The organism is Pseudomonas tumuqii, from assembly GCF_013184545.1.
GTDB classification, from domain to species: domain Bacteria; phylum Pseudomonadota; class Gammaproteobacteria; order Pseudomonadales; family Pseudomonadaceae; genus Aquipseudomonas; species Aquipseudomonas tumuqii.
Genome location: NZ_JAAOJA010000006.1, coordinates 225221 through 282891, shown reverse-complemented (window position 1 = coordinate 282891; position 57671 = coordinate 225221). Strand labels below are relative to the sequence as shown.

At 65.1% G+C, this 57671-nt stretch carries 48 protein-coding genes, 1 pseudogene and 1 riboswitch (2 of these 50 running past the window's edge); of the genes and pseudogenes, 33 read left to right on the top strand and 16 right to left on the bottom strand.

Annotated elements, in window-relative coordinates; translation table 11 throughout:
* A protein-coding gene (gene rmf, locus G9C89_RS13790; RefSeq protein WP_172148865.1) for a ribosome modulation factor crosses the window boundary here: on the top strand, nucleotides 1-4 show its 3' end. It extends 200 nt beyond the left edge of the window; 4 of the gene's 204 nt are visible here — the last part of the coding sequence; its start codon lies beyond the left edge, outside the window; its stop codon occupies nucleotides 2-4.
* A gap of 255 nt (nucleotides 5-259) precedes the next feature.
* Nucleotides 260-478, top strand: a complete 219-nt coding sequence (gene tssD, locus G9C89_RS13785; RefSeq protein WP_256674183.1) for a type VI secretion system tube protein TssD — start codon at nucleotides 260-262, stop codon at nucleotides 476-478.
* Nucleotides 479-734: 256 nt separating this feature from the next.
* Here tssD and argA read toward each other — a convergent pair whose 3' ends face one another.
* The 4 genes from argA to G9C89_RS13765 form a co-directional block, all read right to left on the bottom strand.
* Entirely contained in the window at nucleotides 735-2033 is a 1299-nt protein-coding gene (gene argA, locus G9C89_RS13780; protein ID WP_172148863.1) for an amino-acid N-acetyltransferase, read from the bottom strand.
* Between the two features lie 144 nt (nucleotides 2034-2177).
* Nucleotides 2178-3329, bottom strand: coding sequence for an acetylornithine deacetylase (argE, locus tag G9C89_RS13775; protein WP_172148861.1), 1152 nt, complete (start codon nucleotides 3327-3329; stop codon nucleotides 2178-2180).
* A 76-nt stretch (nucleotides 3330-3405) separates the two neighbouring features.
* Nucleotides 3406-4668: an inorganic phosphate transporter gene (locus G9C89_RS13770; protein WP_172148859.1), complete on the bottom strand. Its 1263-nt coding sequence runs from the start codon at nucleotides 4666-4668 to the stop codon at nucleotides 3406-3408.
* A gap of 39 nt (nucleotides 4669-4707) precedes the next feature.
* The gene (locus G9C89_RS13765; RefSeq protein ID WP_172148857.1) at nucleotides 4708-5385 is read right to left on the bottom strand and encodes a TIGR00153 family protein; all 678 of its coding nucleotides are present in this window, start codon (nucleotides 5383-5385) and stop codon (nucleotides 4708-4710) included.
* Between the two features lie 112 nt (nucleotides 5386-5497).
* Here G9C89_RS13765 and G9C89_RS13760 point away from each other — a divergent pair, with 112 nt between their 5' ends.
* From G9C89_RS13760 to G9C89_RS13725, 8 genes and pseudogenes are all read left to right on the top strand, one after another.
* Nucleotides 5498-6862, top strand: coding sequence for a CYTH domain-containing protein (locus G9C89_RS13760; RefSeq protein WP_172148855.1), 1365 nt, complete (start codon nucleotides 5498-5500; stop codon nucleotides 6860-6862).
* Nucleotides 6863-7087: 225 nt separating this feature from the next.
* Nucleotides 7088-9391 (top strand): GGDEF/EAL domain-containing response regulator, encoded by a 2304-nt coding sequence (locus tag G9C89_RS13755; RefSeq protein ID WP_172148853.1) that lies wholly within the window; start codon nucleotides 7088-7090, stop codon nucleotides 9389-9391.
* Between the two features lie 59 nt (nucleotides 9392-9450).
* On the top strand, nucleotides 9451-10464 hold the full coding sequence (locus G9C89_RS13750) for a cytochrome-c peroxidase (RefSeq protein ID WP_172148851.1): 1014 nt from the start codon (nucleotides 9451-9453) through the stop codon (nucleotides 10462-10464).
* On the top strand, nucleotides 10461-12272 hold the full coding sequence (locus G9C89_RS13745; RefSeq protein WP_172148849.1) for a DAHL domain-containing protein: 1812 nt from the start codon (nucleotides 10461-10463) through the stop codon (nucleotides 12270-12272). Before G9C89_RS13750 ends, G9C89_RS13745 begins: the two co-directional genes overlap by 4 nt.
* A gap of 56 nt (nucleotides 12273-12328) precedes the next feature.
* Nucleotides 12329-13486, top strand: coding sequence for a nitric oxide-sensing protein NosP (nosP, locus tag G9C89_RS13740; protein ID WP_172148847.1), 1158 nt, complete (start codon nucleotides 12329-12331; stop codon nucleotides 13484-13486).
* A 208-nt stretch (nucleotides 13487-13694) separates the two neighbouring features.
* Nucleotides 13695-14573: pseudogene (locus G9C89_RS13735) on the top strand (sensor histidine kinase); the annotation flags it as partial.
* The gene (locus G9C89_RS13730) at nucleotides 14570-15976 is read left to right on the top strand and encodes an ATP-binding protein (protein ID WP_172148843.1); all 1407 of its coding nucleotides are present in this window, start codon (nucleotides 14570-14572) and stop codon (nucleotides 15974-15976) included. The pseudogene G9C89_RS13735 and the gene G9C89_RS13730, both read left to right, overlap by 4 nt.
* A gap of 177 nt (nucleotides 15977-16153) precedes the next feature.
* Complete coding sequence (locus G9C89_RS13725) at nucleotides 16154-17938, top strand: GspE/PulE family protein (protein WP_172148841.1); 1785 nt, start codon at nucleotides 16154-16156, stop codon at nucleotides 17936-17938.
* Between the two features lie 128 nt (nucleotides 17939-18066).
* Here the strand turns inward: G9C89_RS13725 and G9C89_RS13720 are convergent, their stop codons facing one another.
* Entirely contained in the window at nucleotides 18067-18774 is a 708-nt protein-coding gene (locus G9C89_RS13720; RefSeq protein WP_172148839.1) for a murein L,D-transpeptidase catalytic domain family protein, read from the bottom strand.
* A 158-nt stretch (nucleotides 18775-18932) separates the two neighbouring features.
* Between G9C89_RS13720 and G9C89_RS13715 the strand changes: the two genes are divergently transcribed.
* From G9C89_RS13715 to G9C89_RS13695, 5 genes are all read left to right on the top strand, one after another.
* Nucleotides 18933-20522, top strand: coding sequence for a L,D-transpeptidase family protein (locus G9C89_RS13715; RefSeq protein ID WP_172148837.1), 1590 nt, complete (start codon nucleotides 18933-18935; stop codon nucleotides 20520-20522).
* Nucleotides 20523-20614: 92 nt separating this feature from the next.
* Nucleotides 20615-21538 carry an SPFH domain-containing protein gene (locus G9C89_RS13710; protein WP_172148835.1) on the top strand — a complete coding sequence of 308 codons (924 nt, stop codon included), beginning with the start codon at nucleotides 20615-20617 and terminating at the stop codon, nucleotides 21536-21538.
* A 3-nt stretch (nucleotides 21539-21541) separates the two neighbouring features.
* Complete coding sequence (locus G9C89_RS13705; RefSeq protein ID WP_172148833.1) at nucleotides 21542-21991, top strand: NfeD family protein; 450 nt, start codon at nucleotides 21542-21544, stop codon at nucleotides 21989-21991.
* Complete coding sequence (locus G9C89_RS13700; RefSeq protein WP_172148831.1) at nucleotides 21988-22593, top strand: GNAT family N-acetyltransferase; 606 nt, start codon at nucleotides 21988-21990, stop codon at nucleotides 22591-22593. Before G9C89_RS13705 ends, G9C89_RS13700 begins: the two co-directional genes overlap by 4 nt.
* 233 nt (nucleotides 22594-22826) lie before the next feature.
* On the top strand, nucleotides 22827-23129 hold the full coding sequence (locus tag G9C89_RS13695) for a DUF2388 domain-containing protein (protein WP_172148829.1): 303 nt from the start codon (nucleotides 22827-22829) through the stop codon (nucleotides 23127-23129).
* Nucleotides 23130-23242: 113 nt separating this feature from the next.
* Here G9C89_RS13695 and G9C89_RS13690 read toward each other — a convergent pair whose 3' ends face one another.
* A complete protein-coding gene (locus G9C89_RS13690) occupies nucleotides 23243-24055 on the bottom strand; it encodes an HDOD domain-containing protein (RefSeq protein ID WP_172148954.1) in 813 nt (270 codons plus the stop codon).
* Between the two features lie 212 nt (nucleotides 24056-24267).
* Here G9C89_RS13690 and G9C89_RS13685 point away from each other — a divergent pair, with 212 nt between their 5' ends.
* The 6 genes from G9C89_RS13685 to ilvD all read left to right on the top strand — a co-directional run bounded on the left by G9C89_RS13685 (nucleotide 24268) and on the right by ilvD (nucleotide 32606).
* Complete coding sequence (locus tag G9C89_RS13685; RefSeq protein ID WP_172148827.1) at nucleotides 24268-25464, top strand: class I SAM-dependent rRNA methyltransferase; 1197 nt, start codon at nucleotides 24268-24270, stop codon at nucleotides 25462-25464.
* Between the two features lie 361 nt (nucleotides 25465-25825).
* Nucleotides 25826-26956: an ABC transporter ATP-binding protein gene (locus tag G9C89_RS13680; RefSeq protein ID WP_172148825.1), complete on the top strand. Its 1131-nt coding sequence runs from the start codon at nucleotides 25826-25828 to the stop codon at nucleotides 26954-26956.
* 18 nt (nucleotides 26957-26974) lie between these two features.
* Nucleotides 26975-28048 (top strand): ABC transporter substrate-binding protein, encoded by a 1074-nt coding sequence (locus tag G9C89_RS13675; protein ID WP_172148823.1) that lies wholly within the window; start codon nucleotides 26975-26977, stop codon nucleotides 28046-28048.
* Nucleotides 28049-28126: 78 nt separating this feature from the next.
* The gene (locus G9C89_RS13670) at nucleotides 28127-29359 is read left to right on the top strand and encodes an ABC transporter permease (RefSeq protein ID WP_172148821.1); all 1233 of its coding nucleotides are present in this window, start codon (nucleotides 28127-28129) and stop codon (nucleotides 29357-29359) included.
* Nucleotides 29360-29366: 7 nt separating this feature from the next.
* Nucleotides 29367-30221 carry an ABC transporter permease gene (locus G9C89_RS13665; protein WP_172148819.1) on the top strand — a complete coding sequence of 285 codons (855 nt, stop codon included), beginning with the start codon at nucleotides 29367-29369 and terminating at the stop codon, nucleotides 30219-30221.
* 537 nt (nucleotides 30222-30758) lie between these two features.
* Nucleotides 30759-32606: a dihydroxy-acid dehydratase gene (gene ilvD, locus G9C89_RS13660; RefSeq protein ID WP_172148817.1), complete on the top strand. Its 1848-nt coding sequence runs from the start codon at nucleotides 30759-30761 to the stop codon at nucleotides 32604-32606.
* Between the two features lie 123 nt (nucleotides 32607-32729).
* On the opposite strand, the gene G9C89_RS13655 is transcribed toward ilvD, so the two are convergent.
* Together G9C89_RS13655 and G9C89_RS13650 are read right to left on the bottom strand one after the other, a co-directional pair.
* Complete coding sequence (locus G9C89_RS13655) at nucleotides 32730-33374, bottom strand: YitT family protein (RefSeq protein WP_172148815.1); 645 nt, start codon at nucleotides 33372-33374, stop codon at nucleotides 32730-32732.
* A 124-nt stretch (nucleotides 33375-33498) separates the two neighbouring features.
* Entirely contained in the window at nucleotides 33499-34011 is a 513-nt protein-coding gene (locus G9C89_RS13650; protein ID WP_256674182.1) for a dihydrofolate reductase, read from the bottom strand.
* Between the two features lie 117 nt (nucleotides 34012-34128).
* Between G9C89_RS13650 and G9C89_RS13645 the strand changes: the two genes are divergently transcribed.
* The 5 genes from G9C89_RS13645 to G9C89_RS13625 all read left to right on the top strand — a co-directional run bounded on the left by G9C89_RS13645 (nucleotide 34129) and on the right by G9C89_RS13625 (nucleotide 41925).
* Nucleotides 34129-35517 carry a DUF2868 domain-containing protein gene (locus tag G9C89_RS13645; RefSeq protein ID WP_172148811.1) on the top strand — a complete coding sequence of 463 codons (1389 nt, stop codon included), beginning with the start codon at nucleotides 34129-34131 and terminating at the stop codon, nucleotides 35515-35517.
* 108 nt (nucleotides 35518-35625) lie between these two features.
* Nucleotides 35626-36990, top strand: a complete 1365-nt coding sequence (locus G9C89_RS13640) for a GTPase/DUF3482 domain-containing protein (protein WP_172148809.1) — start codon at nucleotides 35626-35628, stop codon at nucleotides 36988-36990.
* A gap of 141 nt (nucleotides 36991-37131) precedes the next feature.
* A complete protein-coding gene (locus tag G9C89_RS13635) occupies nucleotides 37132-38097 on the top strand; it encodes an HlyD family secretion protein (protein ID WP_172148807.1) in 966 nt (321 codons plus the stop codon).
* Entirely contained in the window at nucleotides 38094-40808 is a 2715-nt protein-coding gene (gene rbbA, locus G9C89_RS13630) for a ribosome-associated ATPase/putative transporter RbbA (protein ID WP_172148805.1), read from the top strand. Before G9C89_RS13635 ends, rbbA begins: the two co-directional genes overlap by 4 nt.
* Before the next feature lies 1 nt (nucleotide 40809).
* Complete coding sequence (locus G9C89_RS13625; RefSeq protein WP_172148803.1) at nucleotides 40810-41925, top strand: ABC transporter permease; 1116 nt, start codon at nucleotides 40810-40812, stop codon at nucleotides 41923-41925.
* Here G9C89_RS13625 and G9C89_RS13620 read toward each other — a convergent pair.
* From G9C89_RS13620 to G9C89_RS13610, 3 genes are read right to left on the bottom strand one after another with little or no spacing between them, the layout of a single operon-like run.
* Nucleotides 41922-42716, bottom strand: a complete 795-nt coding sequence (locus tag G9C89_RS13620; protein ID WP_172148801.1) for a thymidylate synthase — start codon at nucleotides 42714-42716, stop codon at nucleotides 41922-41924. The genes G9C89_RS13625 and G9C89_RS13620 overlap by 4 nt on opposite strands.
* The gene (lgt, locus tag G9C89_RS13615; RefSeq protein WP_172148799.1) at nucleotides 42713-43516 is read right to left on the bottom strand and encodes a prolipoprotein diacylglyceryl transferase; all 804 of its coding nucleotides are present in this window, start codon (nucleotides 43514-43516) and stop codon (nucleotides 42713-42715) included. The genes G9C89_RS13620 and lgt overlap by 4 nt, the downstream gene beginning before the upstream one ends.
* Nucleotides 43517-43526: 10 nt before the next feature.
* The gene (locus G9C89_RS13610; RefSeq protein ID WP_172148797.1) at nucleotides 43527-44309 is read right to left on the bottom strand and encodes a sulfite exporter TauE/SafE family protein; all 783 of its coding nucleotides are present in this window, start codon (nucleotides 44307-44309) and stop codon (nucleotides 43527-43529) included.
* A 140-nt stretch (nucleotides 44310-44449) separates the two neighbouring features.
* On the opposite strand from G9C89_RS13610, the gene G9C89_RS13605 reads away from it, so the two are divergent.
* The gene (locus G9C89_RS13605; RefSeq protein WP_172148795.1) at nucleotides 44450-45196 is read left to right on the top strand and encodes an NRDE family protein; all 747 of its coding nucleotides are present in this window, start codon (nucleotides 44450-44452) and stop codon (nucleotides 45194-45196) included.
* 64 nt (nucleotides 45197-45260) lie between these two features.
* Here G9C89_RS13605 and ptsP read toward each other — a convergent pair whose 3' ends face one another.
* Both ptsP and G9C89_RS13595 read right to left on the bottom strand, forming a co-directional pair.
* On the bottom strand, nucleotides 45261-47540 hold the full coding sequence (gene ptsP, locus G9C89_RS13600) for a phosphoenolpyruvate--protein phosphotransferase (protein WP_172148784.1): 2280 nt from the start codon (nucleotides 47538-47540) through the stop codon (nucleotides 45261-45263).
* Between the two features lie 19 nt (nucleotides 47541-47559).
* Nucleotides 47560-48039: an RNA pyrophosphohydrolase gene (locus G9C89_RS13595; RefSeq protein WP_172148782.1), complete on the bottom strand. Its 480-nt coding sequence runs from the start codon at nucleotides 48037-48039 to the stop codon at nucleotides 47560-47562.
* Nucleotides 48040-48177: 138 nt separating this feature from the next.
* Here G9C89_RS13595 and G9C89_RS13590 point away from each other — a divergent pair, with 138 nt between their 5' ends.
* A complete protein-coding gene (locus tag G9C89_RS13590) occupies nucleotides 48178-48831 on the top strand; it encodes a histidinol-phosphatase (RefSeq protein WP_172148780.1) in 654 nt (217 codons plus the stop codon).
* A gap of 319 nt (nucleotides 48832-49150) precedes the next feature.
* Here the strand turns inward: G9C89_RS13590 and G9C89_RS13585 are convergent, their stop codons facing one another.
* The 3 genes from G9C89_RS13585 to G9C89_RS13575 all read right to left on the bottom strand — a co-directional run bounded on the left by G9C89_RS13585 (nucleotide 49151) and on the right by G9C89_RS13575 (nucleotide 52010).
* The gene (locus tag G9C89_RS13585) at nucleotides 49151-49591 is read right to left on the bottom strand and encodes a DUF2269 family protein (protein WP_172148778.1); all 441 of its coding nucleotides are present in this window, start codon (nucleotides 49589-49591) and stop codon (nucleotides 49151-49153) included.
* A 116-nt stretch (nucleotides 49592-49707) separates the two neighbouring features.
* On the bottom strand, nucleotides 49708-51222 hold the full coding sequence (ilvA, locus tag G9C89_RS13580; protein WP_172148776.1) for a threonine ammonia-lyase, biosynthetic: 1515 nt from the start codon (nucleotides 51220-51222) through the stop codon (nucleotides 49708-49710).
* A gap of 167 nt (nucleotides 51223-51389) precedes the next feature.
* Nucleotides 51390-52010, bottom strand: a complete 621-nt coding sequence (locus G9C89_RS13575; RefSeq protein ID WP_172148774.1) for a TetR/AcrR family transcriptional regulator — start codon at nucleotides 52008-52010, stop codon at nucleotides 51390-51392.
* Nucleotides 52011-52149: 139 nt separating this feature from the next.
* Nucleotides 52150-52243: riboswitch (S-adenosyl-L-homocysteine riboswitch) on the top strand.
* Between the two features lie 23 nt (nucleotides 52244-52266).
* Between G9C89_RS13575 and ahcY the strand changes: the two genes are divergently transcribed.
* The 5 genes from ahcY to G9C89_RS13550 form a co-directional block, all read left to right on the top strand.
* On the top strand, nucleotides 52267-53676 hold the full coding sequence (gene ahcY / locus G9C89_RS13570; RefSeq protein WP_172148772.1) for an adenosylhomocysteinase: 1410 nt from the start codon (nucleotides 52267-52269) through the stop codon (nucleotides 53674-53676).
* 144 nt (nucleotides 53677-53820) lie between these two features.
* Nucleotides 53821-54666 (top strand): methylenetetrahydrofolate reductase [NAD(P)H], encoded by an 846-nt coding sequence (gene metF, locus G9C89_RS13565; protein ID WP_172148770.1) that lies wholly within the window; start codon nucleotides 53821-53823, stop codon nucleotides 54664-54666.
* A gap of 231 nt (nucleotides 54667-54897) precedes the next feature.
* Nucleotides 54898-56271, top strand: coding sequence for a nucleotide 5'-monophosphate nucleosidase PpnN (ppnN, locus tag G9C89_RS13560; protein WP_172148767.1), 1374 nt, complete (start codon nucleotides 54898-54900; stop codon nucleotides 56269-56271).
* Nucleotides 56272-56388: 117 nt separating this feature from the next.
* Entirely contained in the window at nucleotides 56389-57180 is a 792-nt protein-coding gene (locus G9C89_RS13555; protein ID WP_172148765.1) for a substrate-binding periplasmic protein, read from the top strand.
* Nucleotides 57181-57358: 178 nt separating this feature from the next.
* Nucleotides 57359-57671: the beginning of a DEAD/DEAH box helicase gene (locus tag G9C89_RS13550; RefSeq protein WP_172148763.1), read on the top strand. 1565 nt of this gene lie beyond the right edge of the window; the window shows 313 of its 1878 coding nt (coding positions 1-313); the start codon lies at nucleotides 57359-57361; its stop codon lies off the right edge, out of view.

Here is a 57671-nt window from a genome sequence, read left to right as displayed (position 1 = left end):
CTGATCCCAGGGCATTCGCCGCCTTGGCGCAGGCCTGCCGTTTGCCTGATCGACAGCCCTTTTGCCATTTTCCCCACAGCCGCTGCTGCGCAAGAAGTTGCGCACTTTTCCGTGACTTAGCGCACGCTGTGACTTTTTGTTGCTTTCGGTCACGCTAACATTTTGTTTTGTACCGAATTTATAAACATGGCACGTTTATGGCCTTCTACTGGGTTCCCGGATCACTGCAGATCCATGACCCACAGCAAGGAAAGCACTCATGCCAACACCCGCGTATCTGTCCCTCGAAGGCACCAAGCAAGGCCTGATCACCGCTGGCACCTTCACCGAAGATTCGGTCGGCAACATCTTCCAGGAAGGTCATGAAGACCAGATCCTGGTCCAGGCCTTCAGTCACCAGGTCATCATCCCGCGCGATCCGCAGTCCGGTCAAACGCTCACCCGAACTGGCGCTGGCCATCGCCAAGCGCGAGGTTGAGCTGGCCGCGCAATAGGTCTTCCATGATCGTTACGGCCATGCAGGCCGGCACCCTCGGCCTGCATGACCTGACCAGGGAGACCGTGGTGTTTCAGCAACCAGTCCGCCCTTGCCTTCAAGCACGAACGGGGCCGCGCTGCAGCGGTCGCTTTTTCCGGCACGGTGCCATGCAGCCCGAGATCGCCGGCCAGGCCTACCCCGTCGCCCACAATCACTCCGGCGAGAGGCCCATACCGGACACCGCCGGCATGTTCGGCTAGAGCGCCTTCTCGAACACCTTGGAGTTGCGCTGGAAGTTGTACAGCGAGGCGCGTGCTGCCGGCAGGCGGTCGACGCTGCTGGGCACGAAGCCGCGTTCGCGGAACCAGTGGGCGGTCCGGGTGGTGAGCACGAACAGGTGCTTCAAGCCCTGGGCGCGGGCACGGGCCTCGATGCGTTCAAGCAGTTCGTCGCCGCGACCGCCGTGGCGATAGTCGGGGTTGACTGCCAGGCAGGCCAGCTCGCCGTAGTCCGACTCGTCGATCTGGTACAGCGCCGCGCAGGCGATGATCAGACCGTCGCGCTCGACGATACTGAACTGCTCGATCTCGCGCTCCAGCACCTCGCGCGAACGGCGCACCAGGATGCCCTGCTCTTCCAGCGGACTGATCAATTCGATCAGTCCGCCGACATCACCGATATTCGCCTCGCGCAATGACTCGAACTGTTCCTGGTCGACCAGGGTGCCGCCACCATCGCGGGTGAACAGTTCGGTCAGCAGCGAGCCGTCCTCCACATAGCTGACCAGATGCGCGCGCTTGACCCCGGCGCGGCAGGCCTGGGCCGCGGCGTCGAGCAGCTCGCCCTGATAGCTGTTGCCCAGCCGCGCCAGGTAAGTCGGCACCTGCTGCGGCCGCAGTTCGCGCACCAGCTTGCCTTCTTCGTCGAGCAGGCCGCGCTCGGCACTGAACAGCAGCAGCTTGTCGGCGCCCAGGTCGATGGCCGCACGGGTGGCCACGTCTTCGCAGGCCAGGTTGAAGATTTCCCCGGTCGGCGAATAGCCCAGCGGCGACAGCAGCACGATGCTGCGCTCGTCGAGCAGGCGACCGATACCCTTGCGGTCGACCCGGCGCACTTCGCCGGTGTGGTGATAGTCGATGCCGTCGACCACGCCGATCGGCCGCGCGGTGACGAAGTTGCCGCTGGCCACGCGCAGGCGCGCGCCCTGCATCGGCGAGGCGGCCATGTCCATCGACAGGCGCGCCTCGATGGCGATGCGCAGCTGGCCGACCGCATCGATCACGCACTCCAGGGTCGCGCCGTCGGTGACCCGCAGATCACGGTGAAAGTGCGGGGTTATGCCGCGCGCGGCCAGACGTGCCTCGATCTGCGAGCGCGAGCCGTGCACCAGCACCAGGCGCACGCCGAGGCTGTGCAGCAGCACCAGGTCGTGGACGATATTGCCGAAATTCGGGTGGGCGACGCCCTCGCCCGGCAGCATCACGACGAAGGTGCAGTCGCGGTGGGCATTGATATAGGGCGAAGCGTGGCGGAGCCAATTGACGTAGTCGTGCATGGTGCAGAGAACCTGTGAGTCGTGAACAGAACGCATAAACAAAGCGCGCGAGCGCCAGACGAAGCAGCCATCGTTACCCGCTTTATCGTCGCAGTTGGGGCATCACGCGTTCGCTCCTCCGGTTGGCAAGGGCCGCATGCAGGCTCATGGGGCCGGACTCAGGCAGTAGTGTTGAATCAGCTCACGTAACAGACGCACAGTCGGCTCGAGACGTGACATTTCCAGGTACTCGCCCGGCTGGTGGGCACAGTCGATATCGCCGGGGCCGAGCACCAGGGTCTCGCAGCCAAGCTGCTGAAGATAAGGCGCTTCGGTGGCAAACGCCACCGAAGCCGCGCTGTGCCCGGTCAGGCGCTCAGCCAGGCGCACCAATTCGCTGTCGGCGGCCTGCTCGAAGGGCGGCACGCTGGGAAACAGCGGGGCGAAGTCGATCTTGACCTGGTGCCACTCGGCCAGCGGTTGCAGCTTCTGCCGGATCGCCGCGCGCAGCAGTTCCGGCTGCATGCCCGGCAGCGGGCGCAGGTCGAATTCCAGCGAGCACTGGCCGCAGATGCGATTGGGGTTGTCGCCACCGTGGATACAGCCGAGATTCAGGGTCGGTACCGGCACGCCGAACTGCGGGTTGTTGAATTCGCGCTGCCACTGGCCGCGCAGGCCGCGCAGTTCACTCAGCACATCCTGCATCGCCTCCAGGGCGCTGTGGCCGAGGCTCGGGTCGGAGGAATGACCGCTCTGGCCGAGGATGTCGATGCGCTCCATCATGATGCCCTTGTGCAGGCGGATCGGCTTGAGCCCGGTCGGCTCGCCGATCACCGCGGCGCGCCCCAGGGGCCGGCCAGCCGCGGCCAGGGCGCGGGCGCCGGACATCGAGCTTTCCTCGTCGCAGGTGGCGAGAATCAGCAGCGGCTGCAGGAAGCGCTGTGCCAGCAAGGGTTGCAACGCCTCGATGACCAGGGCGAAGAAGCCCTTCATGTCGCAACTGCCCAGGCCGACCCAGCGACCATCAACCTCGGTCAGCTTGAGCGGATCGCTCTGCCACAAGGCCGCATCGAACGGCACTGTGTCGCTGTGCCCAGCCAGCACCAGGCCGCCAGGGCCGCTGCCGTAACTGGCCAGTAGATTGAATTTACCCGGCCTGATTTCCTGCACCTCGCAGGCGAAACCGAGGTCGCCCAGCCAGCTCGAGAGCAGCTCGATCACCGGCCGGTTGGACTGATCCCAGCGCGTCTGGGTGCAGCTCACCGAAGGCGCGGCGATCAGCGCGGCGAATTGCTCTTTGAAGGAAGGCAGGGGCATTGGCGGTCTCCGCGGGCGTTGCCACCATCATAGGGGCAACGCCGGTGCGGATGAAACCGTCGAGACTATCTCCGACTCAGAGGAAGATGCCGCGCAGGATATAGAAGAACACGATGGCCAGGGCGGCACCGACCGGCAGGGTGATCAGCCAGGACACGAAGATCTTGCCGATCACGCCCAGGTTCAGCGCGCCGATACCCCGCGCCAGGCCGACGCCCAGTACCGCGCCGACCAGGGTGTGGGTGGTGGACACCGGCAGGCCGATGGCCGAGGCGCCGACCACGGTGGTGGCGGTGGCCAGCTCGGCGGCGAAACCGCGGCTCGGGGTCAGTTCGGTGATTTCCTTGCCGATGGTGGCGATCACCTTGTAGCCATAGGTGGCCAGGCCGATGACGATCCCCACCGCGCCGAGCAGCAGCACCCAACTCGGCACCGGCGCCTTGGCGCCGACAGCCTCACCACCGGACCGGATTACCTCGACAATGGCCGCCAGCGGGCCGACCGCGTTGGCCACATCGTTGGAGCCATGGGCGAAGGCCATGGAGCAGGCGGTGAAGATCATCAGCACGGCGAAGACCTTCTCCACGCTGGCGTAGTGGAAGTCCTTGTCCGCCTCGACGTCGATCTTGATCCGGCTGAGCAGGGCAATCCCCAGCAGCATCACCAGGACCCCGACGCCCGCGGCGAGGAAGAAACCTTCGGTGCTGGAGAGGCTGAGGCCGATATGCTTGAGGCCCTTGGTCAGGGTCATGATGCTGACCATGAAGCCGGTGGCGAACATATACAGCGGCACGAAGCGCTTGGCGTTGAGGAAGGGCTCATCGGTATCGATGATCAGCCGTTGCACGCTGACGAACAGGCCGAAGGCGACAATGCCGGAGAGCAGCGGCGAGATCACCCAGCTGGCGACGATCGGGCCGACACCGGCCCAGTGCACCGCGTCCATGGACACGCCGACCGCGGCGAAGCCGATCACCGCGCCGACGATCGAATGGGTGGTGGACACCGGCCAGCCACGCGTCGAGGCAATCAACAGCCAGGTACCGGCCGCCAGCAACGCCGACATCATGCCCAGCACCATCAGGTCCGGGGTGATCATCGAGGCGTCGACGATGCCGCTCTTGATCGTTTCGGTGACCTCGCCGCCGGCCAGGTAGGCGCCGGCAAACTCGAAGACCATGGCGATCAGGATCGCCTGCTTGATGGTCAGTGCCCGCGAGCCGACCGAGGTGCCCATGGCGTTGGCCACGTCGTTGGCACCCACGCCCCAGGCCATGAAAAAGCCGAAGAGGCAGGCAAGCAGCAGAAGTACGAGGCCGTAGTCCGCAATCAGAGACATAAATAATTAATCCGTAGATTCCAGAAAGGACACTGGCGCTTAGCGCGCCAGCAGTTGTTCCAGTCGGTTACCGACCCGCTCGGCACGGTCGGCGACATCGCCGATCCATTCGATGATCTGGTAGAGGAACATCACGTCGACCGGGGGGAGATCCTTTTCCAGTTTGAACAGGGCACGGCGTACTTCGATCTGCATCAGATCGGTGTCGCGCTCGATCTGCTCCAGCTCCTCGACCATGGATCCGACCAGGGCGGCTTCGCGCCCGCCAAACCCGGTTTCCAGCAGCTCATCCAGCTCGTTCATGGCTTTCAGCGCCTGGGCGCTGGCATCCACGGTGCGCTGCACAAAGGCCCCCATCAGCGGCTGCAAAGCCTGCGGGATGGCCATTTCGCGACCCAGCATCAGGCCGGCGATGTCCTTGGCGCGGTTGGCAACTTTGTCCTGTACACTCAGCAGCTCAAGCAGATCCGAACGCGGCACTGGCAGAAACAAGCTCTTGGGCAGGTGCAAGCGTACGCTTTTCTTGAGCTTGTCGGCTTCGTCCTCCAGCCGCGCCATGTCCTGTTGCACCTGTGCCACCTTGACCCAATCCTCAGCCATCACGGCGTCGAAAAAAGGCACCAGGTGTGCGGCGCACTCATGGGCTTTGGCGAAGTGCTTCTGCATCGGCCCGATGGGCGAGCGACCGAACAGGCTGGCGAATGGATTGAGTGGCATAGGGTGAACCCCGACTTTAAAGAAGGCGGCAAGTATACGGATCGCTCGAAAAGCTCGCCAGCACGCATCATCAGACAGTCACAATTTCACAGTAGGCGCTTAGCTCACCATCATGGTCAAAGAAACCGAAATCAAATTGCGGGTCAGCCGCGACACCCTGGCAGCCCTGCGCGAGCACCCTCTGCTGAAAAAGCGCAACAAGGGCGGCTGGGAACAGCGCGAGCTGTTCAATCAATATTACGACACGCCCGCCCGTGATCTGGCCCAGGCCAAGGTCGCATTGCGCATCCGCCGCGATGGCGATGCCTTTATCCAGACCCTGAAAAGCCGTGGCCAGAGCGTTGCCGGCCTGTCCGAGCGCAACGAGTTCGACTGGTCGCTGGACCGGGCCGAACTGGATCTGAGCAAGCTCGACGACAGTTGCTGGCCGGCGGCCCTGGCCGAGCTGGACAAGAGCCTGCTGCAACCGCTCTTCAGCACCGACTTCGTCCGCCAGCGGGCCGACATCGCCTGGGGTCGCGGCAAGGCCAAGGTGGTCATCGAGGCTGCCCTGGATCTCGGCAAGGTCCTCGCCGGCGAAGGCGAGGAAGAAATCTGCGAGCTGGAACTGGAGCTGCGCCAGGGCGAACCTGCTGCCTTGCTGGAGCTGGCCGCCGAACTCGCCGCCGATCTGCCGCTGATGCCTTGCGACATTAGCAAGGCCGAGCGCGGCTACCGCCTGTTCGATGCCAACAGTTACAGCCTCAGCCTGCCGGCCCCTGAGCTAACCGCCGAAATGAGCCTGGATGACGGCTTTGCCGCCATCGCCTGGCACCTGCTCGGCAGCAGCCAGCGCCTGGCCGAGCAATACCGCTTCAATGGCCACTGGCGCCTGCTGGTCGACTGGCTGGAACAACTGGTCGGCCTGCGTGCCTTGATCGGCAGCCTCGGCCAGGCCGCGCCGCGCAGCAGCAGCAGCGAACTGCGCCAGACCCTCGACGCCCTGCTCAACGACTGGCGCCCACGGCTGCAGGCCGGTCAACTCGACGATGCCGTGCGCCAGGCCGCACCGGCACAGTTCGCCGCCGAACTGCAAGACACGCGCTGGGGCCAGTTCTCCCTGAACAGCTCACGCTGGCTGCTGGCCAAGGGCTGGACGGCCGAACGCAACAACCGCGGCAATCGCCAGGGCGCCGCACCGCTGGGCAACTGGCTGCCAACCTTGCTGGCCGAAGAAGGCCATGACCTGCAGTTGAACCGCTACCAGAAGCAACCGGAAGACCTCGCCGAACAACTGCCGCGGATCGAGCGCCTGCTGGTCTGGCTGCGCATGGCCCGCAGCGTACTGGACGTGGCGGAAGTCGACCGTTTGTATGGCGAACTGAGCAAACTCAGCGAACAGGCCCATCGCCCCATCGACCCCGAGTCGCTGGCCACACGGCAAGCCCAGGCCCATACGCTGGCATCGCTGAAAGCCTGGAGAACGCTGGTGAAGTAAGCGTCACGCCAATTCGTCGCATCCAAACGGGCCCAAGCCACAGTCAATGCGAATTTAACTCGTTTGGGCCGACAGATTCGAGCATAGCGCCTACACTGACCGGGACTTGAACAGCGGAGCACTGGTCATGACGAAGCCTACGGAGCCACTGAGAGGCGAAGGCGAGCGCAGCGACCCGGCGCCGCCAGACACCTTCGAACAGTCCATCTCCCGGAGGCTCCAGCCATGATCAGGCCGCCCTATGCCGGCAACCGGCGCATTCTGGTAATCGACGACAACCCGGCAATCCACCAGGACTTCTGCAAGATTCTCGGCGCCGGCCAGGACAGCGAAGCCATGCTGGCCGCCGCCGAGGCGGCCCTGTTCGGCGACGTCCCGCCCGTGGAGCAAGCCTTCGAACTCGACTCCGCCTATCAGGGCCAGGAAGCCCTGACCATGCTCACCGACGCGCTGGCGCAGGATCGGCCCTATGCCATGGCGTTCATCGACATGCGCATGCCGCCCGGCTGGGATGGGGTCGAGACCGTCGAGCGCCTCTGGCAAGCCGACCCCCAGCTGCAGGTTGCCCTCTGCACCGCCTACTCCGACTATTCCTGGGAGGAAATGGCCGAGCGCCTCGACCTGGCCGACCGCCTGCTGATCCTGAAGAAGCCCTTCGACGCGATCGAGATCCGTCAGATGGCCAGCGCGCTGACCGTGAAGTGGCAGATGACGCAAGCCGCGGCCATGAAGATGAGCGCCCTGGAGCAGGCGGTCGAGGAAAGAACCAAGGAGCTGTCCGACGCCAACATCATCGTGCGCAACAGCCCGACCATCCTTTACCGCCTGCGCGGCGAGCCGGCGTTTCCCCTGATGTACATCTCGCACAACATCACCAAGTTCGGCCACGATGCCGCCCGCCTGGTGGCCTCGCCGAACTGGGCGCAAGAACTGATCCACCCGGACGACCTGCGGATGCTCGACGCGGCGATGGGGCAGGTGTTGGAGAAGAGCACCCAGGGCGCCTCGATCGAATTCCGCCTGCTGACCGGCGCCGGCACTTACCGCTGGGTCGAGAACCGCTACGTCCCGGTGCGCAACAGCGAGGGCCAGCTGATCGAGATCGAAGGCATCATTCTCGACATTACCGAGCGCAAGCTGGCCGAGGAAAAAATCGCCCTGCTCGCCCGCACCGACGGGCTCACCGGCCTGGCCAACCGGGCGACCTTCATCGAGCGCCTGAGTCAGGCCTTCGCCGCGGCCGAGCGCGGCGCCCCCTCGTTCGCGATCTTCTACCTGGACCTCGACCACTTCAAGGAAGTCAACGATACCCTCGGCCACCCGGTCGGCGACCTGCTGCTCCAGGAAGTCTCCACGCGCATCAAGGACTGTACCCGCGAGAGCGATGTGGTCGCCCGCCTGGGCGGCGACGAGTTTGCAATCTTGCAATTGCACATGGACGAGCCGGCGAACGCGGGCGCGCTGGCGAAAAACATCCAGACCACCCTGGCGCGTGCCTACTCGCTCAACGGCAACGAGGTGCGCATCTCGGTCAGCATCGGCATCTGCCCCTATGCGCCGGGCAGCGCGGGAGCGGACGCCATGCTCACCCAGGCCGACCTGGCGCTCTACCGGTCCAAGGAAGAGGGCCGTAACCAGTACCACTTTCACTCCGAGGATCTCGACCAGCAGGTGCTCGAACGGGTAACCCTGGGCAATGACCTGAAAAAAGCGATCGATCAGGACGAGCTGGAGCTGTATTACCAACCCCAGGTCGAGCTGTCTTCCGGAAAGATTCTCGGCATGGAGGCGCTGGTGCGCTGGAACCACCCCACGCGCGGCCTGCTCGCCGCCGACGTGTTCATCCACATCGCGGAACGAACCGGCAGCATAGTGGCGCTCGGACACTGGGTGCTGGAACAGGCCTGCCGGCAGATGCGCCACTGGCGCGACGCGGGCATGGCCCCACCGCTGATCGCGATCAACCTCTCGCTGGCCCAGATCAAGAGCGGGCAGGAACTGGTTCGCGATGTCAGTGCAACCATCGCCAAGTGGGGGCTGACCCCCGCCGATCTGGAATTCGACGTGACCGAGGCCACGCTGGCCCAGACCAAATGGACCCGCAACGACGTCCTGCCCCAGCTGCGGGAACTCGGCGTGAAGATCGCCATCGACGATTTCGGCGCCGAATACTCCTCGTGCGACTACCTCAAGACCTACCGGGTCAACCGCCTGAAGATCGCGCAGTCCTTCATCAACTCGGCCAGCGAGGATCCAGAGAGCGCCACGACCATCCGCGCCATCATCAACTTCGCCCGCGAGCTGGGCATTGGCATCATTGCCGGCGGCGTGGAAACCCAGGAGCAGCGTGCCCTGCTGATCTCGGCCGGCTCGACGAACCAGGCGCAAGGGTTCTATTTCAGCGAAGCGGTGGACAGCATCTGTGCCGGCAAACTCCTGCGCCAGGGCCGCATTCTGGTGAGTGCGCCGAGTGACGAGGCGGACCTTGCCCCCGCCCTGCCGCTCGAACCGCCGGAGGGTCGCGCGTGAGGCGAACGCCCGATACCCCCGCGGGGCCGGAGCGCAGGGAATTCCAGGAGGACAGGGTAATGGAGCGAGTGGCCACAGGTTTGTTCAGGGAAGCATGGCCGGGACGGAGCCAACTGTCCGTCGCCGGTTTGAGCTGTGTATTGGCCCTGCCATTCGGGCTAGCAGCTCAGGTCGGCGCCGCGCCACTCGACGAACCCATCAAACCTATCCCCATGGTCCAGGAACTGGATCCGGCCCGGACCGAACTGGGTCGGCGGCTGTTTCAGGATGTACGTCTATCCGCCAACGACAGTGTGTCTTGCGCCAGCTGTCACCAGCTGGCGAGCGGCGGTGCCGACCAGCGCGCCTTTTCACGAGGATTTTCAGGCCGGCAGGCGCTGGTCAACACACCGACCGTGCTCAACGCGGGGTTCAATTTCAGGCAGTTCTGGGACGGCCGAGCAGGCTCCCTGGAGGCGCAGATCGACGCCGTGATCGAGAACCCTGTCGAAATGGGCTCGACCTGGCAGGACGTCATCGACAAGGTCACGGCGGCCCCCCACTACCGCACAGCCTTTGCCGCCGCCTACCCGGACGGGGTCACCCAGGCGAACATCGAAAATGCCATCGCGACCTTCGAGCGCAGCTTGACCACGCCCAACTCGCGCTTCGATCAGTATTTGCGGGGCGATGCGGATGCGCTCTCCGCCGAGGAGAAGGCCGGCTATTTGAAATTCAAGCAGTACGGCTGCATCGCCTGCCACCAAGGGGTGAATATCGGCGGCAACATGTTCCAGAAGTTTGGCGTGATGGGCGACTACTTCCAGGCGCGTGGCAACCCGTCGGAAGCCGATCTGGGACGTTTCCGGGTCACCGGCGATGAGGCCGACAAGAACGTCTTCAAGGTCCCCAGCCTGCGCAATGTCGCCCTCACTGCACCTTACTTTCACGACGCCACGGCCAAGACCCTCGAGGAAGCGGTGGATGTCATGTTCAAGTATCAGCTCGGCCGTGTGGCCTCCGAAGCCGATATGCAATCGATCATCAAATTTCTCGAGACCTTGACCGGCGAACGCGCGGGGCCGCAGCCATGAACATCGTCATACGCCCGAGCTGGTTGCTGATGATGGCGATAGCCGTAGTGCTCGCCTCGACCCTGGCGTTTCTCTACGCCAAGACCAACGAGCACGATCCCTCGGCGTCTTTCGAGTCCCTCGCCTTGCTGCGGCAGGTCAAGCAACTCGACGCGCAATGGGAACTCAACGTGCTGAAATCCAAGATCGGCATAAACCAGGACTATGACCCGCTGGTCGAGCCGTTGACCGCGCTGCAGGCCCAGTGGGACAGACTGGAAACGCTGGTAAACCTGCGTGCGTGGAGCGATTCGCCCGATTGGCTGCGCGGTCGCGAGGCCTATCTGGAGGCGCTCGGGGAAAAGACCGAGCTGATCGAGCGCTTCAAGTCGCATAACGCGGTATTGCGCAACTCCCTGGCTTTCCTGCCCATCGCCGAAAACGATATCCACACCCCGCTGCGCCAGATCGGCGGCAGCGACCGGCCCGAACAGATGGCAGTGGCGGCCGACCTGTACGACACCGTGTTGAGCACCATGGAATACGCCCAGACAACCTCCTCGGACAAAGCCGCCGAGGTCGAGGCGAGCCTGGGCCGTCTGGCGGCGGGCAAGGCGCTGCTCCCGCTCGATCTGCAGGCCACGCTGGACATCCTGATGGCGCATGTCCGCACCATCCTGCGCGAGCAGTCGCTGGTCAACGGCCTGGTCGAGCGTATCGGTGCGGTGCCGATGGCTGCGCGGCTCGACGACATCCATCGGATCATCGACCAGACCCAACTGCAGTCGGCCGAACGGGACCTGCTCTATCACCAATTTGTGCTGCTCTTCTCCGCGGTGCTCGCGGGCCTCCTGTTGTATGTGGGTGGCCGGCTGATCCGCAGCTACGCGGTTATCAACCGGGTCAACAAGAAGCTCCAGGAGGCCAACGACGGGCTGGAACAACGGGTACAGCAGCGCACCCGCGAACTGCGCGAGACGCAGAGCGAACTGGTGGCCACCGCCCGCCAGGCCGGCATGGCCGAGATCGCCACCAACGTGCTGCATAACGTCGGCAACGTGCTCAATAGCGTGAACGTCTCGGCCGACCTGATCAGCCGCAGGGTGCGCACCTCCAAGGTCCAGGGGCTGGCCAAGGCGGTCCAGCTGATCAACGAGCACGCCGCCGACCTCGGCGACTTCATCAGCCGCGACGAGAAGGGCAAGCTGCTGCCGGGTTACCTGAACCAGCTGGTCGAGGCGCTCGCGGCCGAGCAACAGGGCATTGCCGAAGAGCTCGAACACCTGACCAAGAGCGTCGACCACATCAAGGAGATAGTCGCCACCCAGCAGTCCTATGCCGGCACGCCGAGCCTGCTCGAAGCGGTGCGGGTCACCGACTTGCTGGAGGATGCCCTGCGCATGAATGCCGGGGCGCTACAGCGCCATCAGGTCACCGTGATCAAGGATTTCAGCGAAGTACCGCCGCTGTTGCTGGACAAGCATCGGCTGCTGCTGATCCTGGTCAACCTGATCAGCAACGCCAAGCAGGCACTGTCGGCCCAGGGTAACCGAGCGCACGCGCTGACCCTGAGTGTGCGACTGCTGGACGAGAGTAACCTGCGAATCTGCGTGCAGGACGATGGCGAAGGCATCGCAGCAGAAAACCTGACCCGGATCTTTGCCCATGGTTTCACCACCCGCAAGGACGGCCACGGTTTCGGCCTGCACAGCTGCGCATTGGCAGCCATGGAAATGGAAGGCCGCCTGACGGCCCATAGCGATGGGCCGGGCCAAGGCGCCACCTTTGCCCTGGAGCTGCCGGCCCATGCCGTGCCGGGCAGGTCATGAGAAAGTCATAATGAGCCGCGCAGGCGGCCGATGCGTTTTGCCACAAGGAGTGCGTCATGCAGCAGAGTCACATACGCAGAGCGCAGTCTTGCGCCACCAACCCGCAAGAGGCCGCGCAGGAATTCCATGCCAGGGTGGCGCAACCCGACATGGCGCTGGTGGTCTTCTTCTGCTCCAACGAGTACGACCTGGATGTGCTCGCCGACGAAATCCAGCGCCTGTTCGCCGGGGTGCAGGTCGTCGGCTGCACCACGGCCGGAGAAATCGGCCCGGCCGGTTGCCTGGAACACAGCCTTACCGGGGCAAGCTTTGCGGCGAGCCATTTCAGCGCTGTCAGCGGCCATCTCGAGCATCTGCAGCAATTCGATGCCGACACGGGCCAGGCCTTCGCCCAGGAATTGCTGCAACAGCTGCACGCCCAGGCACCGCACAATGACACGGACAACAGCTTCGCACTGCTGCTGATCGATGGTTTGTCGCTGCGGGAGGAACCGGTAACCCGTGCATTCCAACGCGCACTGGGCAAGCTCCCACTGATCGGCGGTTCGGCGGGGGATGGCATGCAGTTTGTGAAGACCCATGTCTATTGGCAGGGCCGATTCTGTTCCGACAGTGCCATCCTGGTTCTGCTGACCTCGCGCCTGCCCTTCCAGATATTCAAGACCCAGCATTTCGTTACCACCGAGCAACGCCTGGTTGTCACCGAGGCCGCTGCCGCCTCCCGCGTCGTCAAGGAAATCAATGGACTGCCGGCGAGCCAGGAATACGCGCGAATGCTCGGCATCGATGCCCGCGATCTCGACTCCGCGCGTTTCGCCGCCTGGCCGCTGGTACTGACGATCGGCGGCACGACCTACGTGCGCGCCATCCAGAAAGCCAACCCGGATGGCAGCCTGACGTTCTTCTGCGCCATCGAGAACGGGCTGGTGCTGCGGCTGGCACAGGGCGCGAACCTCCTGCAGAACCTGGAGCAGACTTTTGCCCGGATACGGGCCGAGATCGGCCCGCCACTGCTGGTCCTCGGTTGTGATTGCATGGGGCGCAAACTGGAAATTGCCCAGAGCCCCGATAAACAGCGCATCGGCGAGGTCCTGTTGCAGAACAACACCGTCGGCTTCAACACCTACGGCGAACAGTTCCGTGGCGTGCATGTGAATCAGACGCTGGTCGGAGTAGCGATAGGCCCGCAAGCCCTGGAGACCAACGATGCCTGAATCAGCCGCGTGCCGCGAACCAACAGCCGAGCAAGCCACAGAGCGCGAAATCGTCCGGCTCAACAAGATCATCCGCGCCCTGATGGACCGCGCCGAGCGCAGCGCCAATGCCCAGGGCTCGGACTTCGACCTGTTCCAGACCACGATCATGCTGGAAGAGCTGGTACTCAGCCGCACGGCGGAGCTGCAAGCGGTCCTGGGCGAGAACGAGAAAATCACCCAGGAACTGCGCCAGACCCAGAGCGAACTGGTGGCCACGGCGCGCCAGGCCGGCATGGCCGAAATCGCCACCAACGTGCTGCATAACGTCGGCAACGTGCTCAATAGCGTGAACGTCTCCGCCGAGCTGGTCAGCCGCAGGGTGCGCGCCTCCAAGGCCCAGGGGCTGGCCAAGGCGGTCCAGTTGATCAACCAGCACGCCGCCGACCTCGGCGACTTCATCAGCCGCGACGCCAAGGGCAAGCTGCTGCCGGCTTACCTGAACCAGCTGGTCGAGGCCATCGCCGCCGAGCAGCAGGGCATTGTCGAAGAACTCGGAAACCTGACCAAGAGCGTTGGCCACATCAAGGAAATAGTCGCCACCCAGCAGTCCTATGCCGGCGCGTCGAGCGTGGTCGAGCCGGTGCGGCTCGCCGACTTGCTCGAAGATGCCCTGCGCATCCACGCCGAGGCGCTCAGCCGCCAGCGAATCAGCGTCATCAAGGCGTTCGCCGCAACGCCTCCACTATTGCTCGACAAACATCGGCTGCTGCTGATCCTGGTCAACCTGATCAGCAACGCCAAGGATGCGCTGTCCGCCCCGGTTAACCAGTCGCGCACCTTGACCCTGAGCGTACGGCGGCTGGACGAGGGCAACCTGCAAATCTGCGTGCAGGACGATGGCGAAGGCATCCCGGCGGAAAACCTCACCCGGATCTTTGCCCACGGCTTTACCACCCGCAAGAATGGCCACGGTTTCGGCCTGCACAGTTGCGCGCTGGCGGCCATGGAGATGGGCGGCAGCCTGACGGCCCAGAGCGAGGGACCGGACCGAGGGGCGACCTTCACCCTCGAATTACCCATTAGAGCCACACTGGATAGCCTATGAGTACGCTGCACAACCGACGCATCCTGCTGATCGACGATACGCCCTCGATCCATGAGGACTTCCGCAAGATCCTGCTGCTGGATACCCAGACGGAGGCCGAACTGGATGCGGTCGAGGCGGCTCTGTTCGGCGAGCAGGTCAAGGCCGGCGCCCCGCCGTTCGAACTCGACTCGGCCTACCAGGGTCAGGAAGGCCTGGCCATGGTCTGCGCGGCCATGCGTGGCAACCGCCCCTACGCCCTGGCCTTCGTCGACATGCGCATGCCGCTGGGCTGGGACGGCGTCGAGACCATCGAACAACTCTGGCAAGAAGACCCGCGCCTGCAGATAGTGATCTGTACCGCTTACGCCGACTACTCCTGGGAAGAGGTTCTCGACCGCCTCGACAGCCGCGACCGCCTGCTGATCCTGAAGAAGCCCTTCGACAATATCGAGGTCTGCCAACTGGCCAATACGCTGACAGCCAAGTGGGAAATGACCCAGCAGGCGGCCCTGCAGATGAGCGACCTGGAGGCCAAGGTTGTCGAGCGAACCCTCGAGATCAGGCAAGCCAGCGAAGCGCTGCAAGTGGAAATCGTCGAACGCAAACAGCTGCAGAGCCAGTTGCTGCAAGCCGAGAAACTGGCCTCCATCGGCCAATTGGCGGCGGGCGTCGCGCATGAGATCAATAACCCGATCGGCTACATCTCCTCCAATTTCTGCACGCTCGAGGGATATTACGCAGGACTGCTGGAGATGCTGAACGCCTACGAGGCCGTGGAGCAGACCGTGGGCTCGCCGGAGGTGGCGGCCAAGCTGCAGAGCCTGCGTGAACGCCTGGAACTCGATTTCCTCAAGGAGGACATCCCGCAGCTGATGCGTGAATCCAGGCAGGGCATCGCCCGGGTACGCCAGATCGTCCAGGATTTGAAGGACTTCTCGCGGATCGACTCGACCCAGGAATGGCAGTGGGCCAATCTGGAAGAAGGCATCGACTCGACCCTCAACATCGTCGCCAACGAAATCAAGTACAAGGCCGATGTGGTCAAGCAATACGCGGGCATCGGCGAGATCGAATGCCTGCCTGCGCAACTCAACCAGGTCGTCCTCAATCTGCTGGTCAACGCCGCCCAGGCGATGGGCCCCGAACGGGGTACGATCAGCATTCGCACCGGTACGGCGGCCGAGCGGGTCTGGATAGAAGTAGCGGATACCGGCCAGGGCATTGCGGCGCAAGCCCTGCCGCGAATCTTCGACCCCTTCTTCACCACCAAGCCCATCGGCCAGGGCACCGGGCTGGGCCTGTCGCTCTCCTACGGCATCGTGCAGAAGCATAACGGCACGCTCAGGGTGGACAGCGAAGTGGGCGTGGGCAGCACCTTCCGCCTTGAACTGCCGGTGCGCCAGCCCGTGCGACCTGAATGAGCGCAGGCGCCTCGAGCGGGGCGCTTGATTAAATAGCCTGTCGAGCGCCAGGCTGGGTAACCGATCACGCTTGGCGCTTCGCCCTCGCCAACAGTTTCGGGCATGCTAGCGCCTGGTATGGGAGAACAGGTCTCTGACCACTGCCTGCCGTGCGCCGAGCGTGACCGAGGAGCCCGCATGTCCGCCTTTGCTGCAACCAACCAAGACCGCCCCCTTGAGCTCAGCGACCTGCTGCGCGAACTGGTCGCCCAGGGCCGGGTCGACCAGGACAGCGCCGAGCAGTGCCTGGCGATCCGCCGCAGCGCGGTGAACAATCAGCAGCATCCGCTGGAGTTTCTCGCCGCACAGCAGGTCGACGACCTCAGCCGTCCGGGCCACAAGCTCGACCTGGAGAGCCTCACCCTCTGGCTGGCGCAGTTCGCCGGCCAGCCCTACCTGCGCATCGACCCGCTGAAGATCGACGTCGCCGCCGTCACCCCGCTGATGTCCTACGCCTTCGCCCAACGGCACAAGATCCTCGCCGTGGCGATAGGCCCCGATGCGGTAACCATCGCCAGCGCGCAACCGCTGATGCGCAGCTGGGAAGCCAACCTGACCCACGTGCTCAAGCGCCCGATCAAGCGCGTGGTGGCCAACCCGGCGGACATCCAGCGGCTGACCGTGGAGTTCTACCGCCTGGCCAAGTCGGTCAGCGGCGCCAGCGTCGGCGACAGCAAGATCAGCGGGGTCGGCAACTTCGAGCAGTTGCTCAATCTCGGCGCCCAGGATCAGGAGCCGGACGCCAACGACGCGCATATCGTCAACATCGTCGACTGGCTGTTCCAATACGCCTTCCAGCAACGCGCCAGCGATATCCACATCGAGCCGCGCCGCGAGCAGGGCAGCGTGCGTTTTCGCATCGACGGCGTGCTGCACACCGTCTACCAGCTGCCGCCGCAGGTGACCATGGCGGTGGTCAGCCGCCTGAAGAGTCTGGGCCGGATGAACGTCGCGGAAAAGCGCAGACCCCAGGACGGCCGGGTCAAGACCAGGATTCCGGATGGTGGCGAAGTCGAACTGCGCCTGTCGACCCTGCCCACCGCCTTCGGTGAAAAACTGGTGATGCGCATCTTCGACCCGGAAGTGCTGCTGAAAAGCTTCGACCAGCTGGGCTTCTCGCCGGACGACATGAGGCGCTGGGCAGACATGACCCGTCAGCCCAACGGCATCATTCTGGTCACCGGCCCCACCGGCTCGGGCAAGACCACCACCCTCTACACCACGCTCAAGCAACTGGCCACGCCCGAGGTCAACGTCTGCACCATCGAAGACCCGATCGAGATGATCGAGGGCGCCTTCAACCAGATGCAGGTGCAGCACAACATCGACCTGAGCTTCGCCAGCGGCGTGCGCGCGCTGATGCGTCAGGACCCGGACATCATCATGATCGGCGAGATCCGCGACCTGGAAACCGCCGAGATGGCGATCCAGGCGGCGCTCACCGGCCACCTGGTGCTCTCCACCCTGCACACCAACGACGCGCCCAGCGCCATCACCCGCCTGCTCGAGCTGGGCGTGCCGCATTACCTGCTCAAGGCCACCCTGCTCGGGGTCATGGCCCAGCGCCTGGTGCGCACCCTGTGCCCGCACTGCAAGGCCCCGCATGAGCTCAGCGAAGACGACTGGCAGAGCCTGACCAAGCCCTGGAACGCGCCCTTGCCGACCGGTGCGCACAAGGCCGTGGGCTGCCTGGAATGCCGCGATACCGGCTACCGCGGGCGCGCAGGGGTCTACGAAATCATGCAGCTCAACGATGCGATCAAACCGCTGATCAACGCCGACACCGACCTCACCGCTCTGCGCCGGCATGCCTTCAAGGAAGGCATGCGCAGCCTCAGGCTGTCCGGCGCGCAAAAAGTCGCCGCGGGCCTGACCACCATCGAGGAAGTGCTGCGGGTCACGCCGCAGAGCGAGCAGAAGTAGCGTACGACCGCCGTGGCTTAACCGTAGGATGGGTTAGCCGCTCAAGCGATTCTTGATCGAGCTGCATTCTCTGCGCGGCGTAACCCATCACTGCGGAGAACCTGCTGGCGCCGTGTCGGCTTACCCGCTCAGCGCTGGGCGACGACCGGCTCGCCCTGGCGTGACGGGCAGTTGAGGTAGGCGGAGCTCTGCAGCCAGCCCTGATCCGGATACCAGGCGAAGATGAACTGGCCGCCCTTGAGCTGGTCGACCACCATCCGCGCCACTTGCGGGCGCACCGCCGGGCAACCGAGGCTGCGGCCGATCCGGCCCTGAGTCTTTGCCAGGCGCGGGTCGACGTAGCTGGCGGCGTGGATGACGATGGCGCGCTCGCGGGCACGGTCGTTCACCCCCGGCTCGAGCCCGTCCATGCGCAACGAATAGCCGTGCTTGCCGCTGTAGCTCTCCGCCGCGCGGAACAGGCCCAGACTCGACTGATGACTGTCCTGCGCGTTGGAAAAGCGCGTAGCCAGATTCTCGCCAGACCTCCGCCCGTGGGCGACCAGGTCGTTCAGCAGCAGGCGTTGCTGCTGCAGATCGAAGATCCACAAGCGGCGGGCGGTGGACGGCTGTGCATAGTCGATCACCGCCAGGCGCTGCGCCGGCTCGGCACCATGCTTGAGCGCACACTGCATGGCCGCCAGCGCATGCTCGAGGACCTGGCGATCGAGCCCGGGCGCGACACGCGCCAGGCCATCGAACAGCGGTTGCGGGGTGGATGCCGCCGCCAGCCAGGGCGACGCCAGCAGGCACAGCCCGGTCAGCGTGAGGCCAAGCCGGCGGAGTGATTTGATCATGTGCAGGGAGCTCCTGTGTACACTGCGGCGAACATTCGGCGAGCGCTTGCGAGCGCCAGTTGCAATCGCCGCGGACGTAATACGAGCCGCCGGCAACCACCCCATTCGACTGCATAGCGCAATCACGGAACTGGCGAATCATGGACTGCAGGGCGCGATTGTACAAAAAAACCGCACATTACCTGACCGCCGGCTGTCTGCTGGCGCTAACTGCCCAGGCCTACGGCGTCGACGACGGCGCGAGCCAGGCGATCCGCCAGAGCTTCGCCGCGCAACCGAGCGCCTGCACGCCAGCGCTTGCGGCCGCCGAGCTGCAAGTGCCCGGCCTGCTGCACGAGTTGTATGCCCGCCAGGCGTTCATCCCCCTCTGGCAAGAGCCTAGCCGGCGCGCGGCACTGCTGCACGAACTGGAGCAACTGGCCGACGACGGCCTCGACCCGGGCGAGTATCGGCTCGACAGCCTGCGCGCCCCGCTGCCGAAGAATCTCCAGCAGCGCGCCTGCGCCGATCTGCTGATCAGCCACAGTTACCTGCAAGCCCTGCAGCATCTGGCGCGCGGGCGGGTGGCGCAAGAACCGATAGAACCCTTCTGGCGGGCTCCCGACAGCCTCAGCCCGACCCCACGCCCCAGCGTACTCGGCCTGGCCTGGCAGGGGCTCGATGACCTGCCGGCAGCCTTCGCCACGGCGCGTCCGGCCCTGCGCCAGTACCAGGAACTGCGCCGGGCCTACGCCGAGCGCCGGCGCCAGCCACTCGGCGAGTGGCCGGCGATTCCCGGCGGCCGCCTGCTGCGTCCGGACATGCACGATGCGCGCGTTCCCCTACTGGTCGCCCGGCTGGCCGCGGAAGGCTATATGGATGAACGCCCCGCAGCCGCCAGCGACCACTATGACACCGCCCTGGTGGCCGCGGTGGAACGCTTCCAGACGCGCCATGGCCTGCAGGCCGACGCGGTGATCGGCCCGGACAGCCTGACCGCCCTGAATACCAGCGCGGCCGCACGCCTCGAGCAACTGCGGGTCAACCTCGAGCGCTGGCGCTGGCTGGCCGGCGATATCGAGGCGGAAACCCTGCTGGTGAATATCGCCGGCGGCCAACTCGGCTATTACCGCGACCATCAGTTGCTGTGGCAGGGCCGCGCCCAGGTCGGTCGGCCGGCACGCCAGACGCCACAGCTCAAGTCGCTGGTCAGCCGCCTGACCCTCAACCCCACCTGGACCGTACCGCCGACCATCATGCGCGAGGACAAGCTGCCGGAGATCCGCCGCGACCTCGGCTATCTGCAGCGCCAGCAGTTGCGCGTGCTCGACCGCGACGGCAAGCCGCTCGATCCGGCCAAGGTCGACTGGCACAAGCCCGGGACGATCATCCTGCGCCAGGATGCCGGGCCGCATAATCCCCTCGGCCAGTTGGTCATCCGCTTTGCCAACCCGTTCTCCGTGTACCTGCACGACACCCCCAGCCAGCACCTGTTCAGCAAATCGCCACGCGCCTTCAGCTCCGGTTGCGTGCGTATCGAAGGCATCGTCGAACTGCTCGACACCCTGCTGCCGGCCGATGACTGTGCCGAGATCGCGCGCCTGCTGGCCAGCGGCAAAACCACGGAATTCCCGATGCGCGAGCGTCTGCCGATCGTCCTCGCCTACTGGACCGCCGGGGTCAACGCCGACGGCGAACTGATCCTGCACAACGACCTCTATGCACGCGATCGAAAATTGCTCGCCGCCCTGCGAGGCAATACCTACTGATTCACAAGTCTGCCCTGGAGCCGGGCAAAACCGCAGCCGTCGGCCTACAATCGACGGCTACCTTAAAAGCGACCCGCAAGGAAATATGCCTCATGGAAATCGGCAGCGTGATCTTTCTCTTCGTCGGCCTGGCCGTCGCCGTGGTCTTTATGGGCTTCAAAGTGGTGCCCCAGGGCTCGCAGTGGACGGTCGAGCGCTTCGGCCGCTACACCAACACCCTGACCCCGGGCCTGAACATCATCGTGCCGGTGATGGATCGTATCGGCCACAAGCTCAGCGTGATGGAAACGGTGCTGGATATTCCGCCGCAGGAAGTAATCACCGCCGACAACGCCACCGTGCAGATCGATGCGGTGTGCTTCTTCCAGGTGATCAACGCCGCCCAGGCTGCCTACGAGGTGAACAACCTCACCCATGCGATCCGCAACCTGCTGCAGACCAACATCCGCACCGTGCTCGGTTCCATGGAACTGGATGCGATGCTCAGCCAGCGCGACGCGATCAACGAGAAACTGCTGCGCACCGTAGATGAAGCGACCGCGCCCTGGGGTATCAAGATCACCCGCATCGAAATCAAGGACATCAGTCCGCCCGCCGACCTGATGGCGGCCATGTCCGGGCAGATGAAGGCCGAACGCATCAAGCGTGCGCAGATCCTCGAAGCCGAAGGCCTGCGCGCCGCCGCGATCCTTACCGCCGAAGGCAAGAAGCAGGCGCAGATCCTCGAGGCCGAAGGCCAGCGCCAGGCCGCCTTCCTCGAAGCCGAAGCCCGCGAACGGGCTGCCGGCGCCGAAGCCGAAGCCACCCGGGTGGTCTCCGAAGCGATTGCCAGCGGCAACGTGCAGGCGATCAACTACTTCGTCGCGCAGAAATACATCGACGCGCTTGGCCAGCTGGCCAGCGCCAACAACAGCAAGGTGATCCTGATGCCGCTGGAGGCCAGCCAGGTGATCGGCGCGGTCAGCGGTATCGGTGAAATCGTCAAAGCCACCTTCGGTGACAACAAGCAGGGTTAAGCGATGTGGGACTACTTGCAGCACCTGTCGTACTGGAACTGGCTGGCCTTCGGCACCCTGCTGCTGATCCTCGAGGTGTTCGGCGCCGGCGGCTACCTGCTGTGGATCGGCATCGCCGCCGCCTGCGTCGGCGTGCTGACCTACCTGTTCCCGGAACTGCACTGGGCCGTGCAGTTCCTCCTGTTCGGTGTGCTCTCGGTGCTCACCGCGGTGTACTGGTGGCGCCGCCAGCGCACCGCGGCCAAGCCCTCCGACCAACCGGGGCTGAACCGTCGTGGTAGCGAACTGCTGGGCCGCCAGTTCGTCCTGCACGAAGCCATCAGTGCTGGCCACGGCAAGATCAAGGCCGGCGACACCCTGTGGCTGGTCAGCGGCCCGGACCTGCCGGCCGGCAGCAAGGTCAAGGTGATCGGCCAGGACGGCGTGCTGCTGAAAGTCGAAGCCAGCCGGTGAACGCCCTGCATCTCGCGCCGCTCGCGGTGGCGCAGGATGGCCCAGCACTCGACCTGCTCGACCAGGCCTTTGCCGGCGACCCGACCCTCGGTTGGTACCTGTTCGCCGAGCGTCCGGGCTTTGCCCAACGCCGCCGCGCCTATCTGGCGGCTTATCAACGCTTTCACCGGGCCAACGGCATGCCGATCCTCGCCGTCTGGCAGGCCGGACAGCTGGTCGGCGCCGGTTATTTCAGCCTGGCCGGGCAGCAGCCCAGCGCCGGCAGCTTGCAGTCCATCGGCCAGTCCATCCGCCAGCAGTGCGGCGCCGACTGCCTGGCCCGGCTCGACCAGTTGCTCGAGGCCTTCGACCAGCTGCTGAGCCACCCCGACAGCGCGCGCATCGAGTTCATCGCCGTGGCGCCCGACCAGCAAGGTCGGGGCATCGGCAGCCTGCTGCTGAGCCAGACACTGGCCCAACTGCGCCAGCAGGGCTGCCAGCGTGTCGCCCTGGAAACCGGCGAGCCGCGCAACCTGGCGCTGTATCGGCGCCACGCTTTTGTTCAGAGCGGCCATCTGCTGCTGACAGGTCTGCAGCAGTACTACCTGCAAGCGGATTGCTAGCGCCGGCACCGAAGCCGACAATCGTGAAGGTCATCGAGCCCTCCGTAACGCTTCGCGACTGAAGCGGAACACCGCCTGGCCCTTCCTCCAGAGATGCCGCAACCCCCGCGATGGTTCCCACGCAGAGCGCCCCCTAGCCGAACCTGGCAATCGCCGCCCTTGATCGGCCGGGTTGAACCCTCGGCGGCAAATCGGACTCCTACTTCATAGGCAAACCTTTCGGAGTCACCCGTATGCGCCGTTTAAATCCGTTGATTTTTACCGTACTGGTCGCCTTCACGGCCCCGACATTCGCTGACGGTCTGGTGCGCGACATCCTCTCGTCCGGGGCAACCACGGCCTCGACCTACCTGACCTTCAAGGACAAGAAGCTGATCGTGCCAGCACGTGACGATGCCAGCAGCTATGTCGCCAGCGCTGGAGAAATCCGCGGGCCTTATCTGGAAGCCGCGCTGAACCAATTGCGCGCCGAGCATCCCGATCTGCAGGCCAGCGACATGGAATTGGCCAGCGCCATCCTCGCCGCGGAACAGTAGCAGCGGGCCGCTGGAAATCCAGTCCCGTGCCGACCTCGGCGAATCAGCGGTTGTGAAAATATCGAGCGCCGTCTGGAGGCGGTCGCAGTAGGCGGGAGTTTTTTCACAACCTCTCATACCCTGCCCAGCTCGCGGATACTCTCGCGCAGGTGCTCGAAGTCGTAGCCGGACAGGCCGACGTACTCCAGCACCAGTTGCTCGATGGTCTGCCACTCATGATCCTCGGCCTGGTTGCCCAGCACCCGATGGCTTGCACAGATGTGCTCGGCCATCTTCAGAATCGCCAACAGGGTCTTCAGCTGGGCATCGCGGCCGGAGTCGTCGCTGAAGATCGCCAGCGCGTCATGGTGGCTGGCGATGGCCTCGCACAGGTGCAGCGGCAGGTTCCACGATCTGGCGGTGAAATAGCCGACCACCGCATGGTTGGTGTTGAGCAGGCGATTCTCGCTATCGACCACCCGCAACTCGCTGCCGGCGCTGTAATAGGCCTCTTCCAGCACCGTCATGAAACCGGGGAAGCGCTTGACCATCAGCGGAATGCCGCAGTTATGGAACAGCCCGAGGGTGTAGGCCTCATCCGGCGACTGGTAGCCAATGCGCTTGGCCAGGGTCAGGCAGGTCATGGCCACGTCCTGGGCGGTGTCCCAGAATCGGTTGAGGGTGACGATGGTTTCGTCGCTGAGCTCGCCCTTGATCGACTGAGCATTGATCAGGTTGATCACCGTGTCGCAGCCGAGCAGGTTGACCGCCTGCTGGATCGAGGCGATACGGTTGGCCAGGCCGAAGAACGGCGAGTTGACGATCTTCAACAACGCCCCGGACAACCCCGGATCCTGGCTGATCAGCTTGGCAATGGCCTGCAGGTCGGGATGGGGCATGACCTGCTCCATCTGCAGGTCGACCATGATCTGTGGCTGCGGCGGCACGCTGATGCCTTGCAGGGCCTTGTTAATCTGTTCGGCGGAGAGTGGCTGGGCCATGACGGCTCGACAAAGATGGCAGAAGGCCAGAGTGTAGTCCGGCTGCCCCCCACCCAGGCAAGCAGGAAACACCTCCCGCCCGCACGCAAAGCCCTCCAGGCCTGCGCCTGCGCTTGGCGAAACGGCTATAATCGCGCTCTTTTTCTGGAGAACACCCCATGTCCCTGCCCAGCTTGCGGCTCAAAGCCAACGCCGATCGACGCCTGCGGGCCGGCCATCTGTGGGTGTACAGCAACGAAATCGATGTGGCCGCGACACCGCTGCACGGCTTTGCCGCGGGCGATCAGGCGATCCTCGAAGCGGCCGGCGGCAAGGCGCTGGGCGTGGTCGCGCTGAGCCCGAACAACCTGATCTGCGCCCGCCTGCTGTCGCGCGACGTCAAGCACGTACTGGACAAGTCCCTGCTGGTGCACCGCATCAATGTCGCCCTGTCCTTACGCGAGCGCTTGTTCGACCAGCCCTGCTACCGCCTGGTATTCGGCGATTCCGACCTGCTTCCGGGCCTGGTGGTGGATCGCTTCTTCGACATTCTGGTGGTGCAACTGGCCTCCGCCACCATGGAAAGGCACAAGGATGAGGTGCTCGCCGCGCTGATCCAGGTGATCAAGCCGAGCGGCATCCTGCTCAAGAACGACTCCGCGGCGCGCGATGCCGAAGGCCTGGAGCGTTATGTCGAGACCGCCTTCGGTGTGGTGCCGGAATGGGTGGCGCTGGAAGAGAACGGGGTGAAGTTCGAAGCCCCGGTGATCGAAGGGCAGAAGACCGGCTGGTTCTTCGACCACCGGATGAACCGTGCACGCCTGGCGCCCTACGTCAAAGGCAAGCGCGTACTCGACCTGTTCAGCTATATCGGCGGCTGGGGCGTGCAGGCTGCGGCCTTCGGCGCCACCGAAGTGATGTGCGTGGACGCCTCGGCCTTCGCCCTCGACGGCGTGGAGCGCAACGCGGCCCTCAACAGCCTGTCGGAGAAGGTCGCCTGCATCGAAGGCGACGTGTTCGCCGCCCTCAAGGAACTGAAAAGCGCCGAAGAGCGCTTCGACGTGGTGATCGCCGATCCACCCGCCTTCATCAAGCGCAAGAAGGATCTGAAGAACGGCGAGGCCGCCTACCGCCGCCTCAACGAAGCGGCCATGCGCCTGCTCAACAAGGACGGCATCCTGGTCAGCGCCTCCTGCTCCATGCACCTGCCGGAAGACGACCTGCAGAACATCCTGCTGACCAGCGCCCGCCACCTCGATCGCAACATCCAACTGCTCGAACGCGGCGCCCAGGGCCCGGATCATCCGGTGCACCCGGCCATCGCCGAGACCCGCTATATCAAGAGCCTGACCTGCCGCCTGCTGCCCAACAGCTGAGCACTGGTGAAAAAAGCGGCCGCCCCAGGCGGCCGTTGTGGCATTGCGCTCTCGCTACGACGCTCGATACTTTCACAGCCTCCGAGCCCCGTGCACCTGCCGAGTGCGTTTCGGCAGGTATCCCCCTTCCCCCTGTGCTGTTACCCCTTCTCCCACCCAGCTAGCGCAAACCCCAAGCTGAACTAGGCTTAGAAGCACGTGCAGCGCAGCCGCGCGTGGTTATCGCTGGCTGGCGTACTTATTGCTTTTGGTTATTTCCATAACAGCTGCTCGTACCTAAAAAGAACGAGACGGTTGACTGAAGTGGCCAGGTGCACGCCAAGAGCTGAACACCTGTTCTGATGGAAAGCTGGGGAGGATTATGGCTGAGCAAGCTGGGGACAAACCGTTCCTACAATTCACCAATGTGAAGAAGACCTACGACCACAAGACACTGGTGGTCAAGGATTTCAATCTGGATGTGGCCAAGGGCGAATTCATCACCCTGCTCGGTCCCTCCGGCTCCGGCAAGACCACTTGCCTGATGATGCTCGCCGGCTTCGAGGACGTGACCAGCGGCGAGATCCTGATCAACGGCCGCTCGGTCACCAGCATCGCCCCCTACGCCCGCAACATCGGCATGGTGTTCCAGCAGTACGCCCTGTTTCCGCACATGACCCTGCGCGAAAACCTCGCCTACCCGCTGAAAATCCGCAAGAGACCCAAAGACGAAATCAAGGCCAAGGTCGACGAATACCTGTCCCTGGTCGAGCTGCTGGAGTTCGGCAACCGTTTTCCCGGGCAACTCTCCGGCGGCCAGCGCCAGCGCGTGGCCCTGGCCCGCGCCCTGATCTTCGCCCCGGACATCATCCTGATGGACGAGCCGCTTGGCGCCCTGGACAAGAAGCTGCGCGAGCAGATGCAGTTCGAGATCAAGCGTCTGCACGAGCAGCTCGGCTTCACCGTGATCTACGTCACCCACGATCAGACCGAAGCCCTGACCATGAGCGACCGCATCGCCGTGTTCAACAACGGCATCGTCCAGCAATGTGCCGCACCCCACGTGCTCTACGAGCGCCCTGCCAACCTGTTCGTCGCCGACTTCATCGGCGAGAGCAACAAACTCATGGGCACCATCGAGTCGGTCGGCGACGACACCGTCGGCGTGCGCCTGGAAGACGGCGGCCTGGTCAGCAGCCTGAAGGCCAACTGTTGTGAAGTCGGCCTGCCGACCACCGTCTCGATCCGCCCGGAAAAACTCACCTTCACTGACCGCCTCGGCAGTGCCGGCAACCAGGTCAAGGCGCGCTTCGTGACCCGCCACTATGTCGGCGAATACATCCGCTACCATTTCGAGACCGCCGACGGCACCGAGCTGGTGGTGAAGAACATGAACGACAGTTCGGCCCCGCAGTTCAGCAACAGCGACGAGGTTGCTCTGGCCTGGCTGCCCGAGGACAGCCAGGCGCTGGACCGGCCCGTCGCCGCGGCTACGCTACAACCACACAACTAAAAGCAATGGAGCACAGCAATGGCTAGATCACTGACTACCCGCTTTTCCGCATTCGCTTTGGCTGCAGCGTTAGGCACGGCCGGCTTCGCCGCCAGCGCCGAGGAGAGCCTGACCGTGGTGTCCTGGGGCGGCGCCTATGGCGTGGCACAGAAGAAACACGTCATCGACCCGTTCCAGAAAGACACCGGCGTCAAGGTGCTGTTCGAGGACTATTCCGGCGGCGTGGCCGAGATCAAGGCCCAGGTCGAATCCGGCAATATCCAGTGGGACGTGGTCGACTTCGAGGTGATCGACCTTGAGCGCGCCTGCTCCGAAGGCCTGCTGGAAAGCATCCCGCATGAGGACCTGCCGGCCGGCGTGGATGGCAAATCGGCTGCAGAAGACTTCATCCCCGAAGCCCTGGCCAGCGAATGCGCGGTCGGCAATATCGTCTGGTCGGTGGTGTTCGCCTACAACGAGAAGACTATCGGCGGCACCAAGGCGGCGAGCATCGAGGACTTCTTCGACACCAAGAAGATCCCCGGCAAGCGCGCCCTGCGCAAGCGTCCGCAGGTCAACATGGAGTGGGCCTTGCTGGCCGACGGCGTAGCGCCCAAGGACGTCTACGAAGTGCTGGCTACCCCGGAAGGCCAACAGCGCGCCTTCGACAAACTGGCCACTATCAAGGATGACCTGGTCTGGTTCGATTCCTGGTCGCAGGCCCCGCAACTGCTCAATGACGGCGGCGCAGTGCTGGTGCAGTCGGCCAACGGGCGCTTCTACGACGCCATCCGCCAGGAGAACAAACCCTTCGTCATCGTCTGGGACGGTCACGTCTACGACCTCGACGCCTGGGCCATCGTCAAGGGCACGCAGAAGAAGGACCTGGCACTCAAGTTCATCGCCTACGCCACCGGCTCCAAGCCGTTGGCCGGCATGCCGGACGTCGCCTACGGCCCGACCCGCAAGTCCTCCATGCCGCTGGCCGACCCGACCGCCGCACCGCACCTGCCCACCGCCCACCTGGATAAAGGTATCCAGGCCAGCTCGGATTTCTGGGCCGACTACGGCGAGTCGCTCGGCGAGAAATTCAACGAGTGGCTGTTGAAGTAACCCGCAATAACCCCTCTCCCTTTGGGAGAGGGGTTGGGGTGAGAGTATCGGCCTCACCAGGATTTCCGGAGTAACACCTTGTCCTCTCTGACCACCACCGAAGCCGACCAAGCCGCCAGCGCCCGCAGCAAGAAACGCCTGACCGCCTTTCTGTTCGTGGTGCCGTTGCTGGCCTTCATTCTCCTGACCTTCGTTGCGCCCATCGGCAGCATGCTCTGGCGCAGCGTGCATCACCCGGCCGTGGCCGAACTGATCCCGCTGACCCTGGTGGAACTGCAACGCTGGGACGGCACAGCACTACCCGATGAAACCACCCTGAACGTATTTGCCCAGGAGCTGCATGGCCTGGCCAAGGAGCGCCTGTCCGGCAAGCTGTCCGAGGAACTCAACCGCGCCTATACCGGCATGTCCAGCGTGGTCAAATCCAGCGCCCGACGGATCGCCCGGATCGAGACCGAACAGCTGGCAACCCAAGGCGCCGGGACCTTGCTCAAGGCCCACGGCAACTGGAGCAAACCCGAGGTCTGGTATGCGATCAAACGCGCCGGCGCGGTCTACACCTACGACTATTACCTGACCGCCCTCGATCTTGAGCTGCACCCGGAGCAGGGCATCCAGGTGCGCGAAGACACGCAGATCTACCTGCAGCTGTACGGCAAGACCCTGAACATGGCGCTGGTCATCACCCTGTTCTGCGCCCTGCTCGGCTACCCGCTGGCCTACTACCTGGCCGGCCTGCCGGAAAACCGCGCCAACCTGCTGCTGGTACTGGTCCTGCTGCCGTTCTGGACCTCGCTGCTGGTACGTACCACCGCCTGGATCGCCCTGCTGCAGACCAACGGCGTGATCAATTCATTCCTGCTCAGCACCGGCCTGATCAGCCAACCGATCGAGATGCTCTACACCTCGTTCGCCACCGTGGTGGCGATGACCCATATCCTCCTGCCGTTCATGATCTTGCCGCTGTATAGCGTGATGCGCGGCATCGACCCCAGCTACCTGCGGGCGGCCCTGTCACTCGGCGCCAAACCGATCCCGGCCTTCGCTCGCATCTACTTCCCCATGACCCTGCCGGGCCTGAGTGCCGGTGCGCTGCTGGTATTCATCATTTCCGTGGGCTACTACATCACCCCGGCGCTGGTCGGCGGCACCGACGGACAGATGATCAGCAACATCATCGCCTTCCACATGCAGCGCTCGAACAACTGGGAACTGGCCGCCGCGCTGGGTTCCTTGCTGCTCGGCCTGATCCTGCTGCTGTACTGGGTATACGACCGCTTCGTCGGGGCCAGCAATATCAAACTGGGATAAGCAGACGATGAAAATTCCCGCCTATTACGGGTTCTGGCATCACCTCGGGGCCTGGTTGTTGAAGACCAGCTCCTGGCTGGTGCTGCTGTTCCTGATCATGCCGATCCTGGTGATCATCCCGCTGTCATTCAACGTCGAGCCGTTCTTCAGCTTTACCGAAGGCATGCTCACCCTGCAGCCGGAAGCCTATTCGCTGCGCTGGTACCGGGAAATCTTCAATGATCCGAAATGGATCCTGGCGATCCAGAACAGCTTCCTGATCGGCATCTTCGCCACCCTGCTCGCCACCGTGCTGGGCACCTGCGCCGCCGTCGGCCTGGCCCGCGACGACATGCCCTACCGGCGCTTCATCACCGCCCTGCTGCTGTCGCCGATGATCGTGCCGCTGATCATCACCGCCGCGGGGATGTTCTTCTTCTATTCCAACATGGGCCTGGCCGGCAGCTATCTGGGGGTGATCCTGGCTCACGCCGCCCTGGGCACGCCCTTCGTGATCATCACCGTGACCGCGACCCTGACCGGCTTCGACTACAGCCTGGCGCGCGCCGCGCTGAACCTGGGCGCCACGCCGTTGCGGGTGTTCTTCGACATCATCATGCCGCTGATCCGCCCCGGGGTGATCTCCGGCGCGCTGTTCGCCTTCATCACCTCATTCGACGAGGTGGTGGTCATCCTGTTCATGGCCGGTCCGCAGCAGCGCACCATCCCGCGGCAGATGTTCTCGGGCCTGCGCGAGCAGATCAACCCGAGCATCCTGGCCATCGCCACCCTGCTGATCCTGGTGTCGATCGCCCTGCTGATCACCCTCGAACTGCTGCGTCGGCGTTCCGAGCGCCTGCGCGGCGTCGAACTGATCGAATAATCCGCGCAGAGGTTGTGAAAATATCAAGCGCAATGTTAGCAGCGGGCGCCTGGAGGCGGCCGCAGTAGGCGAGAGTCTTTTCACCGCCTCTCATGCTTTAACTAAGGCTATGTCTGAGTTAGCTGTTGTACGGAGCCGAAGCTCTTCGTAGGAGCCAGCTTGCTGGCGATCCAGCTGACAGCGAAAGCATCGTCGGGGCGCCGAACCGCAGCAAGCTGGCTCCTACAGGGCATCGCTGCATGCAACACATAACCGGTACATAGCCTTGCTCCGCGCTTTCGCCGCCACACCGCCTGGGGCTAGAATCGTCCCTTTGCTGCCGCACCCAGGCGGACGTATACCAGGCCGAACCAGCGCAGACCCCGCGCCAACCTCCGCCCCAGCCCTGCAAATGGTCACTTCCGTTTGCCTTGGGCCTGAACCCGGCTCAACATACGCTTCACACAGCCATATACAGCCCGTTGTGCGCACGGTGCCGTCGCCCACGCGATCGCCACCGAATGCGTGACCTGAACAGCCTTTGCAGGACTTATCGACATGCCCGATTACCGCTCGAAAACCTCCACCCACGGCCGCAACATGGCCGGCGCCCGCGCCCTCTGGCGCGCCACCGGGATGAAGGACGAGGACTTCAAGAAGCCGATCATCGCCATCGCCAACTCCTTCACCCAGTTCGTGCCCGGTCACGTGCACCTGAAGGACATGGGCCAACTGGTCGCCCGCGAGATCGAGCGCGCCGGCGGCGTGGCCAAGGAATTCAACACCATCGCGGTCGACGACGGCATCGCCATGGGCCACGACGGCATGCTCTATTCGCTGCCCAGCCGCGAGATCATCGCCGACTCGGTCGAGTACATGGTCAACGCCCACTGCGCCGACGCCATCGTCTGCATCAGCAACTGCGACAAGATCACCCCCGGCATGCTGATGGCCGCCCTGCGCCTGAACATTCCAGTGATCTTCGTCTCCGGCGGGCCGATGGAAGCCGGCAAGACCAAGCTGGCCAGCCACGGCCTGGACCTGGTCGACGCCATGGTCATCGCCGCCGACGATTCGGCCAGCGACGCGAAAGTCGCCGAGTACGAGCGCAGTGCCTGCCCGACCTGCGGCAGCTGCTCCGGCATGTTCACCGCCAACTCGATGAACTGCCTGATGGAAGCCCTGGGCCTGGCCCTGCCGGGCAACGGTTCGACCCTGGCCACCCACAGCGACCGCGAACAGCTGTTCCTGCAGGCCGGGCGCACCGCGGTGGAACTGTGCAAACGCTACTACGGCGAGAACGACGAGTCGGTGTTGCCGCGCAATATTGCCAACTTCAAGGCGTTCGAAAACGCCATGAGCCTGGACATCGCCATGGGCGGCTCGACCAACACCATCCTGCATCTGCTGGCCGCCGCCCAGGAAGCCGAGATCGATTTCGACCTGCGCGATATCGATCGCCTGTCGCGCAAGGTGCCGCAGCTGTGCAAGGTCGCGCCGAACATCCAGAAGTACCATATGGAAGACGTGCACCGCGCTGGCGGCATCTTCAGCATCCTCGGTTCGCTGGCCCGCGGCGGCCTGCTGCACACCGATCTGCCGACCGTGCATAGCAAGAGCATGAGCGAAGCCATCGCCAAGTGGGATATCACCCAGACCGACGATGAGGCCGTGCACACCTTCTTCCGCGCCGGCCCGGCCGGCATCCCGACCCAGACCGCGTTCAGCCAGAGCACCCGCTGGGATACGGTGGATGACGACCGCGAGAACGGCTGCATTCGCAGCGTCGAGCATGCTTATTCCCAAGAGGGTGGGCTTGCAGTGCTCTATGGCAATATCGCCGTCGATGGCTGTGTGGTGAAAACCGCCGGGGTGGACGAGTCCATCCATATCTTCGAAGGCAACGCGAAGATCTTCGAGAGCCAGGACAGCGCCGTGCGCGGCATCCTCAACGACGAAGTGCAGGAAGGCGATATCGTCATCATCCGCTACGAAGGCCCGAAAGGCGGCCCGGGCATGCAGGAAATGCTCTATCCGACTTCTTATCTGAAGTCCAAGGGCCTGGGCAAAGCCTGCGCCCTGCTCACCGACGGCCGCTTCTCCGGCGGCACCTCGGGCCTGTCGATCGGCCACGCCTCGCCGGAAGCCGCCGCCGGCGGTGCCATCGGTCTGGTGCGCGCAGGCGACAAGATCCTGATCAACATCCACGAGCGCTCGATCAACCTGCTGATCGGCGACGAAGAACTGGCCGCACGCCGCGTGGAACAAGACAAGAAGGGCTGGAAGCCGGTGGAAAACCGCCCACGCAAGGTCACCACGGCACTGAAGGCCTACGCCCTGCTCGCCACCAGCGCCGACAAGGGCGCGGTGCGCGACAAGGCGCTGCTGGACAAACTGGTGCCCTAACACGTCACGTACACCCAAAAGCCCGGCCTAGTGCCGGGCTTCTGTTATGTACGGTCGCTGGCGATAGGTGCCCATCGCAGGAGCGGGGGGACGCCTAGTTGCCATGCCCGCGGAAGCGCCGCGTCAGCTCACGCCCATATAGCGCCCGGCCCGGTGGTTGATCGCCAGCACCAGATTCAGCGCCACCGCGCCGAGGATCGACAGCGCGACCTTGTCCAGCGGCACGATGAACACCGCCGCCAGCACGATCGCCACATCGATGCCCATCTGCACCTTGCCCGCGCGCAGGCCGAAGCGCTCCTGCAGGTACAGCGCGAGGATATTCACGCCGCCGAGGCTGGCGCGATGACGGAACAGCATCAACAGCCCCAGGCCCATGGCGAAGCCGCCGAACAAGGCCGCATAGAGCACATTCAACTGGGCGAAGCCGATCCATTGCGGGGTCAGTTCGGCCAGCAGCGACACCAGGCCGACCGCGCAGAAGGTCCGCAGGGTGAACTGCCAGCCCATCTGCCAGATGGCCAGGGCATAGAACGGCAGGTTGATCAGGAAGAACGACCAGCCGAACGACCAGCCGAGCAGGTACTTGAGCAGGAAGGCCACGCCCACGGTGCCGCCGGTCAGCAGCCCCGCATGGGCATAGAGGGCGATGCCCAGGGCGACCATGGCGGTGCCCATCAACAGGGCCAGGGCATCCTCCCACAGCGGATGACGGATGATCGCGGCCAGGGTGTCCGCCTGCGGGCTATCGGATTTGACTGCAGCCATGGTGCAAGCCTGTAGGTGCTGTGGGCAAGTCAGCAATCCTAGACCAACAAATGCTCTGGCGAATTGGCCGAGATCAAGAAAGCCGCGGACCGCAGCCCATCACATGCGCAACTGCTCGCCACGCTCAGCGTCGTGTCCACGTCTCGAAGGCGTATGCCGGCGCTTGCTCCAGAGGCGCAAAGGTCTCGGAGGCCGTGCAGTGCCATGCCGCAGCGTCAAACTCTGGAAACCAGGCATCGCCCTCGGGACTCAGCTCGACCCGGGTCAGGTACAACCGTGCGGCCAAGGGTAGCGCCTGCTGGTAAAGCTGCGCGCCGCCGATCAGCATCAGTTCGTCGACCCCCTGCTCATGGGCCCACTGCTCGGCGCGGACGATGGCCGCCTCGAGCGAGGCGAAGACTTCGGCGCCCTCGAGCTGCAAGCCGGGCAGGCGGCTGACCACCAGGTTGAGCCGGCCCGGCAAGGGCCGGCCGAGCGAGTCCCAGGTCTTGCGCCCCATGATGATCGGCTTGCCCAGGGTCAGCGCCTTGAAGTGCTTGAGGTCGGCCGGCAGGCGCCAGGGCAGTTGGTTGTCGCGGCCGATCACGCGGTTGTCCGCGAGGGCGGCGATCAGGCAGAGAGGCAGGGAATTTTTCATGGCGACGAGCATAGCAGAGCAACCGCTGCCCGTGCAGCCGACCCCGGACGGACAAGGCTTAGCCCAACACGGCAGCACGGGTTATGCTCAGACTCGACCTGGCCAACGAGACGCCGCGTGACCACCGAACCTGCTCCGAACAAACTCCAGCGCCTCTGGCTCAGCGAAGCGATTCGCCTGCGCGAAGAGCACGCCGGTCCGCTGGAAGACCGCGAAGCCAATCGTCGCGCCCAGGCCGGCGGCGGCGATCTTGCCGAACGCATTCAGGCCCGCGCCCTGCTGCTCGCCGAGCGTGACGGTCAGCTGCAGGCCCTGCGCCACTGGCTGCAGGGCGCGCGCCTGGCCCTGGCGGCGCTGCTGCTGCTGGCCCTGCTCAGCGGCATCGGCCTGGCGCTTGCGGCGCTTGGCGACGGCCAGCGCCCGGTCAATGTGTTCTGGGCCCTGGGCAGCCTGCTCGGCCTCAACCTGCTGATGCTGCTCGGCTGGGCCCTGGGCCTGCTGCTGGCGCGCGACAGCACCGGCGCCCTCGGCCGGCTGTGGTTGTGGCTCAGCGAAAAACTCGCCCGCGACGCCCAGGCCGCGCAACTGGCGCCGGCCTTGCTGGTGCTGCTGCAACGCCAACGCCTCGGCCGCTGGGGCCTGGGCGTGCTGGTCCACGGCCTGTGGCTGCTGGCCCTGCTGGCGGCACTGCTGAGCCTGCTGACGCTGCTCGCCACCCGTCGCTACGGCTTCGTCTGGGAAAGCACCATTCTCGGCGGTGAAACCTTTATCGCCCTGACCCAGGCCCTCGGTGCGCTGCCGGCACTGCTCGGCTTCAGCCTGCCGGATGCCGAGCTGATCCGTGCCAGCGGCGACAGCGCCCTGGCTAGCGAAGCCGCGCGCCTGAGCTGGGCCGGCTGGCTGGTCGGCGTGCTGCTGGTCTACGGCCTGCTGCCGCGCCTGCTGCTGGGGCTGTTCTGCCTGTGGCGCTGGCGCCGGGGTTGCGCCGCCCTGCAGCTGGACGTCGGCCTGCCCGGTTACAGCCTGCTGCGCGAACGCCTGCAACCGAGCAGCGAACGCCTCGGGGTGTGCGATGCGGCGCCCGCACAGTGGCCGCAGCCAACCGCCGGCAGCAACCCGCAAGACAGCCAGGGCGCCATACTGGTCGCCATCGAACTGGACGAGCGACGGCCCTGGCCACCGGCATTGCCCAAGGGCATCAGCGACGCCGGGGTGATCGACAGCCGCGAACAGCGCCAGCACCTGCTCGAACAACTCACCCGCTTCCCCCCGGCGCGCCTGGCGATCGCCTGCGACCCGCGCCGCTCGCCGGATCGCGGCAGCCTGGCGCTGCTCGGCGAACTGGCCCGTACGGCGGCAGCCACGCGCATCTGGCTGCTGCCGGGCCAACCCGGCGAAGCCCTGGACAGTGAACGCCTCGGCGACTGGCACGCCGCCCTGGACCAGCTGCAGCTGGCGCACAGCGACAGCGCACCGCTGAGCTGGCTGGAGAGCGGCCATGACTGATATCGTTCAATCCAGGCTACGCGAGCTGGGTAGGGTGGATGACGCCTTTTTCATCCACCATCGTTGTTGGTGGATGGGTAAAGCGTCATCCACCCTACGGAGCCTACGATGAGCCAACCGCTCAAGCTGGCCGTGGTCGGCCACACCAATGTCGGCAAGACCTCGCTGCTGCGCACCCTGACCCGCGACGTCGGTTTCGGCGAGGTCTCGCATCGCCCCAGCACCACCCGCCATGTCGAGGGCGCGCGCCTGTCGGTGGACGGCCAGGCGCTGCTCGAGCTGTACGACACCCCCGGCCTGGAAGACGCCATCGCCCTGCTCGACTACCTGGAACGCCTGGAACGCCCCGGCGAACGCCTGGACGGCCCGGCACGCCTGGCGCGTTTTCTCGATGGCAGCGAGGCGCGCCAGCGTTTCGAGCAGGAGGCCAAGGTGCTGCGCCAGTTGCTCGCCTCGGACGCCGGCCTCTACGTGATCGACGCCCGCGAGCCGGTGCTGGCCAAATACCGCGACGAGCTGGCGATCCTCACCATGTGCGGCCGGCCCTTGCTGCCGGTGCTGAACTTCGTCGCCGGCCGCCAGCACCGCGAAGACGACTGGTACCAGGCCCTGGCCCGCCTCGGCCTGCATGCGCGGGTCGCCTTCGACAGCGTGGCGCCGCCGCTGGATGGCGAACGCCGGCTGTACGAGAGCCTGGCCCTGTTGCAGGAAAAGGCCCGGCCTCAGCTGCAACGGCTGATCGACGACCATGAAGCGCAGCGCCAGGCCCGCCGCCACAGCGGCACCCGGCTGATCGCCGAGCTGCTGCTCGACTGCGCCGCCTGCCGACGCAGCGTGGCGGCCCAGCCAACCCTGGAGCAAGGCGCGATCCGCGAGTTGCGCGAGACCATCCGCCAGCGCGAACAGCGTTGCGTCGAGGCCTTGCTGCGGCTTTACGCCTTCCGCCCAGACGACGCCAAGGCCGAAGCCGTGCCCTTGCTCGACGGCCGCTGGGGCGACGACCTGTTCAACCCGGAAACCCTCAAGCAGCTCGGGGTCAAGGTCGGCGGCGGCATGGCCGCCGGCGCCGCCACCGGCGTCGGCATCGACCTGCTGGTGGGCGGCGTCACCCTCGGCGCCGCGGCCGCCCTCGGCGCCCTGATCGGCGGCGGCGCACAGACCCTGCGCGGCTACGGCGCCCGCCTGAAAGGCAAACTCAAGGGTCAGCGCGAACTGAGCGTGGACGACGCCGTGCTGCGCCTGCTCGCCCTGCGCCAGCAACTGTTGCTGCAAGCCCTGGAAGCCCGCGGCCATGCGGCCATGGGCACCCTCGAACTGGCTGCGCCGCAGGAGGCGCTGTGGCGCGAGGGCAAGCTGCCCGACGCCCTGCACAGGGCCCGCGCCCACCCCGAGTGGTCATCGCTCAATCCCCGCGCGCGCCTGCAACAGCTGGAGCGCCAGGCGCAGGTCGACGTACTGGCGAGCCAGCTTTAAGCACACACGGGTGCGCGCGGGGTAGCCGCGCCGATCGGTTAGCGGCCAGCTGCCTCCGGCGATGACTGTCGATTGATGCGCATCAAGACCCACACCGGCAGCGCTGGCACACTGGCTGCGTCACTCTGCAGGATGCAATTCATGTCTAGCGAGCTCCGCCCTTCCCGCCTGTTCGTCGTGCCCCTACTGCTGGGCCTGCTCGCCGCCGGCCTGCTCGGCTATTGGCTGTCGCTCAGGGAACGTCTGCCCGAAGGCCTGGCCATGGGCAACGGGCGCCTGGAGGCCACCGAGGTGCAGATCGCCAGCAAGTACCCCGGGCGCCTGGCCGAGGTGCGGGTGCAGGAAGGCGACCGGGTGCAGAAAGGCCAGTTGCTCGCCCGCCTGGACACCCGCACCCTGGAGGCCCAGCGCGCCCAGGCCGAGGCCGAGGTGCGCCGCGCCGAGGAGAACCTGGCCGCCAGCCAGGCCACCGTGCGCCTGCGCGAGAGCGAGCGGCGGCTGGCCGAGCAGGACCTCAAGCGCTTCCGCGAGCTGTTCCGGCGTGGCCACACCAGCCGCCAGCAACTCGACCAGCAGCAGGCGCGCTTCGACACCGCCGGCGCCGCCCTGGAGGCCGCCCGCGCCCAGGTCTCGGCGGCCCGCGCGGCGATCGGCGCGGCCCAGGCGCTGGTCGCCCAGCTGAGCAGTGAGATCGACGACAGCAGCCTGCGCGCGCCGCTCGACGGCCTGGTCCAGCTGCGCCTGGCCGAGCCCGGCGAGGTGCTCGGCGCCGGCGGCCGGGTGCTGCTGCTGATCGACCCCGGCGAGCAGTACATGAACCTCTACCTGCCCGCCGCCGTCGCCGGCCGCCTGACCCAGGGCGACGAGGCGCGGGTGCTGCTCGACGCCCTGCCCGAGCGGCCGCTGCCGGCCAGGATCGCCTATGTGGCCGCCAAGGCGCAGTTCACCCCCAAGGAGGTGGAGACCCGTGACGAGCGGCAGAAGCTGGTATTCCGGGTCAAGCTGCGCCTGACCGAGCCGGCCGCCGTGCCCCAGGCCAAGCCGGGCATGCCCGGCGCCGGCTATGTGCGCAGCGCCGAGGTCGCCTGGCCGGCCGAGCTGCAATGAGCGCCTGGGCGATCCGCGCCGAAGGCCTGCAGCATGGCTACGGCAAGCAGCTGGCGCTGGACGGGATCGACTTCAAGCTGACGGTCGGTGCGCGCTGCGCCCTGATCGGCCCGGACGGCGCCGGCAAGTCCAGCCTGCTGGGGCTGATCGCCGGGGTGAAGAAGCTGCAGCGCGGCAACCTGGAGGTGCTCGGCGGGCCGATCGAGCAGCGCCGCCACCGCACCAGCCTGTACCCGCGCATCGCCTTCATGCCCCAGGGGCTGGGGCACAACCTCTACCCCGACTTGTCGATTGCCGAGAACATCCACTTCTTCGCCACCCTGTTCGGTCTGAGCCGCGCCGAGCGCCAGGCGCGCATGGCCAACCTGCTGGCGGCCACCGACCTGACCCGCTTCGCCGAGCGCCCGGCCGGCAAGCTGTCCGGCGGCATGAAGCAGAAGCTCGGGCTGTGCTGCGCGCTGATCCACGAGCCGGACCTGCTGATCCTCGACGAGCCGACCACCGGGGTCGACCCCTTGTCGCGCCGGCGCTTCTGGGAACTGGTCGAGCAGGTGCGTGGCGGCCGGCCGCAGCTGACCCTGCTGGTGGCCACCGCCTACATGGAGGAGGCCGAGCAGTTCGAACACTGCCTGATGCTCGACCGCGGCCGGCTGATCGCCGCGGGCCGTACCGCCGAGCTGGCCAGGGTCACCGCCAGCGGCCACCTGGACGAAGCCTTCACCCACTTCCAGGGCGGCGCCGCGCCGCGCCAGGCGCTGCTGATCCCGCCGCTGCCCGCGCAGTCCGCCGAGATCGCCATCGAGGCCCGCGACCTCAGCCTGCGCTTCGGCGATTTCACCGCGGTGGACAAGGTCAGCTTCGCCATCCGCCGCGGCGAGATCTTTGGCTTTCTCGGCTCCAACGGCTGCGGCAAGACCACCACCATGAAGGTGCTCACCGGCCTGCTGCCGGCCAGCGCGGGCAGCGCCCGGTTGCTCGGCCAGCCGGTGGACGCCGGCGACCTGGCCACGCGCAAGCGGGTCGGCTTCATGTCGCAGAGCTTCTCGCTGTATGGCGAGCTGAGCGTGCGGCAGAACCTCGAACTGCATGCGCGCCTGTTCGACCTGCCGGCGAGCGAGGGCCGCACGCGCAGCCAGGCGCTGATCGAGCGCTTCGGTCTGACCGAACACGCCGGCGACGCGGCCGGCGCCCTGCCCCTGGGCCTGCGTCAACGGCTGTCGCTGGCGGTGGCGGTGATCCATGGCCCGGAGGTGCTGATCCTCGACGAACCCACCTCCGGCGTCGACCCGGCGGCGCGCGACGACTTCTGGCGCCTGCTGCTGGAGCTGTCGCGCGAGCAGGGGGTGACCATCTTCCTCTCCACTCACTTCATGAACGAGGCCGAGCGCTGCGACCGCATCTCGCTGATGCATGCCGGGCGGGTGCTGGCCTGCGACACCCCGGCCGCGCTGCAGCAGCAGTTCGCCGCGCAGGACCTGGAACAGGCCTTCGTCCGCTGCCTGGAGCAGGCCCAGGGCGACAGCCCCGCGGCGCCGCCAGCGGCTGTTGCCGCCGCGACCGCCGGCGCCGTGCCGCTGCAGCCCGGCTTCAGCCTGCGCCGCCTGCGCGCCCTGGCCGTGCGCGAGAGCATGGAGCTGCTGCGCGACCGGGTGCGCCTGGCCTTCGCCCTGTTCGGCGCCTTGTTCATGATGGTGATCTTCGGCTACGGCATCTCCCTGGACGTGGAGCACATCGCCTTCGCCGCCCTCGACCAGGACCAGTCGCCGCACAGCCGCGCCTACCTGGAGGCGTTCCGCAGCTCGCGCTATTTCGACGAGCGCGCGCCGATCAGCGACGCCGGCGAGCTGCACCGGCGCCTGCAACGCTCGGAGCTGAAGCTGGCGCTGCAGATCCCGCCGGGCTTCGGCCGCGACCTGCTGGCCGGGCGCCAGCCGCAGGTGGCCGCCTGGCTCGACGGCGGCATGCCGTTTCGCGCCGAGACCAGCCGCAACTATATCGAGGCCGTGCACCTGGCCAACCTCGAACGCCTGGCCCGGGAGAGCAGCCCGACCCTCGCCGCGCCGGCCGTGGCGCGCCTGGAGACGCGCTTTCGCTACAACCAGGATGTGGTCAGCGTGCACGCCATCGGTCCCGGGGTGATGGCGCTGATCCTGGCCTTCATCCCGGCCATGCTCACCGCACTGGGCGTGGTGCGGGAAAAGGAGCTGGGCTCGATCAGCAACTTCTACGCCACGCCGCTGACCCGCCTGGAGTTCCTGCTCGGCAAGCAGCTGCCGTACCTGGTCATCAGCCTGCTCAACCTGGCCATGCTGGTGGCTCTCAACCGCCTGCTGTTCGGCGTGCCGTTCAAGGGCAGCGGCCTGACCCTGGCGCTCGGCGGCCTGCTCTACCTGCTCGCCACCACCAGCCTGGGCCTGCTGATCTCGGCCTTCACCCGCACCCAGATCGCCGCGATCCTCGGCACGGTGATCATCACCACCCTGCCGACCATCCAGTATTCCGGGCTGATCGTGCCGCGTTCCTCGCTGGAAGGCGGCTCGGCGTTGATGGGCCACGTGTTCCCGGCCGGGCACTTCCTCGACATCGCCGTCGGCACCTTCACCAAGGCCCTCGACCTGCGCAGCCTGTGGCCGCAATGCCTGGCGCTGCTGGGCTTCTTCCTCGTCGCCAGCGCGCTCAGCGTGTGGCTGCTGAAGAAGCAGGAGGTCTAGGGTGAACAAGCTGGCGCATATCTTCCGCCTCGGCCTCAAGGAGCTGACCAGCCTGCGCCACGACAGCGTGCTGCTGCTGTTCCTGCTGTATGCCTTCAGCGTGGCCGTCTACATGCCGGCCACCGGCTCGGTGATCGGCGTGCACCATGCCAGCGTGGCCATAGTCGACGAGGACCGCAGCCTGCTGTCACGGCGCCTGGCCGAGGCGCTGCAGCCGCCGGAATTCCAGATCCCCGAAGCGCTGCCCTACGACCAGCTGGACGCGGCCCTGGACAGCGGCCGCTTCACCTTCGTCATCGACGTGCCGGCGAACTTCCAGGCCGACCTGCTGGCCGGGCGCCAGCCGGCCCTGCAGGTCAACGTCGACGCCACCGCCATGAGCCAGGCGTTCATGGGCGCGCGCTACCTCGGCCAGATCCTGCAGCGCGAGCTGCTCGACTACAGCCATCAGGACGCCGCCGCACAGGCGCCGGTCGGGCTGACCAGCCGCGCGCTGTTCAACGCCAACCTGCAGGGCGGCTGGTTCCTCGCGCTGCTACAGATCGTCAACCACATCACCATCCTCGCCGTGCTGCTGACCGGCACCGCGCTGCTGCGCGAACGCGAGCACGGCACCCTCGACCACCTGCTGGTGCTGCCGTTGACCGCACTGGAGATCATGCTGGCGAAGATCTGGAGCAACGCCCTGGTGGTGGTGATCTGCACCTGGCTGTCGCTCGAGCTGGTGGTCAAGGGCGCGCTCGGCGTGCCGCTGGCCGGCTCGCTCACCTTGTTCCTCGCGGTGACCGCGCTCTACCTGTTCGCCAGCACGGCGCTGGGCATCTTCCTCGCCACCCTGGCGCGCTCGATCCCGCAGTTCGGCCTGCTGGCGATCCCGGTGATCATCCCGATGCTGATGCTCTCCGGCGGCAGCACACCGCTGGAGAGCATGCCGCTGTGGCTGCAGTGGCTGATGCAGTTCTCCCCGTCCACCCACTACCTCAGCCTGAGCACCTCGATCCTGTTTCGCGATGCCGGCCCGGGCGTGCTCTGGCCCGAGCTGGCGGCGCTGACGGCGATCGGCCTGGCGTTCTTCGGCCTGGCGCTGCGGCGCTTTCGCAGCAGCCTGACGGCCTAGACCGCGACCGGCGCGCTGATATGCGGATGGGCCTGGTAACCGAGCAGCTCGAAGTCCTCGAATTTGAAGGCGAAGATGTCCTTCACTTCGGGGTTGAGCTTCATCACCGGCAGTGGCAGCGGCTCGCGGCTCAGTTGCAGGTCGGCCTGTTCGAGGTGGTTGGCGTACAGGTGGCAGTCGCCGCCGGTCCAGATGAATTCGCCCGGTTGCAGGTCGCAAACCTGGGCGACCATCAGGGTCAGCAGGGCGTAGCTAGCGATGTTGAAGGGCACGCCGAGGAAGATGTCGGCCGAGCGCTGGTACAGCTGGCAGCTCAGCTTGCCCTCGGCGACGTAGAACTGGAACAGCGCATGGCACGGCGGCAGGGCCATCTGCTCGACCAGTGCGGGATTCCAGGCGGTGACCAACAGGCGCCGCGAGTCGGGGTTGCTCTTGATCATCGCGATCAGCTTGGCGATCTGGTCGATCGACTCGCCATTCGGCGCCGGCCAGTTGCGCCACTGGTAGCCGTAGACCGGACCGAGGTCGCCGTTCTCGTCGGCCCACTCGTCCCAGATGCGCACGCCGTGGTCCTTCAGGTACTGGATATTGGTGTCGCCCTGAAGGAACCACAACAGCTCGTGGATGATGGATTTCAGGTGGCACTTCTTGGTGGTGACCAGGGGAAAACCCTCGGCCAGGTCGAAGCGCATCTGGTGGGCAAACAGGCTGTAGGTGCCGGTGCCGGTGCGGTCGCTCTTGAAGGTGCCGGTGTCGCGCACCAGGCGCATCAGGTCGAGGTACTGTTTCATCGGGCGGCTCCCTGGACGGCTTGGCGGTGGTAGGCGAACCAGATCAAGCCCACCCCGAGAAGAATCATCGGCAGACTGAGCACCTGGCCCATGGTCAGCCAGTTCCAGGCCAGGTAACCGAGCTGCGGATCCGGCACCCGGACGAATTCGACGATAAAGCGGAACAGCCCATAACAGGCGGCGAACATGCCCGACACTGCCATGGTCGGCCGCGGTTTGCGCGAGTAGAACCAGAGGATGGCGAACAGCGCCACGCCTTCCAGGGCGAACTGGTAGAGCTGCGACGGATGGCGCGCCAGTTGCTCGGGGTCGGTCGGGAAGACCATGGCCCAGGGCAGGTCGGTGGCCTTGCCCCAGAGTTCGGCGTTGATGAAGTTGCCGATGCGCCCGGCGCCCAGGCCGATCGGCACCAGCGGCGCGATGAAATCCATCAACTGGAAGAAGCTCTTGCCGTTGCGCTTGCCGAACCACCAGCTCGCCAGCATCACGCCGATAAAGCCGCCGTGGAACGACATGCCACCCTTCCACACCTGCAGGATCAGGCTCGGCTGATCGATATAGGCCGCCAGGTCGTAGAACAGCACATAGCCCAGACGGCCACCGAGGATCACCCCCATGGCCACCCAGAACACCAGGTCGGAGAGTTTCTCCTTGCTCCAGTTCGGCTCGAAGGTGCTCAACCGGCGCGACGCCAGCCACCAGGCGCCGCCGATACCGATCAGGTACATCAGGCCGTACCAGTGAATTTTCAGCGGGCCCAGGGCAATCGCCACCGGGTCGATCTGCGGGTAAGGCAGCATCAGTAACTCCTCAAATCAAAAAACTCAGGCCAACGCTGAATAACAGCAAGGCAAACAGACGCCTAAGCAGACGTGGCGAAAGACGATGCGCCAGGCGTGCGCCGAAGCGGGCAAAGAACATGCTGGTGAAGGCAATCCCGGCCATCGCCGGCAGATAGACGAAGCCCAGGCTCCAGTCCGGCAGTTGCGGGCTGTCCCAGCCCAGCCACATGAAGGTCAGCGCGCCGGCCACGGCAATCGGCAAGCCGCAGGCCGAGGAGGTCGCCACCGCCTGCTGCATGGGCACGCTGCGCCAGGTCAGGAAGGGCACGCTGAGCGAACCGCCGCCAATCCCGAAGATCGCCGAGGCCCAGCCAATCAAGCCGCCGGCGGCGGTCAGGCCCAGCTTGCCTGGGACAACATTGCTGGCCTTGGGTTTCAACTCCAGGGCCATCTGCAGGGCGATGACGATGGCGAATACGCCGATGATTTTCTGCAGCAGCGGTCCCTTGATCGCGGCCGCGGTCATGGCCCCCAGGGCCGCTCCCAGGAGAATTCCCAGGGTCATCCAGATGAAGATCGGCCAGCGCACGGCGCCCTTGCGCTGGTGTTCGAGTACCGAGTTGATCGAGGTGAAGACGATGGTTGCCAGCGAAGTCCCCACCGCCAGATGGGTCAGCACATTCGGCTCGAAGCCCTGGGCGGCGAAACTGAAGACCAGCACCGGCACGATGATGATCCCGCCACCGACGCCAAACAGCCCGGCCAGCACTCCCGCTGCGGCGCCCAGCATTAAATACAGCACGAGTTCCATCGCCACCCCCAAAAACAAAGCGCAATGGTAATCGTCGCAGGCAGATGCGGGAAGCGCGAAGCGGAATCCACCACTTGCGCAATCGGGTGGCTGCGCTGCAATCTTAGGACTTCAAGCTACCTGCCCGCGAAAGGACTCCCATGTGCCTGATCGTATTCGCCTGGCGTCCCGGTCATGAGCTGCCGCTGGTCATGGCCGCCAACCGCGACGAGTTCTATGCCCGCCCCAGCCTGCCGCTGGCCCAGTGGCCGGATGCACCGGGCCTCTACGGAGGACGCGACCTGGAGGCCGGCGGCACCTGGCTGGGCATCGGCCCGCACGCACGCTTCGCCGCGCTGACCAATATCCGCGACCCGCGCCAGCCACCACGGGGGCGCTCGCGCGGCGAACTGCCGGTGCAATTCCTGCGCGGCGAACTGGGCCCCGAGGCATTTCTGCGGGAGACGGCGCAACGGGCCGGCGACTACTCGGGGTTCAACCTGCTGGTCGGCGACCGCCACCACCTCTGGCTGCTGAATTCACGCACGGGCGTACCCGAGCAACTGAGCGCCGGCCTCTACGGGCTGTCCAATGCCGAACTGGATACCCCCTGGCCCAAGGTCGAAAAGGCCAAGGCCCTGCTCGGCGAATGCCTGACAGCGCCCCAGGTACCGTCCCTGCTGGACCTGCTGCATGATGGGCAACAAGTCGAGGATGCGCGCTTGCCCGACACCGGCGTCGGCCTGAACACCGAGCGCGTGCTCTCGAGCATCTTCATCGCCACCCACAGCTATGGCACCCGCGCCAGCACGGTGCTGCTGGTCAAGGCCGACGGCTCGCGAACCCTGGTCGAGCGCAGCTACGGGCCCTTTGGCGCACACCTGAACGAGGTGAGGATCGAGCGCTAGGCTGCGTCCCTCATGGGCTCAGAGGTTGTGGAAAATCGAGCGCCAGGACGTTTTTTACAGAATCTCAGGCCTGGATATTCGACGCCGGATTGATCATTCGGCCCAGGCCAAGGTTGCGCAGGGCCAATTGCAGGGTGCTGTGGATCACTTGCGGATTGTCGATGGTCATCACCTGAGCCAGCAGCTCCTTGGCTTTGCCCAGGCTGATCTGACGCAGCAGCCACTTGACCTTGGGCAGGTTGGTGGCGTTCATCGACAGGCTGTCGAAGCCCATGGCCATCAGCAGCACCGCCGCCGCCGGATCGCCGGCCATTTCGCCACAGATGCTCACCGGCTTGCCTTCGGCATGGGCGCCCTCGACCACCTTGCACAGCGCTTGCAGCACCGCCGGATGAAGGAAGTCGTAGAGGTCGGCGACCCGCGGATTATTGCGATCCACCGCCAGCAGGTACTGGGTCAGGTCGTTGGAGCCGACCGAGAGGAAGTCGACCTGACGCGCCAGCTCGCGAACCTGGTAGACCGCGGCGGGGATCTCGATCATCACCCCCACCGGCGGCATCGGGATGTCGATGCCCTCGTCGCGCACTTCACCCCAGGAGCGGTGGATCAGGTGCAGCGCTTCTTCCAGTTCCTGAATCCCGGAAATCATCGGCAACAGGATGCGCAGGTTATCCAGGCCTTCACTGGCCTTGAGCATGGCGCGGGTCTGCACCAGGAAGATTTCCGGGTGGTCGAGGGTGACGCGGATGCCGCGCCAACCGAGGAAGGGGTTTTCTTCCTTGATCGGGAAATAGCTCAGCGCCTTGTCGCCGCCGATATCCAGGCTGCGCATGGTCACCGGCAACGGATGGAAGGCGACCAGCTGCTCGCGATAGATGGCCAACTGCTCCTTCTCGCTGGGAAAGCGCTCCTTGATCATGAAGGGCACTTCGGTGCGGTACAGGCCCACGCCCTCGGCGCCACGTTCCTGGGCGCGCTTCACATCGGCCAGCAGACCGGTGTTGACCCACAGCGGCATGCGGTAACCGTCCAGCGTCTCGCAGGGCAAGCCACGCAAAGCATCGAGGCCCTGGGTCAGCTGGCGCTCTTCCTCGACCACCTCGGCATACTGCTTGCGCAGCAGCTCGCTGGGGTTGGTGAACACCTCGCCGTGGTAGCCATCGACGATCAGCTGGATGCCATCGATCTTCGAATAGGGCAGGTCGACCACCCCCATCACCGTGGGAATCCCCATGGCACGGGCGAAGATCGCCACGTGCGAGTTGCCCGAACCCTGCACCGAAACCAGGCCGACCAGCTTGCCTTCGGGCACTTCGCCGAGCATGGCCGGCGACAGTTCCTCGCTGACCAGGATGCAATTATCGGGATACACCAGGGTCTGCTGGCGTGCCTGCTGCAGGTAGGCGAGCAGGCGCCGGCCGAGGTCCTTGACGTCGGAGGCGCGCTCACGCAGGTAGGCGTCGTCCATCAGTTCGAAGCGATTGACGTGCTCGCTGACCACCTGGCGCAAGGCACCCTGGGCCCACTGTCCGGTCTTGATGACCTTGACCACCTCGTTACCCAGGGCGGCGTCTTCCAGCATCATCAGGTAGACGTCGAACAGCGCGCGCTCTTCCGGGCGCAGCTGGGTCGCCATCTTCGCCGACAAGGCGCGCATGTCGGTGCGCACGCCTTCCAGGGCGGTGTTGAACAGCAGCAGCTCGGCGGTGATGTCCTCGACGTGTTTGTCCGGCACCACCTCTAGGTCGGCCGGCGGCAGAACCACCACCGCCGTACCCACCGCCGCGCCGGGCGAACCCGGCACGCCAACGAACTTGGCCTCCTGGATGCCCTTGCCCTGCTTGCCCAGGCCACGGATCGAACCGGTCGCCTCGGCGTGCGCGATAACCCCGGCGAGCTGGGCGCTCATGGTCACCAGAAAGGCTTCTTCGCCCTCGTCGAACTGGCGCCGCTCCTTTTGCTGGATCACCAGCACCCCCATCACCTTGCGGTGGTGGATGATCGGCGAACCGAGGAAGGAGGCATAACGCTCCTCGCCGGTTTCGGCAAAGTAGCGGTAGCGCGGGTGTTCGGAGGCGTTCTCCAGATTGAGCGGCTCCTCGCGGGTGCCGACCAGGCCGACCAGGCCCTCGTTGGGCGCCATGCTGACCTTGCCGATGGAGCGCTTGTTCAGGCCATCGGTGGCCATCAGCACGAAACGGTTGCTCTCCGGGTCGAGCAGATAGACCGAGCAGACCTGGCTGCCCATGGCCTCCTTGACCCGCTGCACAATGATGCCCAAGGCCGCTTTGAGGTCCTTGGCGGCATTAACTTCCTGGACGATCTTGCGCAGCGTATTGAGCATGGCTCGGCTCTAGTCCGTATCAGTCCCGCGCCAACAGGCGCGGAGCGAGTTCCTTGAGGGCGCGGCGATAAACCTCGCGCTTGAATGTGACCACCTGGCCCAACGGGTACCAGTAACTGACCCAGCGCCAGCCATCGAACTCGGGCTTGCCGGTCAGGTCCATGCGTACCCGCTGTTCGTCCGACGTCAGACGCAGCAGGAACCACTTCTGTTTCTGGCCGATGCACAGCGGTTGACTGTGGGTGCGAACCAGACGCTGAGGCAGACGATACCTCAACCAACCCCGGGTGCAGGCGAGAATTTTCACATCCTGCTGTTCCAGGCCGACTTCCTCGGTCAGTTCGCGGTACAGCGCTTCTTCCGGCGACTCATAGTCGTTGATCCCGCCTTGCGGGAACTGCCAGGCGTCCTGGTTTATCCGACGCGCCCAGAGCACCTGGCCGACTTCATTGGTCAGAATGATGCCGACATTGGGGCGAAAACCATCAGGATCGATCACGGCGCACAACCTCGTAAACGCATGTTTCGGCATTGTTCCACAAAGGTTGCAACAGCGGCAACGCGAGCACCCGAATGGGCAGGCCCGGTAAAAGTCGTTATCCTGACGGCCCTCCTAGGTTTTGATGAAAGGTGCCGCGTGCGTCTGGCTTTATTCGATCTCGACAACACCCTGCTCGGCGGCGACAGCGACCACGCCTGGGGCGATTACCTGTGTGCGCGCGGCATTCTCGATGGCGATGCCTACAAGGCGCGCAACGATGAGTTCTACCAGGACTACCTGGCCGGTCGCCTGGACATCCGCGACTACCTGAACTTCAGCCTGGCGATCCTCGGCCGCAGCGAGATGGCGCAACTCGAGCAGTGGCACCGCGAGTTCATGCGCGACTGCGTCGAACCGATCATCCTGGCCAAGGGCGAAGCCCTGCTCGAGGAACACCGCGCCGCCGGCGACAAGCTGTTGATCATCACCGCCACCAACCGCTTCGTCACCGCGCCGATTGCCGCGCGCCTGGGCGTCGACACCCTGCTGGCCACCGAATGCGAAATGGCCGACGGGCGCTACACCGGGCGCACCACCGACGTGCCCTGCTTCAAGCAAGGCAAGGTCACCCGCCTCAACCGCTGGCTGGCGGAAAGCGGTTTCAGCCTGGAAGACAGCTGCTTCTACAGCGACTCGATGAACGACCTGGCGCTGCTGGAACAGGTCAGCCACCCGGTGGCAGTCGACCCCGACCCGAACCTGCGCGACGAAGCCGAGAAACGCGGCTGGCCGATCATCTCGCTGCGCTAGCAAGCGCCTGTCACCGCGCCTAACCCCTCCGCACTACAAATGCCGGCGCAACTCGCCCGTAGGATGGCGTTGAGCGCAGCGATACCCATCGAACGATTTATACCTGTATCCGGTTGTCGTGGCTGAAATCCATGATGGGTTACGGCGCGGTTATTCTGCTGGTAGCAGGTCAATTTGTGGGCGCCTAACCCATCCTACGGTCTTGATCCTTGAGCACCCAGTTTGCTGCGCGACAGCGCAGCGTGTGGACGACAGGAGGTCTCCCACAATGCTGCAGACCTTGCGCATAAGCACAGGATCTCCATGAGTGCCTGCCCCATCAGGCCGGTTTGGCGCCCATCAGGCCCATGATCACCAGCAACAGCAGGACGATCAACCCGGCATAGACAGCGGTAAAACCCAGCAGGCGGCTGGCAGCCGGCGTTTCGCCGAGCGCCTGCCAGGCGGCCAGGCGACCGGCGAGCAACAGCCCGCAGAGCATCATCAGCGCGAACAGGATGCTGCCGAGCAGCAACCAGGTCTGCCCCAGCGGCCAGCCGACCATATCCACCAGGCCCCAGCCACTGACCGGCAAGCTCAACGCCAGCAGGCCCAGCAGCGGCAGGCTGATCATGCGGGTGCGCCGCAGCTTGCGCTGCAGGATGGCCGCATCGCCGCCACGCCGGGCCTTCCACAGCATGAAGACATGGACCAGCACGCCGAGCAGCAGGAGGATGGCGGGCAGGCTGTGGGCGATGCGCAGTAGCAGGTATGGATCCATAACGGCTGGGTTCCCTGTCGGATTATCGACGCAAGAGGTCGTTGAGCAGTGTCATAGGCCGGACGCCGCTGAATGCAACGCCGCACGGCCGCCTACATTGCGGTCCCGGCGAGCGATTAACCAAGAAAAAGTGTGTAAGCCGGGTTGTCGCTCTCGTCCCAGTACGGATAGCCGATCGCGTCCAGCGCCGCCGCCACCAGATGACGCTCGGCCTCCGGCACCTGCAGACCGGCGACCACCCGTCCATCGGCGGCGCCGTGGTTGCGGTAGTGGAACATCGAGATGTTCCAGCGCCCACCGAGTTTCTGCAGGAAGTTGAACAGCGCCCCCGGCCGCTCGGGGAACTCGAAGCGGAACACCACCTCGTCGCGCACCCGCGCCGCATGACCGCCGACCATATGGCGGATGTGCAGCTTGGCCAGCTCGTTGTCGGTCAGGTCCACCACCGGGAAGCCCTGGCCCCGCAGGTTTTCCACCAGGGCGGCGCGCGGGTCGTTTTCCGGGTGGGTCTGCACGCCGACGAAGATGTGCGCTTCCTTGTCGCTGTGGTAGCGGTAGTTGAACTCGGTGATCTGGCGCTTGCCGATCGCCTCGCAGAAGGCCTTGAAGCTGCCCGGCTGCTCGGGAATGGTCACGGCGATGATCGCCTCGCGCTTCTCGCCCAGCTCGGCACGCTCGGCGACATGCCGCAGGCGGTCGAAGTTGACGTTGGCGCCGGAGTCGATGCCGACCAGCACCTGGCCGCTGCAGCCCTCGCGCTCGACGTACTTCTTGATCCCGGCCACGCTCAGGGCGCCGGCCGGCTCGGTGATCGAGCGGGTGTCGTCGTAGATGTCCTTGATCGCCGCGCAGATCTCGTCGGTGCTGACGGTGATCACCTCGTCGACATGCTCGCGGCAGACATCGAAGGTGTACTGGCCGATCTGCGCCACCGCGACGCCGTCGGCGAACAGCCCGACCTGTGGCAATACCACCCGCTCGCCGGCGGCCATGGCCGCCTGCAGGCAGTTGGAATCGTCCGGCTCGACGCCGATGATGCGGATCTCCGGGCGCAGGTATTTGACATAGGCGGCGATCCCGGCGATCAGCCCGCCGCCGCCGACCGGGACGAAGATCGCGTCCAGCTGGCCCGGCTGCTGACGGAGGATTTCCATGGCCACCGTGCCCTGGCCGGCGATGGTGTGCGGATCGTCATAGGGGTGGATATAGATGTAGCCCTTCTCCTCCACCAGCTTCAACGAAAAGGCCAGCGCCTCGGGGAAGCTGTCGCCGTGCAGCACCACCTTGCCGCCGCGCGAGCGCACGCCCTGGACCTTGATCTCCGGGGTGGTCTTGGGCATCACGATGGTCGCCTTGACCCCCAGCACCTTGGCCGCCAGGGCCAGGCCCTGGGCATGGTTGCCGGCGGAGGCGGTGACCACCCCGCGCGCGCGCTCCTCGGCCGAGAGCTGCGCCAGCTTGTTGTAGGCGCCGCGAATCTTGAACGAGTACACCGGCTGCAGGTCTTCGCGCTTGAGCAGAATCTGGTTGCCCAGACGCTCGGACAGTTGGCTGGCGGCTTGCAGCGGGGTTTCCACCGCGACGTCGTAGACGCGCGAGGTGAGGATCATCTTGACGTACTGTTCGAGCATGGCGTTATCGCAGGCGGCTTTTCGAGGGAGTCAGCGAGTCTACCCCAGGCTCGCGCCGAACGACCATACGAAGCCCGGGGTTTTGCCACCTGGAGCTGCCCTGACGGCGAAATCGGCGGGCGCAGTCGATCACGCCGTCCATGGCCGCCTGAGTGCGCGGCTACAGATCAGGGCTCCAGGCCGATCCCGCGCAGAATCACACTGGTCACCGTCTGCACCGCCCGCTCGAACTGCAGGTCGGACAGCGGCTGGTGATCGTTGAGCACCCCGACCTGATGGCTGAAGTCGGCGTAGTGCTGGGTCGAGGCCCAGATCATGTAGAGCAGCGCCGAGGGTTCCACCGCCAGGATGCGCTTGTCGTCCACCCACTGGCGAATCTTCGCCTCCTTCATCTTCGCCCAGCTGTACAGGCTGTCATCCAGGGTCGCGCCGAGCATGGGCGCGCCGTGGATGATCTCGTCGGCCCAGACCTTGGAACCATGGGCGCGGGTGCGCGAGTGGTTCATCTTGGCGCGGATGTAGGTGCTGAGCACCACACGCGGATCGTCGTACATCTCGAAGCACAGTGCGTCCTGCTTCCACACCTCGAGCAGGCCGAGCAGCACCGCGCGGTAGAGGTCGTCCTTGGTGCTGAAGTAATAGTGCAGGTTGGAACGCGGCAGTCCGACCTGTTCGGCGATGTCGGCCATGGCGGTGCCACCATAGCCCTTCTCGGCGAAGACCTGTTCGGCGGCCAGAAGGATTTTGTCGACATTGCGTCGACGAATCTCGCTCTTGTGAGTGCCCATGCTCGGTCCATTGCGGCGGAATTGGCCAAGGCTACCACCCACGTCCATTCCGGGCGACGGAAAGCCTTGGGCTTGGCGTCCGGCATCGCTATAATCCGCAAGCTTCACACGACTGGCACAGTCCGGTCGCTCCCGCCACCTGTCCGAGGGGCGCTGCAGCAAGACCCGCCACGCGGGGATTTGTCAGGCTCGGATGGGGCGTTAACCATACGCATCAACGGCGCCCATTCGACACAAACGAATGGAGAACTCATTTATGAGCGCTGTACTGACGCCTGCCGGTTTTACCGATTTCAAAGTCGCCGACATTGCCCTGGCCGCCTGGGGCCGCCGCGAAATCATCATCGCCGAATCGGAAATGCCCGCGCTGATGGGCATGCGCCGCAAGTATGCCGCCGAGCAACCGCTCAAGGGCGCGAAGATCATCGGCTGCATCCACATGACCATCCAGACCGCCGTGCTGATCGAAACCCTGATCGCCCTGGGCGCCGAAGTACGCTGGTCGAGCTGCAACATCTTCTCCACCCAGGATCAGGCCGCGGCCGCCATCGCCGCCGCCGGCATCCCGGTATTCGCCTGGAAGGGCGAGACCGAAGCCGAATACGAGTGGTGCATCGAGCAGACCATCCTCAAGGACGGCCAGCCGTGGGACGCCAACATGGTGCTCGACGACGGCGGCGACCTGACCGCGATCCTGCACCAGCAATACCCGGCCATGCTCGACAGGATCCACGGCGTCACCGAAGAAACCACCACCGGCGTGCACCGCCTGCTCGACATGCTCAAGGCCGGCACCCTGAAAGTCCCGGCAATCAACGTCAACGACTCGGTGACCAAGAGCAAGAACGACAACAAGTACGGCTGCCGCCACAGCCTCAACGATGCGATCAAGCGCGGCACCGACCACCTGCTGTCCGGCAAGCAGGCGCTGGTGATCGGCTACGGCGACGTGGGCAAGGGTTCGGCGCAATCGCTGCGCCAGGAAGGCATGATCGTCAAGGTCAGCGAAGTCGATCCGATCTGCGCCATGCAGGCGTGCATGGATGGCTTCGAACTGGTTTCGCCATTCAAGGACGGGATCAATGACGGCACTGCCGCCAGCATCGACGCCGCCCTGCTGGGCAGGATCGACCTGATCGTGACCACCACCGGCAACGTCAACGTCTGCGATGCGAACATGCTCAAGGCCCTGAAGAAGCGCGCCGTGGTGTGCAACATCGGCCACTTCGACAACGAGATCGACACCGCCTTCATGCGCAAGAACTGGGCCTGGGAAGAGGTCAAGCCGCAGGTGCACAAGATCCACCGCAGCGGCGCCGGCAGCTTCGACCCGCACAACGACGACTACCTGATCCTCCTGGCCGAAGGCCGTTTGGTCAACCTGGGCAACGCCACCGGCCACCCGAGCCGGATCATGGACGGTTCCTTCGCCAACCAGGTGCTGGCGCAGATCTTCCTGTTCGGCCAGAAGTTCGCCGAGCTGCCCACCGCGCAGAAGGCCGAACGCCTGTGCGTGGAAGTGCTGCCGAAGAAGCTCGACGAAGAAGTGGCGCTGGAGATGGTCAAGGGCTTCGGCGGCGTGGTCACTCAGCTGACCAAGCAGCAGGCCGAGTACATCGGCGTCAGCCAGGAAGGCCCGTTCAAGCCGGACGCCTATCGTTACTAAGAGCCCGTAGGTTGGGGCAAGCCGCGCAGCGGCCTGCCCCATCGACAACCTTGGAGGGTTACGCGCCGCGCAGATCCTACTGCGAGCCTTCGCTCAGATGATGGGCGGCGCTAACCCACCCTACGCCCAAGCCTGGTATTTCCTATGTCCCAAGAACGCCGTTACAGCTTCGAGTTCTTCCCTGCCAAGACCGAAGCCGGGCATGAAAAACTGTTGAACACCGCGCGCCAGCTGGCCGCCTACCAGCCGGACTTCTTCTCCTGCACCTACGGCGCCGGCGGCTCGACCCGCGACCGCACCCTGAACACCGTGCTGCAGCTGAATAACGATGTCGGCGTGAGCACGGCGCCGCACCTGTCCTGCGTCGGCGACTCCAAGGTCGAGTTGCGCGAGCTGCTGAACACCTACAAGGATGCCGGGATCGAGCGCATCGTCGCCCTGCGCGGCGACCTGCCGTCCGGCATGGGCATGGCCAGTGGCGAGCTGCGCTACGCCAACGAGCTGGTCAGCTTCATTCGCGAAGAGACCGGCGATCACTTTCACATCGAGATCGCCGCCTACCCGGAGATGCATCCGCAGGCGCGCAATTTCGAGGACGACATCGCCAATTTCGTGCGCAAGGCCAAGGCCGGCGCCAGCAGTGCGATCACCCAGTACTTCTTCAACGCCGACAGCTACTTCTACTTCGTCGAGCGGGTGCGCAAGCTGGGCGTGGATATCCCGGTGGTGCCGGGGATCATGCCGATCACCAACTACAGCAAGCTGGCGCGCTTCTCCGACGCCTGTGGCGCCGAGATCCCGCGCTGGGTGCGCAAGCAGCTGGAGGCCTATGGCGACGACAGCGACAGCATTCGCGCCTACGGCGAGCAGGTGATCAGCGAGATGTGCGAACGCCTGCTGCAGGGCGGCGCGCCGGGCCTGCACTTCTACAGCATGAACCTGGCAGAACCCAGCCTGGCAATCTGGAACAACCTCAAGCTGCCGCGCTGAAACTGCACCGGGGATGTTCTGCGTGACGCCGTCTGGTAGCAGGTGGCGGCACTTGGCGGCTCACTGCAGGTCACATGCCCGCCGCCTGTTAGGCTGATGGCAAACGCCGCCATGCAGGCGAGCCCAGCAGCATCGCCAACCCGGGGCAAACGCTGCCGCACAGCCGCCCCCTCTTTTGACCGCGCCCGGCCATGTACGGCCTGAGCGGGATGACAACCATGGAGCGCCGCAATGGCCACAAGAAAAACCACCAACGCCACCGTGACCCCCAAGGGCAGCCTGGAAACCCTCTCGCAGCGCGAGGTCCAGCAACTGCGCGAGACCGGCTCCGGCAGCGTCTACGCGCTGTTCCGCCAGTGCGCCCTGGCGATCCTCAATACCGGTTCGCACAGCGACAACGCCAAGACCATCCTGGAAGCCTACCCGGACTTCGAGATCCGCATCCATCAACAGGATCGCGGCATTCGCCTGGAGCTGATCAACGCCCCCGCCGATGCCTTCGTCGACGGCGAGATGATCGCCAGCACCCGGGAGATGCTGTTCAGCGCCCTGCGCGACATCGTCTACACGCAGAGCGAGCTGGAAAATCAGCGGGTGGATTTCAGCAGTTCGAAAGGCATCACCGACTACGTCTTTCACCTGCTGCGCAACGCCCGCACCCTGCGCGCCGGCGTGGAGCCGAAAATGGTGGTGTGCTGGGGCGGCCATTCGATCAGCACCGAGGAATACAAATACACCAAGGTCGTCGGCCATGAACTGGGCCTGCGCGGCCTGGATATCTGCACCGGCTGCGGCCCCGGCGTGATGAAGGGGCCAATGAAAGGCGCGACCATCTCTCACGCCAAGCAGCGCAATGTCGGCGGGCGCTACCTGGGCCTGACCGAACCGGGCATCATCGCCGCCGAGGCGCCCAACCCGATCGTCAACGAGCTGGTGATCCTGCCGGATATCGAGAAGCGTCTGGAGGCCTTCGTCCGCGTAGGCCATGGCATCATCATCTTCCCCGGCGGCGCCGGCACCGCCGAAGAGCTGTTGTATTTCCTCGGCATCCTGATGCACCCGGACAACCAGGACCTGCCCTTCCCGCTGATCATGACCGGGCCAAAGAAAGCCACGCCCTATATCGAGCAGCTGTACGAGTTCATTGGCGCCACCCTCGGCCCGCAAGCACAGCAGCGCTGCAAGATCATCATCAATGACCCGAGTCAGGTGGCCCGGGAGATGGCGCAAGGCATCCATGAGGTCACCCAGTACCGGCGCAAGCAGAATGACGCCTTCCACTTCAACTGGCTGCTGACGATCGACGAGCACTTCCAGCACCCCTTCGAACCGACCCACGAGAACATGGCCAGCCTCAAGCTGACCCGCAACCAGCCGGTGCATGAACTGGCCGCGCACTTGCGCCGCGCGTTCTCCGGCATTGTCGCCGGCAACGTCAAAGACAAGGGCATCCGCCGGATTGAACAGCACGGCCCCTACGAGATCACCGGCGACCGGGACATCATGCAGCCGCTGGATCGCCTGCTGCAGGCCTTTGTCGACCAGCATCGGATGAAGCTGCCGGGCAACACCGCCTACGTGCCCTGCTACAAGCTGGTGACCTGAACAGGTTCATCGCGCCCTCCGCGGAGGGCGCGATGAACCTGTGTTTTGTGAACTCAGCACGCGAATTAGACCATCGGACCGCTTTTCAGCGCCGGGCTGCCCGCGTAATCTGGCGCAATGCCATTATTCCACCGCCAATTAATCGTCGCACTGCTGTTCGCCTGCCTCAGCCTCGCGGCCCAGGCGCAGCCGCTGCGTATCGTCAGCGAAGCCTGGCCACCCTATATCCTTGACGACAACGGCGTCCTGCGCGGCCTCGATTACGAAGCCGCGCATACCGTCCTGCAACGCCTGGGCGTCGAGGTCGAATGGCAGCTGCTGCCGTGGCGGCGCTGCCTGATGGCGATGGAGCAGGGCCAGGCCGACGGCATCCTGGGCATCTTCCACACCCCGGAGCGCGAAGCCTCGATGCTGTTTCCCCACGAGCCGCTGTCGCAGGTCGAGCTCGTGCTGTTCTATGCCAAGGCCAACCCCCATCCCTTCCACAGCCTGAAGGATCTGCACGGACTGAAAATCGGCGTCTCCGCCGGCTACTGGTACAGCGACCGGGCCTTTCGTGAATCCGAGCTGTTCACCCGCGAGCCGGCCCCCAGCCACGCGGCCAACTTCGGCAAGCTGGTACGCAAACGGGTCGACCTGGTGATCAACGACCGCCGTGGCGGCCATTTCGTCCTGGCGCAGACGGGCCTGGATAAACACGTCCGCCAGCATCCCCGGGTCATCAGTCGCGACCAGATGTACCTGGGCCTGCGCCGCGATGCCGGGCTTGAGGAGCTGGCCCGGCGCTTCGCCAACGAACTGCGCCGGTTCAAGCGCGAGCCGGCCTACGCAGCCCTGCAAGCACGCTACACACACCCGGCTCATGCCCGCCGCGCAGACCGCCCCTCCAACAAGCCGGCAAACCATTAAGCAGGTGAACGCTGCGCAAGGGCATTGCTCTGTTATACTCCGGCCTTCCCGCCAGGCTTGCGCCCGGATGCTAGTCCCCAGAGACCAGCAGTACCGGACGGGATTGCGCCCCCCAAGCGCGATTCAAGTCAGGCAATACACCCCATAGGGCCTCGCCCTCACTAAGACAGGATTACTCATGTCCTTTGCCTCCCTCGGTCTCTCCGAGGCTTTAGTCCGCGCCATCGAGGCAGCGGGCTACACCCAGCCCACCCCGGTGCAACAGCGGGCCATTCCCGCCGTGTTGCAAGGTCGCGACCTGATGGTTGCCGCCCAGACAGGGACGGGTAAAACCGGCGGTTTCGCCTTGCCGATCCTGGAACTGCTGTTCCCCAACGGTCATCCGGATCGCGAGCACCGTCACGGCCCGAAACAGCCGCGTGTACTGGTGTTGACCCCCACTCGCGAACTGGCTGCCCAGGTCCACGAGAGCTTCAAGGTCTATGCCCGTG

Coding starts and splice junctions, on each gene's coding strand:
- tssD (WP_256674183.1), top strand. CDS start 260: ATGCCAACACCCGCGTATCTGTCCCTCGAAGGCACCAAGCAAGGCCTG.
- argA (WP_172148863.1), bottom strand. CDS start 2,033: ATGCACGACTACGTCAATTGGCTCCGCCACGCTTCGCCCTATATCAAT.
- argE (WP_172148861.1), bottom strand. CDS start 3,329: ATGCCCCTGCCTTCCTTCAAAGAGCAATTCGCCGCGCTGATCGCCGCG.
- G9C89_RS13770 (WP_172148859.1), bottom strand. CDS start 4,668: ATGTCTCTGATTGCGGACTACGGCCTCGTACTTCTGCTGCTTGCCTGC.
- G9C89_RS13765 (WP_172148857.1), bottom strand. CDS start 5,385: ATGCCACTCAATCCATTCGCCAGCCTGTTCGGTCGCTCGCCCATCGGG.
- G9C89_RS13760 (WP_172148855.1), top strand. CDS start 5,498: ATGGTCAAAGAAACCGAAATCAAATTGCGGGTCAGCCGCGACACCCTG.
- G9C89_RS13755 (WP_172148853.1), top strand. CDS start 7,088: ATGATCAGGCCGCCCTATGCCGGCAACCGGCGCATTCTGGTAATCGAC.
- G9C89_RS13750 (WP_172148851.1), top strand. CDS start 9,451: ATGGAGCGAGTGGCCACAGGTTTGTTCAGGGAAGCATGGCCGGGACGG.
- G9C89_RS13745 (WP_172148849.1), top strand. CDS start 10,461: ATGAACATCGTCATACGCCCGAGCTGGTTGCTGATGATGGCGATAGCC.
- nosP (WP_172148847.1), top strand. CDS start 12,329: ATGCAGCAGAGTCACATACGCAGAGCGCAGTCTTGCGCCACCAACCCG.
- G9C89_RS13730 (WP_172148843.1), top strand. CDS start 14,570: ATGAGTACGCTGCACAACCGACGCATCCTGCTGATCGACGATACGCCC.
- G9C89_RS13725 (WP_172148841.1), top strand. CDS start 16,154: ATGTCCGCCTTTGCTGCAACCAACCAAGACCGCCCCCTTGAGCTCAGC.
- G9C89_RS13720 (WP_172148839.1), bottom strand. CDS start 18,774: ATGATCAAATCACTCCGCCGGCTTGGCCTCACGCTGACCGGGCTGTGC.
- G9C89_RS13710 (WP_172148835.1), top strand. CDS start 20,615: ATGGAAATCGGCAGCGTGATCTTTCTCTTCGTCGGCCTGGCCGTCGCC.
- G9C89_RS13705 (WP_172148833.1), top strand. CDS start 21,542: ATGTGGGACTACTTGCAGCACCTGTCGTACTGGAACTGGCTGGCCTTC.
- G9C89_RS13695 (WP_172148829.1), top strand. CDS start 22,827: ATGCGCCGTTTAAATCCGTTGATTTTTACCGTACTGGTCGCCTTCACG.
- G9C89_RS13685 (WP_172148827.1), top strand. CDS start 24,268: ATGTCCCTGCCCAGCTTGCGGCTCAAAGCCAACGCCGATCGACGCCTG.
- G9C89_RS13680 (WP_172148825.1), top strand. CDS start 25,826: ATGGCTGAGCAAGCTGGGGACAAACCGTTCCTACAATTCACCAATGTG.
- G9C89_RS13675 (WP_172148823.1), top strand. CDS start 26,975: ATGGCTAGATCACTGACTACCCGCTTTTCCGCATTCGCTTTGGCTGCA.
- G9C89_RS13665 (WP_172148819.1), top strand. CDS start 29,367: ATGAAAATTCCCGCCTATTACGGGTTCTGGCATCACCTCGGGGCCTGG.
- ilvD (WP_172148817.1), top strand. CDS start 30,759: ATGCCCGATTACCGCTCGAAAACCTCCACCCACGGCCGCAACATGGCC.
- G9C89_RS13655 (WP_172148815.1), bottom strand. CDS start 33,374: ATGGCTGCAGTCAAATCCGATAGCCCGCAGGCGGACACCCTGGCCGCG.
- G9C89_RS13650 (WP_256674182.1), bottom strand. CDS start 34,011: ATGAAAAATTCCCTGCCTCTCTGCCTGATCGCCGCCCTCGCGGACAAC.
- G9C89_RS13640 (WP_172148809.1), top strand. CDS start 35,626: ATGAGCCAACCGCTCAAGCTGGCCGTGGTCGGCCACACCAATGTCGGC.
- G9C89_RS13635 (WP_172148807.1), top strand. CDS start 37,132: ATGTCTAGCGAGCTCCGCCCTTCCCGCCTGTTCGTCGTGCCCCTACTG.
- rbbA (WP_172148805.1), top strand. CDS start 38,094: ATGAGCGCCTGGGCGATCCGCGCCGAAGGCCTGCAGCATGGCTACGGC.
- G9C89_RS13620 (WP_172148801.1), bottom strand. CDS start 42,716: ATGAAACAGTACCTCGACCTGATGCGCCTGGTGCGCGACACCGGCACC.
- lgt (WP_172148799.1), bottom strand. CDS start 43,516: ATGCTGCCTTACCCGCAGATCGACCCGGTGGCGATTGCCCTGGGCCCG.
- G9C89_RS13610 (WP_172148797.1), bottom strand. CDS start 44,309: ATGGAACTCGTGCTGTATTTAATGCTGGGCGCCGCAGCGGGAGTGCTG.
- G9C89_RS13605 (WP_172148795.1), top strand. CDS start 44,450: ATGTGCCTGATCGTATTCGCCTGGCGTCCCGGTCATGAGCTGCCGCTG.
- ptsP (WP_172148784.1), bottom strand. CDS start 47,540: ATGCTCAATACGCTGCGCAAGATCGTCCAGGAAGTTAATGCCGCCAAG.
- G9C89_RS13585 (WP_172148778.1), bottom strand. CDS start 49,591: ATGGATCCATACCTGCTACTGCGCATCGCCCACAGCCTGCCCGCCATC.
- ilvA (WP_172148776.1), bottom strand. CDS start 51,222: ATGCTCGAACAGTACGTCAAGATGATCCTCACCTCGCGCGTCTACGAC.
- G9C89_RS13575 (WP_172148774.1), bottom strand. CDS start 52,010: ATGGGCACTCACAAGAGCGAGATTCGTCGACGCAATGTCGACAAAATC.
- ahcY (WP_172148772.1), top strand. CDS start 52,267: ATGAGCGCTGTACTGACGCCTGCCGGTTTTACCGATTTCAAAGTCGCC.
- metF (WP_172148770.1), top strand. CDS start 53,821: ATGTCCCAAGAACGCCGTTACAGCTTCGAGTTCTTCCCTGCCAAGACC.
- ppnN (WP_172148767.1), top strand. CDS start 54,898: ATGGCCACAAGAAAAACCACCAACGCCACCGTGACCCCCAAGGGCAGC.
- G9C89_RS13555 (WP_172148765.1), top strand. CDS start 56,389: ATGCCATTATTCCACCGCCAATTAATCGTCGCACTGCTGTTCGCCTGC.